The organism is Mesorhizobium yinganensis (assembly GCF_040081985.1).
In the GTDB taxonomy this organism is placed as follows: domain Bacteria; phylum Pseudomonadota; class Alphaproteobacteria; order Rhizobiales; family Rhizobiaceae; genus Kumtagia; species Kumtagia yinganensis.
In genome coordinates this window covers 56,740-111,098 of record NZ_JBEBMH010000005.1, presented here as the reverse complement: position 1 = coordinate 111,098, position 54,359 = coordinate 56,740, and the positions used below count along the sequence as shown (strand labels likewise).

Genomic DNA, 54,359 nt, shown 5'->3' with positions numbered 1-54,359 from the left:
TTGCGGCGGCGGAAACACCGGCAAGATCAGGGCGATCAGACGTCCGCGCGGGGCAGAGTGATAGGACTACCGGCGATCGAAAAGCGCGGACGCGGCAATCGCCAGCCACCCGCCGATCAGCAACAGCCCGCCGGCCGGCGCGGCATAGGGAAACAGCCGGTCGCCTAGGAAATCGCGCGCAAGCAGGTCGCCGCAAAACAGCACCAGGCCTGCCGTCAGCACGAAGCCGCCGAGCCTCGCGGTACGGCCCGCCAGCAAGGACGTCACCAGCAGCGCCGGCGCATGGACCAGCAGAAAAGTCGCGGCGGTCTGCAGGTTAGGCCCGCCGGCATGGGCCGCCGCCGCCGACAGCGCCACGCCGGCCGCGCCCGCCAGCCCGGCGATGAAGATGAGGATGCGGTCGGCGTTCATGGCTCGGCCCTTGTTGCGGCAACAGGCGCTCGCGCGAAATGCCCGCCTCGTCAAGCGCCCGCCGCCGCATTATCTCTTACCGAGACCAAATCACGCGCCGGCTGCTCCGGCGTCGCGAAACAGAGGAAAGAAATGGCAACATCCACCAGACGGCCCGGCGACCCCTTCAAGGCGGCGGAAGCCATGTTCAAGCGCTCGGCCAAGCCGGCGGCCGAGGTAGCCCGCGCCCCGGTCAGCGCCGCCGCCCGCGAAACCGTGTCGCTGAGGATCGACCGCGACGTGCTCGACCATTTTCAGGCCGATGGCCCCGGATGGCAGGAGCGTATCAATGCTGCGCTGCGCAATGCCGCCGGCCTCGGCGGGGCGAACGAGGTCGGCAAAAGGCCGGAAGAACTCGACGCCTCCAACGACGACTGACGTCAGGTCGGGAGTGACGGGGATCACGCGGCGGACGCGAAAAGTGGCCCGGCGGCAAGTGCACGAGGCCCTCGCGTCAGGCCAAACCGTTTTGTCGCCGGGTAATTTCACTCAACCGATTGATTTTTCTAAATATTCCGGACTTGCCGGACCGCCGGCGCATCGTTTCCCGCGCCCGCGCGTTTCTGCTATCCACTTGTTTTGGCAAGAAAAAAGCCCGTCGACAGCGCCGACGGGCTTCTAGGGGTACCGGCATTCGGGGAGGGGGAGAATGCCAGTCTTTGTCGCCGCGGAGGGAGGAAGCCGCGGCGAAAAACTTAGAACTGGCGGCCCTTGGCGGCCACGGCAGCGATGTCGGCGCGGGTGATGCCGAGGTCGGTGAGCTCACGGTTCGAAAGCCGGCTCAACTCGTTGACGGTGTCGCGATAACGGCGCCAATTGCGGTAATTGCGGATCAGGTTCATGGTCTTCACTCTACTTTTCTTTGCTCTTGCACGTACGATCTTCTGTGTACGACGCTCAGATAGGGGTTCCCCCTTCATATTTGAATTGACGCCTTTGCATGGTTGCAATGCACAAATGCAAGGCTGGATGCTGCCTCAAAAAGCAGAAAAACCGCTAGAGCTGCTGCATTTTTAACCCTTTCGCACTGCAACACCGTCGCAGAATGCCTCGACGATGAAGGTGATCTGGGTCGCCACCTCGTCCGGAGATTCGGCCAGGAACCGCCTTTGCAGGCCGAGACTGACAATGCCATGCACCGCCGCGAACAGCGCCCGCGCCACCAGCACCACCCGATCCGCGCCCGCGTCCGGCAGCAGGAGCCGCAGCGGCTTGACGATATGGCCGATCAGCCTTGCATTTTCCACCTCCCGCCGCGCGGCGAAGTCTTCGCCCACGCGCCCCGCATGTTCGAAGATCGCCGACCAAAGCAGCGGGTTGGCAACTACGAAGGACAGATAGATCCGTCCGAGCAGCACAAGCTGGCCTTTCGGCGTGCCGGCATTGGCAGTTTGCACAAACGCTTCAGCCACCGCCTGCTCAAGCCGCGCTCCCGTGCGAGAATTGACGTCGGCAACCAGCGCATCCATGTCCTTGAAAATATTATAGATTGCCCCCACCGCACAGCCGGCCTCCGCCGCAAGCTCGCGCGCCGTCAGCGCGCGGTAGCCGTTCTCGGCGATCCGCCGCTCGGCGATTTCCAGCAAGGCCTCGCGCAGTTTTTCGCGCCTGATCTGGGTCTTTGCGGCCAACTCTCGCGGCTCCCCGAAATTTCGTGAACGTTGTTCAAATAGATACTTGAACAACGTTCAAATCCGTGCCACAAATAGCGTGAACAGCATTCAAGTCAAGCCGCAGGCGAGGGGAAAGACAGGAAATGCCGACGCTCTATGACCTGAAGCCGGCGTTCCAGGGTCTGCTGCGGCCCTTGACCAGCAGCTTGGCAAACGCCGGCTTCACCGCCAACCAGGTCACGGTCGCCGCGGCGATCATGTCGGTTGCGGCGGCATCGCTGGCCGCTGCCTTTCCAACCAATCGGGCGATCTGGCTGGTCATCCCGGTCGTGCTTTTCCTGCGCATGGCGCTGAACGCCATCGACGGCATGCTGGCGCGCGAGCATGGCCAGGCCTCGACCTTGGGCATGTATCTGAACGAGCTTTGCGATGTCGCCTCCGACCTCGCCTTGATCCTCGCCTTCGTCGCGGTTCCGGTGTTTCCCGCCTGGGGTGTCGTCGCCTTCGCGATCACTGCGATCACCACTGAATTTGCCGGGGCCCTGGGCATTCCGGCCGGCATCGGCCGTAACTATGCCGGCCCCTTCGGCAAGAGCGACCGCGCTTTCGCGCTTGGCCTCATTGCCGTGCTGCTTGCTATCGGCCTGCCGATCGGGGCGATAGCGCCGTACATATTCCCATTGCTCGCCGTTTTGTCGCTTCTCACCATCGTGAACCGCGTCCGCGCCGGCCTGCGGCCCGCTCCCTGAATCATCGGCTTGGCGGCCATTCGAGGATCATCATGCTTGCCGAAAAATCCCCCTCACCTGCCCAAGCCGCCAACCGCGCGGACTTGGCCGTAGAGCGCAATTTCACGACCCATGACGGCGCCGAATTGTTTTACCGCTACTGGCCGGCCGCCTCGCCAGAGGCGAAAGGGGCAATCGTGCTCTTCCATCGCGGCCACGAGCATGGCGGACGCATGGCCCATCTGGTCGATGAGTTCGACCTGCCCGACCACGCCTTCTACGCATGGGACGCGCGCGGCCACGGCCGCTCGCCGGGCGAACGCGGCTATTCCCCATCCTTTGCCGCCTCGGTCCGCGACATCGACAGTTTAATAAAAGAAATCAATGAGAAGGACGGCTTCGCGGCAAGCGATATCGCCGTCGTCGCGCAATCCGTGGGCGCCGTGCTCGCCGCGACCTGGGTGCACGACTACGCCCCAAAAATCCGCGCGCTGGTGCTGGCCTCGCCGGCCTTCTCGGTAAAACTGTACGTGCCGTTCGCCCGCCAGGGCATCGCGGCATGGCAGCTGTGGAAGGGCCGCTTCTTCGTCAATTCCTACGTCAAGGCGCGTTTCCTGACCCACGATCCCGAGCGCATCAGATCGTTCGAGTCCGATCCGCTGATCACCCGGCCGATCGCCTCCAACATCCTCCTCGACCTTTACGACCACGCCGAGCGCGTCGTGGGCGACGCCCGCGCCATCACAGTACCGACGCAAGTTCTGATTTCCGGCAGCGACTGGGTGGTCCGCCACGGTCCGCAGCACGAATTCTTTGTCAACCTCGCCAGCCCGGCGAAGGAACGCCATATCCTGCCCGGCTTCTTCCACGACACGCTCGGCGAGCGCGACCGGGCAAAGGCGATAACCCTCGCCCGTGATTTCATCGTCGGCCAGTTCGACGCGCAGGAGCCAAGGCTGGACATCACGCAGGCAGACCGCGCCGGTTTTACGCGCGACGAGGCCGACAGGCTCGCCGCGCCCCTGGATCTGCTATCGCCAAAGGGCCTGTATTGGGCCATCAGCCGCGCCTTCATCCGCATGGGCGGCTGGGTCTCGAACGGCATTTCGACCGGCGTGAAGACCGGCTTCGATTCCGGCTCGACGCTCGACTATGTCTATGAGAACGAAGCGCGCGGCCTCGGTCCCGTTGGCCGCACGGTCGACCGCACTTTTCTCGACGCCATCGGCTGGCGCGGCATCAGGCAGCGAAAACTCCATCTTGAGGAACTGATTGGCAAGGCGGCGCGAGACCTGCGCATCGCCGGCCGCCCGCTCCACATCCTCGACATAGCCGCCGGCCACGGCCGCTACGTGCTCGACGCCATCGCCAATCTCGAGGAACCGCCCGCCTCGGTCCGCTTGCAGGACTATTCGGACATCAACGTCGAAAGGGGTCGAGCACTGATCGCCGAACGCGAACTTCCGGACAGCGTCACCTTCCGCAAGGCCGACGCCTTCGACGGCGAGGCGCTTGCTGCGATTGAGCCCGCCCCGGACCTCGCCATCGTCTCCGGCCTCTACGAGCTTTTCCCGGACAACGCACCGATCCGCCGTTCGCTGGGCGGCCTGGCCAAAACGATCCAGCCGGGCGGCATGCTGATCTACACGTGCCAGCCCTGGCATCCGCAGCTCGAAATGATCGCCCGCAGCCTGACCTCGCATCGCGGCGGCCAGGCCTGGGTGATGCGCCGCCGCACGCAGGCCGAAATGGACCAGCTTGTCGAGGCTGCCGGCTTCGAGAAGATCGACCAGCGCATCGACGAGTGGGGCATCTTCACCGTTTCAGTGGCGCGGCGGGTTTCTCCGGAATGACCGTGCTTCCCGCCGACACGCTATCGCCACCTGACACATTCGGCCAGATATTCCGGCGCGCCCTGCTTTGGCTGCTATTCCTCGCGCCGTTCTTCTACCTGACCTACGGCTATGCCAACTGGCTGGCCGCACAACGCGAACATGTCGGCAGCATCGTCTTTTCCTGGGAGCACTCAGTCCCGTTCGTCGCCTGGACAATCCTGCCCTACTGGTCGATCAACCTGTTCTACGGCCTGTCGCTGCTGATCAACACCACGCGAAGCGGCGTCGACCGATTGGCCGGACGCTACCTGACCGCGCAACTCATAGCTATTGCCTGCTTCATTGCCTTCCCGCTCACCGCGACCTTTACAAGACCCGCGACCGACGGGCTGCCCGGTTTCCTGTTTGCCGTGCTCGGCGGATTCGACAAGCCGTTCAACCAGGCCCCGTCGCTGCACATCGCGCTGCTGGTGATCATCTGGGACCATATCCGCAACCGGCTTGACGGCTGGTGGAAAGGGCTGTGGCATGTCTGGTGCTTCCTCATCGGCGCCTCGGTGATGACCACGTGGCAGCACCACTTCATCGACATCCCGACCGGCGCACTGCTCGGCCTGTTCGCGCTCTGGCTGTTTCCGCGCGAAGGTGCCCTCCCCTTCACTGGAGCACGTCTGACCATCGACCGCAAAGCGCGTCGGCTTGCGATTTGCTACGGGCTTGGCGCAACGCTGCTGCTTGCGGGTGCAATATTCGGCGCATTCCACTCCGCGCTGTGGCTGGCGCTGCTCTGGCCAGCTCTGGCGCTCGCTATCGTCGCTTTCGGCTACGCGACGCGGAATCCGGATGTTTTTCAGAAGGCCAGCGACGGCCGGGTGACCCTGGCAAGCCGGCTTCTGCTGTGGCCGTATCGGGTCGGCGCGAAACTCAATGTCAGGGCCTGGACCCGTTCCCTTCCCGCTCAGGTCGAAATCGCGGACAGCGTTTCGCTCGGGCGTTTTCCGAGTGCCGCCGAAGCCGACCGTTTTGCAACGGTGATCGATCTTGCCGCCGAGCTCGCGAGACCGCAGGGCGCCGTCTGTCACTGGCTGAGTTTTCCGATGCTGGACCTGATTGCATCCACCGCCTCCCAACGTGCGGAGGCAGCGGGCGCGGTGGAAGCGGCGCGGGCAACCGGTCCCGTGCTGGTCTGCTGCGCCCTCGGCTTCCAGCGCAGCGCCGGCGTGGTGGCCGAATGGCTTGTCGCCACCGGGCGGGCGCGTGACCTCTCCGGCGCCGCCAATCTCCTTGCCACGGCCGGCCGCCCCGTGCATTTGCGCGCTGCCGATCTTCCGGCGCCCGGCTGAGCGTATGAGCGATCCCTATCCTGATCAGATCAGCGCGCTGGCGCGATGGTCTCTGATACAAGCACTATGGCCGCCGGCGCTCGTCGCAGCGATCAGCATCGCGCACAGTCTGGTCGCGCCGGAAGCTTATGGCAGTTCGCTCGCCATTGTCGCCCGCCTGGCCGCAATCGCCGGAGCCGGTGCAGTGTTGGCTGTCTCGGCCATCCTGTTCTTCGACGCGCTTCTTTTCCGCCTGATGGCAAGCTATGAAGACGAGCAGAAAGGCGGCGCCGCCGTCGATGACATTCTTGCCCGGATGCGCCTGAAACCCGTACCGCCGCAGACACGCTCGCTTGCCAACCGCGCCGCCGGCACGCGCCGTCTTGTCAGGCTGCAGCGCGTCGCCTTGACTGTGTTCATCGTGGCGCTGGGCTTGCCGCTGCTCGCCGTGGCGGCCTGAGACGCGCGCTGCCATGAGCGGATTGCGAGATTTTTGCTTCCGGCTGCTGCGCTCGGCCACTTCGATCGGCCTGTCGGGGCTTGCCTGGGCGATCACCGGGGTCCGGCCGATCTGGATGGGCAGCGAGCCCTCGGAGCGCCAGCGCATCTATTTCGCCAACCACGCCAGCCATGGCGACTTCATCCTGCTTTCCGCCTGCCTGCCCGAGCAGTTGCGCCAGCGCACGCGCGCAGTCGCCGCCGCCGACTATTGGGGCAAGACGCGGCTGCGCCGCTTCATCGCCGAGGATATGCTGTCCTCCGTCCTGATCCACCGCACCTGGACCGAACCCGCCGACAACCCGATCAATGCGATGCTAGCCGTTCTCGACCAGGGAGATTCACTGATCCTGTTTCCCGAAGGCACGCGCAACATGACGGATGAACCGCTGACGCGCTTCCGCTCGGGGCTCTACAATCTCGCGGTCATGCGGCCGGAGGTCGAATTGATCCCCTGCTGGATCGAGAACATGTCGCGTGTGCTGCCGAAGGGACATTTCCTGCCGGTGCCGCTGCTCTGCCGCGTCGTCTTCGGCCCGCCGGTCAGGGTGGAAAGCGGCGAGGACCGCCATGATTTTCTCAAGCGCGCGCATGCCGCGCTGCTTGCGCTGCAGCCGCGCCCGCGGGGGAAACGGAAATGATGCGCGAAACCACCCTGCTGATCGTCGGGCTGAGCGCCGTGCTGGTGACGGCGAGCCTTGTCGCCGGATTCCTCACCTGGCGTGCACGCGACCGGAACAAGCCTGGGCTGGTCAATCTCAACCAGCGTATCCAGGCGTGGTGGATCATGGTGGCGCTGATCGCCATCGCCTTCTTCTTCGGCAAGGACGGCATGACCGTATTGTTCGCGCTGATCTCGTTTGCGGCGCTGCGCGAATTCGTGACGCTGACCCATACCCGCCGCAGCGACCATTGGGTGCTGCTCGCCATGTTCGCGATCATCATTCCGATCCAATACTGGCTGGTGTGGACCGCCTGGTACGGCCTCTTCACCATCTTCATCCCGGTCTATTGCTTCCTGCTCATGCCGGCGGTGACAGCGTTGCAGGGCGACACGGAGCGCTTCTTGGAGCGCGTATCCGCCCAGCAATGGGCGGTCATGCTCTCTGTCTATTGCATCAGCCACGTCCCCGCCCTGCTGACGCTGGACGTGCCGGGCTTCGAAGGCCGCAACCTGCTGCTCATCGCATTCCTGATCATAGTGGTCCAGGGCAGCGACGTGCTTCAATATGTCTTCGGAAAGCTGTTCGGCCGCCACAAGGTCGCGCCGTCGGTCTCGCCATCGAAAACCTGGGAAGGACTGGTCGGCGGCGTTGCATCTGCCAGCCTGCTGGGCGCGGCCCTGTCGTTCCTGACGCCGTTCAGCCCGGTTCACGCGGCCATCGTGGCGTTCCTCATCTGCCTGATGGGTTTCCTCGGCGGGCTGGTCGCATCGGCGATCAAGCGCGACCAGGGCGTGAAGGACTGGGGTCACATGATCGAGGGCCATGGCGGCATGCTCGACCGCGCCGACAGCCTGGTCTTCGCCGCGCCGGTGTTCTTTCACATCGTGCGGTATTTTTGGACGGTGTAAGCAGTAGGCAGTAGGGCAGTAGGGCAGTAGGGCAGTAGGAGGGCGAACTTTTTGTGGCAAAGCGGTCAAGGCGCATCGCTGAGCACCCCAACGCTTGTCCTAGCAAGCGCGCCGGGAAGTTGATCCCTACTGCCCTACTGCCCTACTGCCCTACTGCCCTACTGCCCTACTGCCCTACTGCCCTACTGCCGATTTTACTGCGTGATCACAATGCTGGTGTTGGTCGGCCCAAAGGTCTCGACCAGACGATAGAAATCCGCGGCCGCGTCGGGATGCAGCCGGATGCAGCCATGCGAGGCGGGCCGGCCGAGACGCTTGACGGCTTCGGTGGCATGCACGGCGTAACCGCCCTTGAAGAACACCGAATGCGGCATCGGGGCGTTGTCGTATTTCTTCGAGTACCACATCTCGTGCATGCGATACGGCTTGAACGAACCTTTCGGCGTGACATAGCCCTTGCCGGCCGTCGATACTTTCCACTGGAAGGTCGGGCGGCCGTCGATCGAAACATTCATGGTCTGCGTGGAGATCGAGACCTCCGCGACCAGTCTCGTATTCGAGGCATGCGCCGTGCCGGAACCGGCATCGAGGAACAGCGCCAGCCCCGCCATCGCGGCAGTGGCGACGTTGATCAGCTTTGCCGACATGACCGTATTCATTTGATCCACCCCTATCTTGTTTGGACCGGATTTTTGTCGGCCTCTGCCGTTCGGTCCTGATGGCCGCTTATCCCAGCGTCATGTTTCGGTTTAATTTCGCAATCGCGGTTTTTCGTTTCGCGATTGTTTCTATTTTTGACCGATTTGCACGGTTTTGAAAGTTACCCATGGACAAGATCGGGCATTTGTGGTCAAAGGGATTCGTCGGCAAAGGTTTGGACCACCGCAGCGGCTAATGGAATTTCCGAGAGCTAAAGGCTTTCAGGCCGAGTGAAACGCAGTTGCAACAATGTGGTTTCGAAACGGCATCGTCTGGAAACATGCAAAGCTGATTATGGTCCGCGACGAAAGCAGGAACGAAAGTCGAAAATGGGCAGCGGTGGGACAGGTTGGCTGAAGAGGGTCGTCATCGCGACGGCGATCCTGACGGCGATCGGTCTTCTGGCGGATACGGGACGCGCGATGGCAGCCGAAAGCGCCGGTAGCGCTACCTCCACGGCTCATGCGATCATGCTGTTTCTGTTGGCGTGGCTGCTATCAAGCATTCGTGTACGCCGAAAGGCGGGGCATTTGCGGTTTGGTTTCGAACCTTCGCCCGTTCCGCGCGTTAGAGCCGCATCGACGGTCCGCAGCGTGAATGCGCGCAAGGCTGCGGGAAGTTCGGGAGAGGCCGGCGCGTGACGCCGGGTTGCCCCAAAAGAAGATCGAGGACAGGGACAATGAAGACGAATTTCGCCTCGAGCGTTCTGACCGCCCTCATCTACGCCCAGGTCGTTCTGTGTTTTGCAGGCGCTGCCACGGTGCTGTTGCGCGATCGTGTCCAGTTGCAGCACGTCGCCAGCGAGACAGAAACGCCGGCGGCGTCCGCCGGAGTACGCCTGTAAATGCCGCCGAGGCCGGACTATTCCGGCCAGCCAGCCGGCGGATCGAAACGATATCCTGAACCGCGGATAGTGACGATCGATTCTGTGTCGAGCTTGCGGCGTAGCCGCACGATCCGCGAATCGATCGACCGGTCGAAAGCATCACTGCTTTCGGCCGGTGCCGCCGCGATTATATCATCGCGTGTCAGTACCTTGCGCGGATGCGCGAGGAACAGCCTGAGCAGCGCCACCTGCCCGGGCGATAGCTGCTCTTCGCCCCCGGTGCGATGCATGACCAGAGCCGACCTTATGTCGACGGTCGAATTCTCGAGGCTGATCAGCTCCGGCGCGGGCTTGCCGCGACGGCTGAGCAGGCCAGCGATGCGGGCGGCGACCTCGCGCAGATCAGCCGGCATATCGACGACATCCGCGGCACCGAATTCGAGCGCAAGCACGGTTTCGACCAGTTCGGTCTTGGGCCGCAGCAGCATGACGGCAGGATCGGTTTCGTTCTGCAGACGCCGCAACAGGCCGAGCGTCGCGGAGGGCGGCAGGTTCTCACCCACGACGATGACGTCGACCTGCGGCGACGCGAGCAGCGAGCGGAGTTCCCATTCTTCGGCGGCCTGAATAGCCTCGTAGCCACGCCGTTCGAGATAATCCGCGAAGGTTTCCGCGAACCTCTCATCAAGGCAGGCAAGCGCAACGACCGGTCTTCTCGCCATCAGCCCTCCGATACTTCTTTTGAAATCATAAGCGGTCTGGACATTATGTTCTCACCTAATCTACTTTCCGCCGGGTTTGGAGGCCAGACTGTCCTGCGCGCCAGAATTGCCATTGTGGAAGACGAACCCGACCTGCGGGATGCGGTCGCCGAGTATCTCGGCGCCAACGGCTATGATGTGACCGCGCTCGACAGCGCCCAGGCGATGCGCGATGCGGTCGAGACGGAATTTTTCCACCTCGCTATCCTCGACATAGCCATGCCGGGTGAAGATGGACTGTCGCTTGGCCGCTGGCTGCGCTCCAGAATGCCGATCGGTATCATCTACGCCACGGCCGCCGGCACCGCGATAGACCGGATCGTCGGACTTGAGCTCGGCGCGGACGACTACATGGTCAAGCCCTACGAACTGCGCGAGATGCTGGCGCGGGTGCGCAGCGTTCTGCGCCGTGTACCGCTGTCGGAAGAGGCGCAGGCCGCCAAGCCGGCTGGCGAGGAACACGCACGCCGCGCCGTTTCCTTCGGCGATTTCAGCGCGGACCTCGATAGCCGCATGCTTACCGGACCGGCGGGTCATGCGATCGACATGGCCAAAAGCGAGTTCGACGTGCTTGAAGTCTTCCTCACACGGCCGAACCGGTTGCTCACCCGCGCCGCTTTGTCCGAGGCGATCGGCCTGACGGAGGAACCGGAAACCTCCCGGGCCGTCGACATCCGCGTTATGCGGCTGCGCAAGAAGATCGAGGCCGACCCGGCCAATCCGCGCTATCTGCGGACCGTACGCGGCGAGGGCTACATCTTCGCACTGCCCGACGACACAAATTGACCGCGGCGAAAGCCGCAGGGGATACACATTCGATGACTGACGGGACGAACGGGCAGGCGCAAGTGCCTCGCGCCACAACCGGCACCACGGTGGCTGCGCTGGGGATGACGCGACTGCTGCGGCAGGCTCCCGACTGGCAGCAGATTCTTCCCGAGGCACTCGAGGCGCTTGCCCGGTCGCTCGACACCCACCGCTCCATCCTTTTCCGGTTGCGGGAAATGCCCGGCAACGGCTTTGCCCAGTCTGTCGCCGCCTTTTGGGCGGATCCTACGATTGAAGGCATAGGCGGCAATCCAACCATGATCAGCCAGGAGACGATCGAATCCGATCCGCTGCTGGAACGACTCTCCGCCGAGGTGCGGCAGGGCAAGATCTTCGCCGGCCTCACCCGCGAAATCGACGGATTCCTGCGCAAGGAGTTCGAGACGCGGCGCATCAAATCTTTCCTGTCGGTTTCGGTGTTCGCCCACGGCCATTTGTGGGGCACGCTGGCCGTCAACGACTGTGTGCGCGAGCGCATCTGGTCGGATGACGAGAAGGCTGCCGTCGAGATGGTCGCGCTCGCGGTCGGCGACGCCATCGAGCGCTCGTTCTCGGAAGCGCATGTCAGCGAGATCATCCGCCGCACCATGATCCAGGCCTCGCTCGATGCGATCATCGTCATCGACGAGACCGGAGGCGTGATCGAGTTCAATCCGGCCGCCGAGAAGATGTTCGGTTACAAGCGCAGCGAGGTGCTCGGCCGTGACCTGCTCGATCTGGTGGTTCCGACCAAGTATCGCGAAGGCTACGCCAACGCCACCGAATACATGGCCGGCCGCGGCGCGCCGATGATCGGCCAGCGCATGGAGACTGTGACGCAGAACTCGGCCGGAGAGGTCTTTCCGATCGAGTTGACGGCAACCGAGATCAAGGTCGCCGACCGGCGGCTGTTCTTCGGTTCGATCCGCGACCTGCGCGACAAGCACCGGGCGGAAGAGGAAATCAACCGCCAGCGCGACCGCTTGCACCAGAACGAGAAGATGGCGGCGATGGGCTCGCTGCTCGCCGGCGTGTCGCACGAATTGAACAATCCGCTGGCTGTCGTGGTTGCCCAGTCGACGCTGCTGCACGAGTTCGCGCCCGACCCGCAGACCAAGCTGCGCGCCGAGAAGGTGCGCGCCGCCGCCGAGCGTTGCGGCCGCATCGTCAAGAGTTTCCTCGGCATGGTTAGGCTGCATCCGCCGAGCCAGGGCGAGATGGATCTGAACAACGCCGTCCGCGCCGCCATGGAGGTGACGGCCTATGGCGCGCGCTCAAGCGGCATCATGATCGAGACGGATTTCGTTCGCGGCGTGCTGTCGATCATGGCGGACCCCGATCACATAACCCAGGTCGTTGCAAACCTTCTGGTGAACAGTCAGCACGCGCTGGCGGCCAACAATGGCGACAAGCGCATCAAGGTCCGCACCTTTCGCCGCGACAATGGGAAATGCGGCTTCTTGGTCGAGGACAACGGTCCGGGCGTACCTATGAACATCCGCCACCGCATTTTCGAGTCCTATTTCACCACCAAGCCGGTGGGCGTCGGCACCGGCATCGGCCTCTCGATCTCGAAGTCGATCATCGAGCGTCACAAGGGCCGCATAACCTATGAGTCAGCCTTCCCGAACGGCGCACGATTTGTCGTGGAACTGCCGGCGACCAAGGGCGGCGCGGACAGTTTTGCGGTCGGCCCGGCGCCGGCGACAGGCATCAGCCACGCGCTGATCATCGACGACGAACCGGATGTCGCCGCCTCGCTGTCGGACCTGCTGCTGCTGATGGGCATCAAGTCGCGGACAGTGCTCGCCTGGACCACCAGCGAGGAGGTGCTTGCCGACGAGGATGCCGACATCGTCTTTAGCGACCTGCGTATGCCTGGCGCCAACGGCATCACGATCTTCAGGGAGCTTGTCGAAAAGCGGCCCGACCTGGCCGATCGCTTCGTGCTGGTCACCGGCGACATGATCGGCGCACGGGCCGAGGTCGACGCGCTGCCCGCCGAACACCGTCCGCAAATCCTCGAGAAACCATTCAGCACGCTGGATGTGCGCGGCGTCCTCGCCATGGTCAACGAGCAGGTTTCGTCGAAGCAATAGCCGGCGAAGCTACCTCCGCCCCCGGAATGGAGGCACGAGCGCGGCAAACGCCAACGCGACCAGCAAGGTCGTGACGCCTATCGTCACGATGCCCGCCGGCGTGATCCTGGCGCTGCCTTGCAGCGAAATACTCTTGCCGACACGCAGGTCGAAGTTCGTCTTCATCTCCTCGGGATGGGAAGGAACTTCGTTGCCGATCGGTGGATTGGGGTCCGTCATCCAGCAATCTCCTTTACCGTCGTGCCCGTCGAGGCCGGTTGGTCAAGGTCGATTGATACATGGACAGATGGCCCCTGAACACCGCCGTCCACGATGCCGTGAAATGAAAAGGCCCCTGCCGGCAGGGAAATCGGCAAGGGCCTTCGCTGTACGCCTGAGACGGCGTGGGAGGAACTTTTAGAACACGGTCGTCGTGGCCGTAGGCGAACCGGCGAGCGCCAGTTTGCGCACACGCACGGCATCCGTCTTGCCGGACTCCTTGGCGATCTGGACGAGACAGTCATAGCTTTCCTCGCCCCATGCCTGGCCACGGCATGCGTTATCGCTTTCGCGCATAGGCAGTCGCGAGGTCTTGGTTGTCGTCTTGACGTCGTCGCTCGCCGCGTCGGGCCGGTCGAAAGACGCGAATGTCGTTCCGGACGACGGCGTAACCGCCATCGAGATGAAGGCTAATCCGGCAGCAACGGCAAACATCGCCATGGGATGATCGGCAGACCGGCGACGCAAGGCAAGGCTTGGGAGGATGCGGTTGCGCTCGCGCGGTGTGAAGCTGCGGTCGAAATCACTGAAGATGATGGAGGCGGTCATCGTCGTCTGCCTGTCGGCTTTTTGTCGTTTCTTTCCCTGATGAAGGAAAGATTAAGGCGCCATTGTTTCGGCCCGATGCTGCCCGTATTTGCCCGTGTAACACGTTTGAAACACCGCAACCGGGCAGGCATCCGCTGCGGCCCGCCGCGTTCCAGAACCATCGTCGCGCAAGGCTATCCGTACGGCCGAGCTACATCCGTGAAGCGGCAATTCGCTACCCAGACGCCGGCAGACAGCGCCCATTTGCGCGTTTGAGAACCTTCTCCATCCTTCCTGAGCTAAGTCGCGGAGATCACGGGATTTTTGCCGGTCATCGGAGCTTCTGAACACCACAGAAACACCGCGCGAAGCTCACCGTATTTTGAGGCTAAGAAATGTAAAGCATTGCTCCAAATACGAAAATGTGCTTATATTGAATGATCATTCAATAAAAATCAGAGCATAATCATGAATCTTCACAGCCGTGACGTGACCGTGCCCAATGACTGGGACCGCCGCGGTCTTCCGGGCTGGAGCTATCACAGCCAGGCCCTTCTCGAGCTCGAGAAGGAATACATTTTCCGCAATCACTGGCAGATCGTCGGCCATGTCTCCGACATGCCGAATGCCGGCGATTACCTTGCCATCGATATCGTCGGCGAGCGCGCTCTGGTCGTGCGCGGCAAGGACGGCGCGGTGCGCGGGTTCCACAATCTGTGCCGCCATCGCGGCTCGCGCGTGGTCGCCGACAACAAGGGCAATTGTAAAAACGCTCTGGTCTGTCCCTTTCACGGCTGGGTCTATAACCTCGACGGCACGCTGCGAGGTGCGGCGCGGCCCCGCTCCTTCCCCGATCTCGACAAGACGGAATTCGGGCTGACGCCGCTCGAACTTGAAATCTGGATGGGTTTTATCTTCGTGCGCTTCCGCAAGGGTCCGCAGCCATCGGTGGCCGATCTCATGCAGCCGATCCAGAGTGAGATTTCGCATTACGGCGTCGGCGAGATGCTGCCGGCCTACGGCGTGTGGTCGCAGAAGACGCCGGTGAACTGGAAGTCGGTGCGCGACGTCGACAATGAGGGCTATCATGTCGCCATGGCGCATCCGGCGCTGCAGGATCTCTATGGCTCGACGTATTTCGACGAGCCCTTCAAGAACGGCGTGTCACGATCCTTCGCCACCTACAACCCCCATGCCGGCCGCCGCTGGAGCGTCAAGAACTATGTGCGCATCTCGCCCGAGGCGACGCACCTGCCCGAGCACCTGCGCAAGGCCTGGATCTATTACGGCATCTTCCCGAACATGGTGATCGCGCTGACGCCGGAGACCGCCCAGTTCTACCAGGAATTCCCGCTCTCGACCGGCGAGACGCTGCTGCGCGGTGCCATCTACCGCTATGCCGACGAAAGCCGTCGGCAGGCGGCTGGGCGCTATCTGGCACTGCGCATCGACCGCGAGACGACCGCCGAGGACGTGCAGCTCAGCGTCTGGTCGAACGAGTCCATGCTTTCGGACGCCTTCGAGGGTTTTTATCTGTCGGACCTCGAATATGGCGTGCGCACCCACCACGACCATCTTCGCCGTATGCTTCCGGTGCTCCAACTCGAAAGCGCACCGGAAGAGAAGGACATGTGGGGCATTAACGAGGCGCTTCAGTCCCGGTCGTGAGTTGGTCGGTGGCGACGGCCACTGGTTCCCCAGCTTCCGGCAGGACATGACCGGCTTTGACCATCAGGGCGCGAAAACGGCCGTCATTGTGGAGTTCGCGGAAAGCCGAATCGATCCGGATGCCGAGACTGTCCGGCTCCCGCTCAGCCACCGACAGCGCAAGATAGGTCAGCGCCTGGTCGGTCTCGTCGAGCAGGGCCAGCGTGCGGGCGAGTTTGTAGGCTGGGACCCGGCCGTCTTCGTTTTGCCTTTTCTGCTCGGCCAGCATCCCTTCCAGCAGGCCGGTCCTGCCTGCCCGGTCGAAACCCTGCCTTGCCGCCTCGTAGATGATCCGCATTCCGTCGTTTCCGGTGATATTGGCCGCAATCAGCGCCTGTTCGATCGCCTCGCGATAGCGCTCCTGGTCGAAATAGAGATCGGCAAGATAAAAATGCGGCGCCGGATACTCCGGCGCGGTCTCGGCGAACTGCCGAAGCAGTTTCCCTGCCTCGTCGATATCCCCGGCATGATAAAGAATTAGGGCCTTGTTAGCGAGGATCGCGCGGGAATCCGGATCGAGCTCCTGCGCGTGGCGGATGGCTTTCAGCGCCGTGTCGAAATCGGCCGTCTGCACCACGGTCAGCGCGAACCAATGATTGGCCTCGGCCGAATCCGGATCGAGCGCCAGCGCCTTCTCGAACAGCGTTCGAGACCGATCGAAATCGCGATCCCAGTAGAAGCTGGTGAACGCCAGCGAGGCGTAGGCCGCCGGCAGGTTCCGGTCGAGTTTCAGCGCGCGATCGCCCGCCGCCCTGGCGAGGGGATAGGCTTCCTCCGCCGGCGTGTCGGTGTATTGGCTGAGCAGATTGTAGCCCTTGGCAAGACCGGCATAGGCCGCCGCGAATTCCGGATCGTGCGCGATTGCCTCGGTGAACAACTGGATCGCCCGCTTTAGTCCCGGACCGGTGCGCAGGGCCAGTTGGTATTTTCCCGAGAGATAGAGGTCTCGTGCCGCCGCGTCCTGCGAAAGACGCTCCCTGCCCTGCATGGCTCGCGGCATCAGATAGTCCTGTGCAAGCGGTACGGCGGCATAACCGGCCGCGAGCGTGATGATGACCACGCCGGCTCCGGTGAGAAACGCGCGCCTGCGCCAGCGCATCGCGGCCGCTTGCGGTCGCGCCGCATGCTCGCCCGATACCGGAGGAGAATCTGTTCGGGCGTCAGCCATTACCGCTGGCGCCGGAGAAGCGTCCACCGGTTCGTCCCGAGTGATCGGAGATCCGGCCGCCTCGGCGTCGCGGTTGCCGGTTAGCCAGTTTTCGAGTTCCGATGGATAGGCGTAGATGGAGGCACGTGTCCGCCCCGGCAGGCGATGCACAGGCAGGCCGCGGCTGGCCTCCCAGCGCTTCACCGTGCGCTCGTCGCGCCCGAAGAAGGCAGCGATTTCCTTCCAGCTCTTGAGCGGTCTTTCCGCCCGATTTCGCCCGTCTACGCCCGCCATACCACTCACATGCCCCGAAATGACACGAATTGCCATCAGCAAAGCGACGCAGGGGCAGATAGACTGCAGGTGTGGTCAAGTTTTGACGGCCGCAACGGATCCGTGACGGTGGGTGGGGTGCCCGTCGTCCGATACTGGCGCCCAAGCCCCAAGGGCGTCGTCGCCGCGCCTCCTTCATCAATTTCTCGCACGAGATATCGAAGGGGGCGCGGCGGGTACTTCTATCCGGAGAATTATCCCCGCCGGCGATCAGCCCCTCCAGACGCCCTCCCTGCGCAAATCGTCCATCGTCCGCGAGATGCCCTCGCGCAGGATCGCCACCATGTCGTCCACCTGGCTGCTCGTGATGATCAGCGGCGGCGACATCACGCACATATGGATCAGCGGCCGCACCAAGAGCCCGAGCGCATGGCAATGCGCGTCGATGCGCTTGCCCACTTCATAGTCGAGCTTCAGCGCATCCTTGCTCTCGCGGTCGGTGACGCATTCAACGCAGCCCATCAGCCCGATGCCGCGCACCTCGCCGACCAGCGGCAGCTCTTCCAGCGTCCGCAGACGCTCCTGGAAATACGGCGCCACCGCGCGTGTATGGTCGAGGATGCCACCCTCCAGCAGGTCGAGATTGGCGAGCGCCACGGCGCAGCCGACCGGATGGCTCGTATAGGTCAGCCCATGCGCATACATCGCGTCCGGATGGTTCGACTTGCGCAGGTCCGCCAGCAGCCGCTCCGAGATCATCACGCCGCCCAATGGGAAATAGCCGGAGGTCACGCCCTTGGCGAAGGTGATCATGTCGGGCTCGAGGCCGAACACGTCCCTGGAAGCAAAGACCTCGCCGAGTCGCCCGAACGCCGTCACCACCTCGTCGGAGATGTAAAGGATATCGTTCTCCCGGCAGACCTCCCGGATGCGCGGCAGATAGTTCGGCGGCGGCACGATGACGCCGCCGGAAGCCTGCACCGGTTCACCGACGAAGGCGCCGATCTTGTCCGCGCCGATCCTTTTCACGGTTTCCTGGAACTCGTCGACCAGGAAGTCGGAAAAGACCTCGATCGTCATGCCCGCCGGCCGGCGGAACGGATCGGGCGACGACAGCTTCACCACCAGCCCGTCCGCGACGTCCATCCAGTCGCGGTCGCGCGGGCGGCCATTCAGCGAGGCGGAGAGATAGGTCGACCCATGATAGGCCCCGCCCCGCGACAGGATGAGTTTCTTCTCCGGCCTACCGCGCACATTGTTGTAGAACTGCATGAAACGCAGCGCCGTCTCCACCGCAGACGATCCGCCGGTGGTGAAGAACACATGGTTGAGGTCGCCGGGCGCATGAGCCGCGATGCGTTCGGCCAGCACGGCAGACGGCTCGTTCATCGTGTACCACGGCGTGTTGTAGGACAGCGCCATCGCTTGGTCGTACATGATGCGCGCCAGTTCCTCGCGCCGGTGCCCGACATTGACGCACCACATGCCCGCCGGCCCGTCGATCAACCGCCGGCCCTCGCTGTCGGTGATGTAGATGCCCTCGCCGCTGCCGATCAGGCCGCGCGCCTCGCTGCCGATCGAGCCGGCATAGGGCCATGGCTGCACGAGATGCCGCTTGGCGAGTTCCACGGCCTCCGTCGCCGGGTTTTCACCGCCGTCATACACATCGATATCCCGGACCGCCGCCATGCCGGCCTCCTCCCGTGAAAATTTCGTGATCGCCAATCCGACCACCGGCAAACTGCCGGAAATCGGACTCATTTCTCTTCATTTTGAATATCCGTTCAATCAATATCACAGAAATGCCGCTTGATTTCAATCCGCTCTTGGGCCCATGATGAAGGAAAGCCGGGAAACAAGGGGCCGGCATTTCGGGATGGGAGCAGATATGGAACGTGAGCCCACGCGATCCGCGACAGGCGAGCCGTTGTTATGACGGCTGCCGCGGAGGGGACCGCCGCGTACCGGGAGGTGCGCAAGAACGCAAAACCCCTTCTGCAATCCGAGGCGTCCCGGGGACTGGCGCTGGTCAGCCCGACCCTCGCCTTCGCGGTGATCATGCTGCTGGTGCCGATCCTTGTCGTGATCGCCCACAGCTTCTGGACGCAGAACTATCTCACCGTCGACTACACCTTCACGCTCGAACAATACCGCATCGCGCTGACCGAGCCAATCTACCGCGACCTTCTCCTGCGCTCGCTGTTCATCTCGTTCTCAGTCAGTGTGCTCACGGTCCTGCTGGCCTATCCGATCGCCTACTACATCTCCTTCCATGGCGGCCGTCGCAAAAGCCTGTGGCTGTTCCTGATCACCATCCCGTTCTGGACCAGCTATCTGCTGCGCGTCATGTCGTGGAAGGTCATACTGGGCTACAATGGCGTGCTGAACTCCGGCCTGCTGGGCCTCGGTATCATCGACGAGCCCTCGACCGCCCTGCTCTACAATTCCAGCGCGGTCATCATCACGCTGACCCACGCCTGGGCCGCCTTCGCCATCCTGCCGATCTTCGTCTCGCTGGAAAAGGTCGACCGCACGCTGATCGAGGCGGCCACCGACCTCGGCGACGGCCCCATCCGCAGTTTTCTGCGGGTCACGCTGCCGCTGTCGATGCCGGGCGTGATCTCGGCGCTGCTGATCGTCATGATCCCGACCGTCGGCGACTACGTCACGCCGAAACTCGTCGGCGGCAAGGACGGCGTGATGATCTCCAACGCCATCCAGGCACAATTTGGCAAGGCGCTGAACTGGCCGCTCGGCGCAGCACTGTCGGTCTCAACCATGTTGGTCGTGTCGGCCATGGCCGCAGCCTCCGTCCTGCTGCTCAGGCTGCTGGTGAGGCGGGCGCGATGAAAAGTCTGCTCAACCGCTGGCTGCCCGTCTACGCCGGGCTGTACATCGCGTTCCTGTACCTGCCGGTGCTGTTGCTGCCGATCTTCTCGATCAACACCTCGGCTGTGCCGAAATTCCCGCTCTCGGGCTACACCCTCAAATGGTACGAGGAGCTTCCACACACCTCAGCTTTGCTCGACGCGGCGTGGAACAGCCTGATCGTCGGCATCGCGGCGTCGCTGCTGGCGACCATCCTCGGCATCTGCGCGGCGCGCGCCATCACCCGCTATCGCTTTCCCGGCCGCCGCCCGATCAACGGCCTGATCATGGCGCCGTTGATCCTGCCGGAAATCATCGTGGCGGTTTCCATGCTGCTCGTGCTGCAGCGCATGGGCCTCGGCCTGACCTTGTTCACGGTCGTGCTCGGCCATGTGCTGATCTGCATTCCCTATTCGGTCAGCGTGCTCACCTCCGGCTTCGAAGGGTTTGACCGCAGCCTGGAGGAAGCCTCGGCCGATCTCGGCGAGACGGCCTGGGGCACGTTCCGCCGCGTGACGCTGCCGATGATGGCGCCGGCGATCATCTCCTCGCTGCTGGTCTCCTTCACCATCTCGCTCGACGACTTCATCATGGCGTTTTTCCTCGCCGGCACGGAGACGACCTTGCCCATCTACATCTGGGGCCAGTTGCGTTTCGCGGCAAAACTGCCAAGCGTACTGGCCTTGGGCACGCTGCTTCTCGTCGGTTCCTTCATCCTTCTCACCATCGCCGAAGTTTTACGGCGCCGCGCCGAACGCCGGACGCAAACCATGGGGATGGCCATTGCCTGAGCGCGCAATGATCGAAATCCGCAACGTCACCCGCACCTACGGGCCGTTCAAGGCGCTGGACGACGCCAACCTGACCATCAAGGAAGGCGAATTCTTCTCGCTGCTCGGCCCTTCCGGCTGCGGCAAGACCACGCTGCTCAGGATGATCGCCGGCTTTGACACCCCGACCAGCGGCTCGATCCTCATCGACGGCCAGCCGATGGGAGGCACGCCCGCCAACCGCCGGCCCACCAACATGGTATTCCAGAGCTACGCCATCTTCCCGCATTTGAATGTCGAGCAGAACGTCGCCTACGGCCTGAAGCGCATGAAACTCGACGCATCGGAGGAGAAGCGCCGCGTCGAGGAGGCGCTGGCGATGGTGTCGCTCGCCGGTCTCGGCAAGCGCGGCGCGACCGAACTTTCGGGCGGCCAAAGGCAGCGCGTGGCGCTGGCCCGCGCGCTGGTCATGCGGCCCAAGGTGCTGCTGCTCGACGAGCCGCTGTCGGCGCTGGACAAGAAATTGCGCGAGCAGATGCAGGTCGAACTGCGCCGCCTGCAACAGGCGGTCGGCATCACCTTCATCCTGGTTACCCATGACCAGTACGAGGCGCTCGCCATGTCTGACCGCATCGCCGTGATGTTCGGCGGAAAAATCGCGCAGGTCGCGGCACCCAAGGAAATCTACCAGCGGCCGGTCAACCGCCAGGTCGCCGACTTCCTCGGCGGCATGAATTTCATCAAGGCCGAGATCGTCGACGACGCCGGCACGTCGATCGTCGTCGACACGCTGGGCTTCGGCCGCATCAAGACCGACAAACCGGCTGCCTATGTGAAGAACGGTTCAGCCGCCACCGTCGGCATCCGTCCCGAGCGCCTGCGCGTGCTGTGGGACGATGCCACCGCCAAGCACGAAGTCGCGGGCAAGGTCGTGGCGCGGCACTATTTCGGCGAGATCACCCATCTGATCGTCGAGGTGCCCGGCATGGACAAGCCGCTTTCGGTCACCGAGACCAATGATTTTGGCGCCGACGACCTGCCGCTCGGCGCTACGATCAGACTTGGTTACGACCCGGACGCGTTGGTGGCGATGGCGGATTGAACAGACGTAATTTCAAAGTGCAAAAAATGACTGCCCCGTTTCAAAATCGGCACAATTTATGCGTTATCGTTAATGTTGCTCAAAATATATCATAAAATGATAGAATACTTAATTTATATTATTGCAGGTATTTTTATAATAGGTTTTTTGTATGGATCCATGCAGGAACAAAAAAGATATATAGAGTCTTTTGATTGGATCAAAGCTGAAGCCACCATTGTTGAAAAGATACTAATAAGCACCGAACCCAATGACTATGGCGCGGTAGTTAGTTATGATTTTGACGGAAAAACATATGAATCAGAAGCAGAAATGTTCATGGGAAAGACATTTCGCGGAAAACTGAAAGGAGAGCAGGTTAAAGTAAAAATAAATCCTAACGACCCATCTCGGTGCGTCCTTTGTTCTTAAGAATCTCTAAACACGACTCGCGCGCTCCTTCCGGCGTTGCAATGACCGCTGATATTTGGCGCCGCACGCAAAGTCCAAAGACCAAACGAGCCTTGCCCGTCAAGCCCTACTCGCGGCTTAAAGGTTCATGATCGCGTCTGGCCTCTTGGGGCAATGAATGTTCGATCTAGGAGATTGCCCGCCGCCGCCCTCCCGGCCACGATCGCCCCCTCGATATAACCCGGATAAGATGGAGATAATTCGGACGAGGCAAAGGTCACTCCCGGCAGCCCGCGCCGCATGATCGCCTCCGCGTCCTTTGCGGAAAAATCCATAATCGTATCGGAATAGCCGCCGCCGCTCCACGCATCGTCCGTCCAGTCGCGCATGGTGAAATCGAGTGGCGCGGCCGCCTGCGGTCCGAGCGCCGCCGCCAATCTGTCGAGGATCGCCGTGCGGGTTGCCTCGCTGCCGGCCCGGCGCCATTTTTCGGCGAGACTGCCGCCAGCGAAAACGACGATCGCCGCGTGATCCTCGTCGCGGCTCGCATCGCAGGCATAGAGTCCGAGCGGATCGAGGAAAAACACGCTGCCGCTAAATCCCTTGTCGCGCCAGAACGGGTTTTCGTAGCGAACCAGCGCCTTGATCACCTTGCCGCTGCGCCAGGCCGAAGTCGCCTGGCAGACTTCCACAGGCAGCGGCGGCTCAAAGGTCAGCCGCCGCGCCATCACCGGCGGCACAGCCAGGATGACGTGCGCAGCCTCGTACAAGCCGGCATCCGTGCGGACGCTCACCTTGCCGGGGGCATGCCTGATGTTGCGCGCCACCTCGCCGAGCCGCAGCCGCGATCCAAGCGCGCTGCCAAGATCCTCGGCCAGCGAATGCATCGTCTCCCTCAGGAAATATTGCAATTCCGGCACTTCATTGGTGATGCGCCTGTCATTGGAGATCAGATACCAGAGCGGCAGCAGATCCGTCGGCTGGCACCACAGGCCCTCAATCGTGCCGAGGAACGCCCATTGCGCGTCATAGGCGTCTGGCTGCTCGTCGGCCCATGCGCGCACCGACAGGTCCGCGATCGACGGGTCGTCCGGATCGAGTTCGTTGGCGCGGTCGCGTATTCTTGCCGAACGGCGATAAAGATCGTCGACCGTGCCGACGATCGTTTCCGGCTGGATCAGCGACCTGCCGGCAAACAGGCCATTCGCAAGCGTCTTGCCATAGACCTGCACCAGCGCGGAAATCTCCGGCATGTCGTCGCAGAAATATTGGCCGCCCATGTCGATGCGTTCGCCAAGGCTGTTTTCCGCGGCCTCGACACGGCCGCCGACGCGGTCGCGCGCTTCGAGCACGATGAAGTCGATACCGGCCTGCTTGAGACGATGCGCTGCCGAAAGGCCGGTGAAGCCGGCGCCGACGACGATGACCTGCGAACGAACGGTTCTGGCACTCAATGGCCTGCCTCTGCCTTCCACCGGCAGCCCAGCCTGCCAAAGGTGCGGCTACGGCCGCCGCCCCTCGCGATCATTGTCCACCGGCTAACGGCCTATGTCCACCGTCAGGGGCCGACCACACAAGGCTTCTACCAGCGCGTGGTGCGGGTTCAGTGGCGGCCGATGGCTAAAGCGTCGCCGCGCCCTTCGGCGGCTCCTTCGCGCCGAGGCTATCCAGTGCTTTGCGCACCTCGCGCAAATCGTCGTCCCAGCCGTCATTCGGGTTCATCGGGCCCTCGCTCGCGGCGCGCTGCAGTCCGCGCACCTCCGATTCGATGCCCCGCAGCTTCTCGATCTTGGTATCGGTGCTCATCGACTTGTCCTCGACGATCTCCTGCACCCGCATTTCCCGGAACGTGACCATGGTGGAAACTCCGATTGATCGTTCCCGGAAACGCACGATCCGACGGCCCGTTCCGTCGTTTCCCCTGTGTGCCGGAACTCGCAAGGCGCCTGGCTTGTTTAGAGATGTCTTGATTTCCCGCCAGGGGAACGCGCGCGAGGCTGCCATGGAAAAATACTTCACCAGGGTCGCGAATAAGGTCGCTCACGCGGCGGGTAAGCCAGTCACCTTCTTCGCCTGTTGCGCGATCATCGTCATCTGGGCGGCGACCGGTCCGCTCATGGGCTTCTCAGACACTTGGCAACTGATCATCAACACAAGCACCACCATCGTCACCTTCCTGATGGTGTTCCTGATCCAGAACACCCAGAACCGGGACAGCGCGGCCCTTCAGGCAAAGCTCGACGAGTTGATCCGAACCTCAAAGGCCAAAAACCATTTCATCGGCATCGAGCACCTGACCGAGACCGAACTCGAGGAAATCCGCAAGAAATGCGAGGAGGCGGCAAAACGCGCCAGCGAGGCCGCAGACGAAGCGGAAGAAGCCGCTGCGTAGGCCGCCCTCGACGAAAAGCCTGGGCGAAACCCCGGCTTCCCAAACACTATGGTTGGTCCAATGAACGCCGGCTCGCGATCGGGAACCGGCGCGCCGTATCAGTACCCCGCCTTGATCTTCTCGAATTCGGCGATCATCTTCTGCTTCAGTTCGGACGGCACCGGCGACTGGAACAGCGTCTTGTCGACGAATTTCTCGACATTGTCATAGCCCTTCTCGGCCAGCACCTTCGGATCGATTGCTTCCATCGCCTTGGCATTGGCGTGGCCGTAACCCCAGTCCGACAGCAGGAACTGCGCAACAGGACCGGTGTTGATCGAATTCAGGAAATCATAGGTCTTGTCGACGTTGCCCAGCGCGCCCTTCAGCCGGACATAACCGCAAACCCAGGTCGACAGGCCCTCGTCGGTATCCTTCTTGGCCTTGATCGGAGCGCCAGCCAGCGCCGACTGCACGCTGGCGTCGTTCCACGCCCAGGCGAGGTCGACCTCGCCACCGCTCAGCGCCTGAACGATGTCGGTGTTGTCGGTCCAGTATAGCCGGACGTTCTTGTGCACCTCGCGCAGGAAGTCGGAGGCCTGCTTGAACTGCTCGTCGGTCATGGCAGTCCAGTCCTTCAGCCCGATGGCGAGCGAGGCCAGCGCATAGGCGTCGTCGACATTGTCGCCGATCGACACCCGGTCCTTGAACTTCGGGTCGGCAAAAGCCTTCAGCGACTGGATATCCTTCTCGTCGACCTTTTCGGAATTGTAGGTCACCATCGTGTTGCCCCAGTCCCAGGGCAGGAACCAGGCGGTGCCGTCGGCGGTGGTGGCGAGATCCTTCATCGCCATGATGCCGGGATTGAGGTCCTTCCACGCGGTGATCTTCGAGGTGTCGAGTGGCTCCAGCAGCCCGGCATCGCGCCATTTCACTACGCTCTGCGAGCAAGGATGTGCCAGATCCGTCTTGAAGCCGGAGCGTATTTTTTCGAACGCCTCGTCCTCGTCGCCGAAGAAGGTGAAGGTGGGCGAATCGCCGTATTTTGCGACGTAGTCCGGATGGAAATCCGGCGCCTCGTAGCCGGACCAGTCGAAGATCGTCAGGTCCCCATCCGCGGCCGTCGCGATTGCCGGCACCAAAGCAGACAGCGCCGCGGCCAGCGCGATCGAAAGCGTTATGCGTCGTGAAAAACCAGTCATCGTTCCATCCTCTGTTTGTTTTTGCTCTGTTAGGTTTTCGTCAGGCGGTCTTGGCGACCGCTGGAATTGGTCGGCGCGGCGCCTCGCGGGAAAAATGTTTCGGAAAAACAGAGGCGAGAAACTCGGCCGCCGCGTGCTGCGCGCTCTCGCGTGTCGCATTTTCGGTGCCCATCATCAGCCGCAGCCACAGTCCCTCCAGCATTGCGCTCAGCCCCAGTGCGGTGGAAAAGGCGTCGAAGCCGTAGCCGCCGTCCTCCTTCAGCCGTCGGCAGAGATCGATGAATACTTGCTGATAGGCCTCGTCGTTGGCACCGCACAGCGCCTGATAGGTCGGCCGCGACTTCGCCTCGCCCCAAAAGGCGCACCACGCCGCCAGCTTGCGCTTGTTGCAGATGGAACGGTCGAAGTCGGCCTGCACCAGCGCCGAAAGCTGACGCGCCGGGTCGTCTCCGGCCTTCACGAGTGCTGCGCGCCAATGCGCCGAATATTCGTCGGCCATGTATTGCAACGTGGCGACGAGCAGCTTTTCCTTACTCTCGAAATGGAAATTCACGATGCCGCGCGACAGGCCCGCGCCGTCGGCGACGTCGGCCATGGTGGTCTCGGAATAACCACGCTTGGCGAGCGAATCGATCGTCGCCTCGATCAACTGCTGCCGACGAGTCTCCTTGGAAGCCTTTCGACCGCGTTTCTCGCCGTCCGCCGGCGCTTCCCTCTCGAAAGTCTTCATCGCGGACGTCATGCTCCACACGTATGGTTAACTGTCGGCCGGTTTCCAGGCGCGCAGATGAGTGGGCCGGTGCTCGCCGCTGTCAAGCACCTTCTGCATGGCTTCCCAAGTGTGGATGTTCTTGGCCACATAGGTCTCTCCGACGGAGGCGACGGCCCGTTCGAGAAGCGGTCCCCTCAACCGCGCCAGTTCCTGTCGCGCCACCTCCCGATACCAGGCGTTGCGATCGACGAATGTTATGTCCCGGAAGCCGGCCCGTTCCATCGCCAACCGGTAGCGCGCCGGCGACGCCATGGAAAAGCTCAATCCTTCCGCCGCCAAATAGGCCTTCATATCAGCGGAAGGCTCGCCGTCATGGGAAATCAGCCAGTCGCTGGCCGCGAACACGCCGCCGGGTTCGAGCACGCGGAATATGTCGGCGAACAGCGCATCCTTGTCCGGCACATGCAGCAGCGCATCCTTGGAAAAAACCATGTCGAAGGAAGCGTCGACGAACGGTAGTTTTCCGGGCGCAGCCTGCACAAAGGCGGTGCGATCCGACAGGCCGCGCGCCGCTGCGCGCACCCTGGCCGCGCCGATCCCCGGCTCTTCGATGTCGAAACCGGTAACGTGGCCAGCCTCATGACGCTCGACCAGATGCAGCACGATGCCGCCCGCGCCGCAGCCGACATCGAGCACGGATTTGTCCTTAAGCGACAGGCCAGCGAGCACACGGTAGACCTCCTCGGGGCCGCCGGGAGACAGATATCCCTCGCCCCAAAGCGCCTCCAGGAAACGGATCGCCTTATCGTCATATTCCGGTTCGCCGGCGGGGCCGTGGGTCATCGCGTGTGTGTGGTCTCGGGCGCGAGGTCTATAGCCGTCTTTCCGGCAAAGCCTATAACAACGCTGGCAAAACGCAAGCTCGTTTGTTGAACATTCATTCAATATGGCTGGACAGAAAGCGCCCTCCCGTGGCAGAACGAAGCCAACGAGGGAACATAATAGCGATGAAAAGCTGGGACGCGATCGTTGTCGGCGCGGGCCACAATGGGCTCGTCAACGCCTGCTACCTGCAGCGCGCTGGCCTGGACGTGCTGGTCGTCGAGAAGAACGAATGGATCGGCGGCGCGGCGGTCAGCCGCTCTCTGACGCCGGGTTTCCTCTATTCCAACTGCTCCTATGTCTGCTCGCTGTTCCGCCCCGAGATCATGCGCGATCTCGAACTGCCGAAACACGGCCTGCAGGTCATCTCCTACGAGGGCGGCGCGGTGTTCACCCGCGACGGCGACTACCTCGCCAACTATCGCGACCACCACGCGCACCGGCGCGAATTCGCCCGCTTCTCGAAAAAGGACGCGGAAGCCTACGACCGCTATGCCCGCGACGTGACGCGCCAATGCCGCTTCATCCAGCCGCTGCTGATGCGCACCGCGCCGGACCCGACCTCGCTCAGGCCGCGCGACATCGGCGAACTGCTCTACCTCGGCAAGAAATTCGCCGGTCTCGGCGCGCGCGAAATGGCCGACACGCTGCGCTTCTGGACGATGTCGATCTCCGACTACCTCGACGAATATTTCGAGACGGACGTCATCAAGGCGAATTTTTCGATTTCCGGCATCATCGGCACCGCGCTCGGGCCGATGTCACCCGGCACCGCCTACGTCCTGCTGCACCACTACATGGGCGAGGTCGACGGCTCCGTCGGCGCCTGGGGTTATGCGCGCGGCGGCATGGGTGCGATCACCAAGGCGCTGGCCGCGTCCTTCCGGGCATCCGGTGGCACGATCCGCACCGATGCCGAGGTCGAGCGCATCCTCATTGAGAACGGACGTACCGGCGGGATCGTGCTGGCCGGCGGCGAGGAGATACGCGCAAGACTGGTCGTCTCCAATGCCGACGTGAAGCGCACTTTCCTGAAGCTCGTCGAGGAGAAGGAACTGCCGGACACGTTCCTGCGCCGCGTTAAAAATTTCCGCATGCGCGGCTCGTCCGGCAAGGTCAACATCGCGCTGGATTCCATGCCGGAATTCCCGGCTCTGCCGAAGGACAGTCCGTCGATCCGCGGCGATCTGCATTTCACCGACTCGGTGGAGCGCATGGAGCGCGCCTATGACGACTGGAAGGCCGGACGTTGGTCCGCCGACCCGTTCCTTGACATGATGATACCGACGACGCTCGACCCGACCATGGCGCCGCCCGGCAAGCACTTCATGAGCTGCTTCGTGCAATATTGCCCGCCCAAGGTAGAGGGACGCGATTGGACCGATGCCGATCGCGACGCTTTCGCCGAAACCGTGATCTCCCAGATCGCCGATTATTCGCCCGGCTTCCGCGACCGAATCGTCCACATGGAGGTGCGCACGCCGCGCGAGCTTGAAGCCGAGGTCGGGCTCACCGAGGGCAACATCTTCCAGGGCGAACTCACCTTCGACCAGCTTCTGTTCAACCGTCCGGTGCCGGGCTACGCGCAATACCGCTCACCCATTGGCGGCCTCTATATCTGCGGCTCCTCCACCCATCCGGGCGGCGGCGTCATGGGTGCGCCCGGCCGCAACGCGGCGAGCGAGATCCTGCGCGATCTCAAGCGCGGCGCCAATCACATGAGCCCGGCCCATGACGTCATTTGATTGCATCGTCATCGGCGGCGGCCACAACGGTCTGGTCGCGGCGGCCTATCTCGCTAAGGCCGGACGCAAGGTGCTCGTTCTGGAAGCCGAGACCGAAACGGGCGGCGCCGGCCGTAGCCATGAATTCGCGCAGGGTTTTCGCGTTTCGATGGCGCATCTGCTCAACCGCCTGCACCCCGAAACCGTCAAGACGCTCGACCTCGAAAGCCATGGGCTGACATTTTCGCCGACCCGGCAGGTTCCCAGCGTCGCGCTGTCGGCGTCCGGCGATCCCTTGATTCTGACCGGCGCCTATGGCGAGAAACTAGAAGGTGCCTCCCCGGACGCTGCGCGGCAATGGGCCGAAGTCCGCGCCCAGCTTTTCCGCTACGCCGGTATTCTGAAGCCGCTGCTTGCCCGCCGTCCGCCCGCCCTTGGCGGCATGGCGCTCGCCGAGACGGCCGCCTTCGCCATGACCGGCCTCTCACTCAAACGCCTCGGCCAGGAGGACATGCGCGATTTCCTGCGCGTGCTGCTGATGAACGTCGCCGACTTCGTCGACGAGGTACTATCCGACGACCGGCTCAAGGGATTGCTCGCCTTCGACGCCGTGCTCGGCAGCCATCTAGGGCCCCGCTCGCCAACCTCCCTGCTCGGTCTTTACTACCGACTTGCCGGCGAGATCGGTGGAGCACCGGGCGGCCAGTTGCAGCCGGCGGGCGGCATGGGCGCGGTGATGGACGCGCTGCGTTCCGCGGCGGAAGAGGCCGGTGTGGTGATCCGCACCGGGTCGGCGGTCGCGCGCATCCTCGTCGAAAACGGCCGCGCCGCCGGCGTGGCGCTTGACGACGGCGAGGAAATCCGTGCCGCCACGGTCGTCTCTGCCGCCAATCCGCGCACAACCTTCATCGACCTCGTCGGCCCGCACCACCTCGACACCGGCTTCGTCAGGCGGGTCCAAAACGTCCGCATGAAGGGCGACGCCGCGAAACTCCACCTGGCGCTCGATCGAGCCCCGGAATTCTTGGGCTTGCCGCTCGACCACCGGCGCGGCCGGCTGGTCATCGCGCCGTCGACCAACTACGTCGAAAATGCCTTCAATCCGGCGAAATACGGTGAATTCTCGCCGGATCCAGCGATGGAAATGACCCTACCCTCGCTCGACGATCCATCACTGGCGCCCGCCGGCGGCTGCGTGCTGTCGGCAACCGTTCAATACGCGCCCTATGCGCTAAAGGAAGGTTGGGAGAGCGGCAAGCCGAAATTCCTCGAAGCGATCCTTTCCGTGCTGGAACGCCACGCGCCCGGCATCCGCAAGACGGTGCTGCATTCCGAACTCCTCACGCCGCCCGACATCGAGAAAAAATACCGCCTGCCCGGCGGCCACTGGCACCATGGCGAATTGCAGGCCGACCAGATGCTGATGTCGCGGCCCGTCTTCGGCGCCGAGAGCTACGGCACGCCGATTGCCGGCCTGTTCCTCGCTGGCTCCGGCTCGCATCCCGGCGGCGGCATTTCCGGCGTGCCCGGCATGAACGCGGCGAAGCGGATATTGGGGACGAAGGGATGACAATACTAGCCGCTTCCGCTCAGTCCAGCGTGGCCCTTCAACCGCACTTCCGAAAACTGAAGCTGGACACCCCTTTCCAGCCACGCCTGGACGCATTGAACCTCCAGCAATCCTGGTACGATTGGGCTGGCTACAAGGCCCCGTCCGCCCTCTGGGACGAAGAACTCGAATATTTCGCCATCCGCAGCCAGGCCGCAGTGTTCGACATCTCGCCGATGGTGAAATACCGCATCGAGGGTCCGGACGCCGAGTCCTTTCTCAACCGCCTGACGCTCCGCGATGTGACCAAACTGAAACCCGGCCGCGTCCATTACACCGCCTGGTGCGACGACGACGGTTTTGTGCTCGACGACGGCACCCTGTTCCGCCTGTCGCAGACCCGCTTCCGCCTGTGCTGCCAGGAGCGGCATCTGCCTTGGCTGCTCGACAGCACTCTCGGCTACAGCGTTGAAATCGAAGAAGAGACCGAAGCCGTCGCCGGCCTCGCCTTGCAGGGCCCGACCTCATGGTCCGTCCTCAACGCCGCCGGCTTCGCCGGATCGGAAAAGCTAAAACCGTTCGACATCGCCACCTTCCCTCACGAGAACGGCGAGGTCACCATCTCCCGCACCGGTTTTACAGGAGATCTCGGCTACGAGTTGTTTGTCGGGACTGAAAAAGCCCTGTCCCTCTGGGACCGCCTGTTCGAGGCCGGAAAACTGTTCGGCATCCGCGCCATCGGCTATCACGCGCTCAACGCCGCCCGCATCGAAGCCGGCCTGATCGTCGCCAATGCCGACTTCGTCACCGCCGAACACGCCATCCGCGCCGATCGCGTCCGCATGCCGGACGAGATCGGCCTCGGCTTCATGGTCGACCTGAAAAAGCCCGGCCATTTCAACGGCCGCCGCTCAATCGAGGCAGCGCGAAAGAAGGGCGGTCCCGCCCATGTTCTGGTTGGGCTTGAAATAGAGGGCAACGTGCCGGCCGAACATGCCATCGTCTATCACAACCAGAAGCGCGAGATCGGCCTTGTCTCGGCGGCGATCTGGTCTCCCATGGCCAAACGCAATATCGCCATCGCCAGCCTGCAACGCGCCTATGGCAGCGAAGGCACGACCGATCTCTGGGTCGAAATTTATGCGATGCGCGAACTGCAATATGTCAAGCTGATGAAGCGGGCAAAGATCGTGACGCGGCCGTTCATCAAACTCGACCGCCGCACAGCGACCCCGCCCGGAGCGTTCTGAAATGGCCGACGACACCCCGGAAGAAGTCGCCGAGCAGTGGGAACTGGTCAACACCCCGCTCGGCGAGCATTGGTCCGGCCGCACCCGCTATGCCGCCGCAATGTATTTTCACAAGCACGGCGACATGAACGCCGACACGCTGGAGGTTTACCGGCTCTGCTCTCGGCTGGACAATGAGGACCCGCTGCCGATCATCCGCCAGCGCGGTGTGGGCAAGGCTTGGCTGGAAAGGATGGAGCGCGGTGCCCCCCCTCCTCTTTGAGGGAGGGTGGCGAGCCAAGCGAGCCGAGAGGGGTTCCCGCGGCACCGCTCCGACGCAAAGTGACGTCAGCGTTTGGCCGCAACGACCCTTCCCCCGGCCTTTGGCCGGACCCTCCCCTCAAGGGGGAGGGAAAGCCGGCGTCACATCGCCGGCTGGGCCTCGATGGTCCGTAGCGCCTGTGCCTGGCGCTTGGCGGCGGCCTTGACCGCGTCCTGCACCTTCTCGAAGGCGCGTACCTCGATCTGGCGCACGCGCTCGCGCGAAATGCCGAACTCGGCCGACAGGTCTTCCAGCGTCAGCGGTTCCTCCTCGAGGCGGCGCGCTTCGAAGATGCGGCGCTCGCGCTCATTGAGCACCGACATGGCGTTGGTGAGCATGCCGCGCCGGTTTTCCAGCTCGTCCTGCTCGATCAGCACATCTTCCTGGCTGTCGTGGTCGTCCACCAGCCAGTCCTGCCACTCGCCGCTTTCACCCTCGGTGGCACGGATCGGCGCGTTGAGGGAGGCGTCGCCCGAGAGCCGGCGGTTCATCGAAACCACCTCTTCCTCGGAAACGTTCAGCCGGGTTGCAATCTCGGCGATCTGGTCGGGCTTCAGGTCGCCCTCGTCGAGGGCCTGGATCTTGCCCTTCACCTTGCGCAGATTGAAGAACAGCCGCTTCTGGTTGGCGGTCGTCCCCATCTTCACCAGGCTCCATGAGCGCAGGATGTATTCCTGGATCGACGCCTTGATCCACCACATCGCATAGGTGGCCAGCCGGAAGCCGCGCTCCGGTTCGAACTTCTTGACGGCCTGCATCAGGCCGACATTGCCCTCCGAGATCACCTCGCCGATCGGCAGGCCGTAGCCCCGATATCCCATGGCGATCTTGGCCACGAGCCGCAAATGGCTGGTGACGAGCTTGTGGGCAGCGCCGGTGTCCTCATGCTCCTGGTACCGCTTGGCAAGCATGTACTCTTCCTGCGGCTGCAGCATGGGAAAACGACGAATTTCTTCCAGGTAGCGGGAAAGCCCGCCCTCTCCGGAAACGATACTGGGTAGTGTCTGGGCCACGATAGCGCCCTCCTCTCTTCGAATTGCCCCCTGATCAAGGCGGGCATATGGCGCCGCTGCATTTTCGCCAGGCGGAGCCAAACAGGCTTATATAGGAACAAAACGCGAAAATACAGCTTTTGTTCAACCCGAAACAGTGTGTCACGCATAAGTGAACAACGGTAAGCAGGTAACCGTTAGATACCGCGAAACGTCTCAAGAAGTCTAGCAAAATCGGCGGGAACAGGTTTTTCGAAATGCATGATCTCGCCGGTCGCCGGATGCCGGAACGCCAGCAGCCAGGCATGCAGCGCCTGGCGTGGAAACCCCTCGACAATCGAGCGCGCCGGCTCCGGCAGGCGGTTCGCCTTCGTGCGAAAACCCGTGCCATAGTCGCGATCGCCAACCAGCGGATGGCCGATATGGGCCATGTGCACCCGTATCTGGTGGGTGCGGCCGGTCTCCAGCCGGCATTCGAGCAGAGCCGCCTGGGCACAGCCACCCGTCTCACCGAACCGCTCCAGCACGGAATAATGCGTAACGGCGTGGCGGGAGTCATCCCGCCCTTCCGGGACGACCGCACGGCGGACCCGGTCGGATGCGCGGCCCAGCGGCGCATCGACGGCTCCGCTCGTCCGAGACGGAATGTTCCATACCAGCGCCAGATACGCCCGTTCGAGGTCGCCGTCGCGGCCATGGTCGGCAAAGGCCTCCGACAGCGCCTTGTGGGCGCGGTCGGTCTTTGCCGCCACCATGATACCCGACGTATCCTTGTCGAGCCTGTGCACGATGCCCGGCCGCCTGACCCCGCCGATACCCGAAAGACTGTCGCCGCAGTGATGAATGAGCGCGTTGACAAGCGTGCCGGTCCAGTTGCCGGCACCCGGGTGCACGACCAGACCGGCCGGTTTGTTGACGACAATCAGTTCGTCGTCCTCGTAGAGAATGTCGAGCGGAATGTTTTCGCCCCGCGGCTCGGCCGGCTCGGGTTCCGGCAGCACGATCTCGACCTCTTCGCCGGCCGCCATTTTCCGCTTCGGCTCGGTCACGGCGTTGCCGCTCACACGCACCGCGCCCTGACGGATGAGCGCCTGCAACCGGCTGCGCGAAAAATCGCCGCCGAGCGCTGCCGCCAGCCACTGGTCGAGCCGCTGCCCCGACGCATGCTCGCCGGCGGTCAGCCCTTTCCTAATGCCCTCGCCTTCGTTATCAGCATCGCTCATAAGAAGGCTCGGAAAACCGCATGATCAGGCCCACATTCGACGACGAGGCAGAAAAGCCGCTCGACCCGGCGGTCGAAAAGGTGCGCAAGAAGCTCGTCCGCTTCGTCGCGATCAATCTCGGGCTTCTGCTCGTCGCCCTTATGGCCGTGGCGGCGGCGATTGTCTACAAGACCCGCAGCGAGGCGCCCGCGGTTGCCGGAGCGCCGGCCTCCGACATTCCCGTTCCCGCCAGCGTGGTTCCGGTGCCTGCCGGTGCTGTTCTGGAAGGCGAAATCACGCTGCCCCCCGGCGCCCACATCGTCTCGCAGTCGCTGTCTGGCAGCCGTCTGTCGCTTGATCTCGAACTTTCCGATGGCTCGCATGCCATCTATCTCTACGACCTCGCCGAACGCCGCATCGTCGGACGCTTCGCGGTCACGGCGAAATGAGCGCTTCCAGGCGTCCGATGTCACAGAGGAAAATCGCCACCGTCGCGCTGGTCGTCGCCGACTATGACGAGGCGATCGCCTGGTACACCCAAAAACTCGGCTTCATCCTGTTCGAGGATATCGACCTCGGCGGCGGCAAGCGCTGGGTGACAGTCGGACCGGAGATTGGCGGCATGCGCCTGCTGCTGGCACAAGCGAGCGACGAAGCGCAACGCGGCCGCATCGGCGACCAGACCGGCGGCCGCGTCTTCCTCTTCCTCGAAACAGATAATTTTTCCCGCGACCACGCGGCGATGCTTGCCGCGGGCGTCGATTTTCGTGAGCCGCCGCGCGGCGAGGCCTACGGCACGGTCGCGGTCTTCGCCGACCTCTACGGCAATCTCTGGGACCTGATCGAGCCTAAGCGGTGACCGCGTTTCGGCCCGCGCGAAATGCCGAAAGGTCCTTCGCGCAAGAGGGACCGAACAATGACGCCGACGCTTCCAGCCGTATCCGCAGATCCGCTCGAAACCCGGTTGCATTTTGCCAAAGCCCGGCATAGATACGGGCAACTGGTCACGCGCCCATCGTCTAGCGGTTAGGACGGCGCCCTCTCACGGCGCAAACAGGGGTTCGATTCCCCTTGGGCGTACCAGTGATTTCAATGGCTTGCGTGACACTCCGCCATTTTATCCACTATTTGTCTACTATACACCCATGCCCGTGAACGCACACAGGCGCACTTCTTGGGACTCTCGAGAACGCTTTGTTTGATTCAAGGCTGACTTTTAGCAGCGTTGGGTGTTCTGGACCGTTTGATGCTTAGTGACGATCAGTCAGAGCGGATTTCGCCGCACGTCATCGGCGAAGAAGGGACCCGCGTTTCTCGGGCGGCGACAAACGCGTGTTTCTTGAGGCCGTAGTGTGGATCATCCGGACCGGTTCGCCCTGGTGCGATTTTTCCGAGGTTTTCGGATTGGAACAGCCTTTTCCGCCACTTCAATCGCTGAAGCCACAAGCAATTTTGTGTCGCATTGTAGCGGCGAAGTCCACCTTGGCCACTCCCGCGGCGGTCACAGCGCCAAGATCCACATGGCTGTACGCGGCCTCGGCTGCCCGCTGCGGTGCATCCTGATCGCCGGCCAGCGCGGCAACTGTCCGCGAGCGACGCAGGACGTGGTCACCGGTTTTCTCGAAAATGACAAGGTGAGCGGCCGACCCGTCGGGCTCGCCATCGACGCCACCGGCGCCCTGCTGATCGCCGATGATGCCGGCAATACGGTGTGGCGCTTGGCGTCGAGCGACGGAGCGGTGACGCCGGAGCCGATCGCCACAGACCGGGTGACGGCTGCCGCGACCACCAAAGCGGCACCGCCGGCCAGCAACGATGCGGTCTCGGACGGCGCGCCGCCATCGCAGACAGATATCGCACCGGCCGTGTCGCCGGAGGATGGCCGCCCCGGCGCCGCAGTAGTCTCGCAGGGTCCGGCGCTCAACTCCGTGAGGATGGCGCTCTTGAGGCGGTTGCCTCGTCAGCCTCCGGTCTGAGCATCTTCATCAGCACGTCCGATCGGCCGATGAAATGCTGGAACAACGCACCTGCCACATGAAGGAATACGGCTGCCAGCAAAAACTCATGGCAGATTCAGAGGTTGGAGTGTTGTGGGCTACGTGCTTTTGGGACGCCCACTTTCGGCGTCGCGTGCAAGAGCGCCTCGCAGAATGCTTTATCTACGACGATGTTCACTATCAGGATTCGGGTAGTATGGTTCCAGCGTCCGATTTGGGGGCACAACGCGGCCGCAACCGTTATGGGATTCGCAAGGCCATGGGCGGGCACAGGCGCTCCTGCAGCAGGAGCACGCATGAAGGCAAAATTTCGATTTTCAGACACTCCCGCCACCCCCGGGGGTAAGTCAGACTGCCGCGGCTCCGGACAGTCGTTAAGGCCTTGAATTCGTTAATCTCGAACCTGGGTACTAAATTTGCCAGTCTCCAACTCCGGAGATTTTTCGCGAAGAGAGAGAGCGAAATCACCGGTTGCGCCTGCTCGTCTGGTTCACAGCTTTCTTCAAATAAGTCGGAATTCTACGCTATTTCAGCCGCTCCCATTCGGCGGGGAGAATGTCTTAGCTGAGGGCAGTGGCGAAGGGAAAGGAACTGAAATCCAACATTCTCCACTTTGTCGACGTTTGGGCGCCGAGCGCATTACCAAGAACAGATTGGGCGCCACGCTGGTTCGCAGGGCGACCGATAACACCCCTGCCCCAACTCGAAACTCTCGTCGGTGACGAAGCTCCGCCTCCGTCGACCAATTCCTCCAACGTGCAATGCCCGTCATCACCTCGATAAGCTGATACTGTGCAGACATAAGCCTATTCTGAAGCCTGTGCATGGGCCCTTCTGCTTGTGCCGAACGTGCGGTCGAAACGGGGGCGGTTCAGATACCAAGATCAATACCGAACCATGCCTGCATCCACGTTGATCGTCTGACCAGTGATCCAGCGCGCATCGTCGGACGAAAGGAACGACACGACGTCGGCAATGTGTTCGGGTTGGCCCTTGCCCTTCAATGCCTGAAGCATCCCGACGAAGTCGAAGGCGCCGTTGTGCGGGCTCGCCTTGACGCCGTCGCTTTCGATCAGGCCGGGGGTCACCGCGTTGGCGGTAATGTCGTATTTGCCCAGCTCCGTTGCCAGTGCCCTGGTGAAGCCAATGACGCCGCCCTTTGCGGCGACATAGGCAGCCATGTTGGGCGTGCCCGCAAAAAAGGTGTTCGAAGAAATACTGATGACGCGGCCGGGCTTGGAAGCCGCGCGCATCTGGTCGGTGGCCGCGCGCGTGACGATGAAGGTTCCGGTCAGATTGACGTCGATGATCTTGCGCCAGTGTTCGAGGTCGACATCGTCCCAGGCAATGAAGGGAACGATCGAGGCATTGTTGACAAGAATGTCGATACCGCCTGCCTTACCGATCTCGTCGAACATGCTCGCAACCGATTTCGGATCCGAAATATCGGCGGTGACGGCCCGCGCCTTGCCGCCGATGGCGGCGGCCGCGGCCTTGGCGCCTTGGCCGTTGATGTCGGCAACGAAAACGGTCGCGCCGTCAGCGGTAAGGCGCTCCGCAATTGCCTTGCCTATGCCTTGTGCGGCGCCCGTAACGAGCGCGATCTTTCCTGCCAGACGGTCAATCATTGCAGTGCTCCGATGGTCTCTTGAGTTTTCTGTCAGGCATGGGCGTCGATGACGGTGAGCGCCGCCTCGATGCCCTTGCCGATTTCATAGCTTCCGCCTTCTGCGTTCAGGACGCCGCCGAGCGCGGTCAGCGCGACGATGGCGTAGATCGGCTGCGCAGTCGGTCCCATGTGGCCGATCCGCGTCAGTTTTCCGAGCGTCTCGCCGCGGCCGGAAGACAGCGCAATGCCGTAGCGCTCGCGCGTAGCCTGGCGCAGTTTCTTTTCGTCGACGCCGTCGGGTGTGCGCACCGCGGTCGTTGTCGGCGAGGCGATCTTGTCCGTGGCAGCCCATACGGAAAGCCCCATTGCCTTCACCCCCGCGCGCATGGCCTTCGCCGTCAGCGCGTGGCGAGCCCATACGGCTTCCGGTCCCTCGGTCAGATAGAGGTCGAGCGCGGCATCGAGTCCGTTCACTTCGGCGACTGACGGGGTGAATGGAAAAGGCATGTCCTTCGACCAGGCGTTCTCCCAGTCGACGATCGAAAGCATTGAGGCGCGCGGTGCCAGCGGATTGGCCTTCATCTTCGCCCAGGCGCGATCGCTGACACCCATCACGGTCAGCGCGGGCGGTGCGCCGAGGCATTTTCCAGGGCCTGTGACGTAGATGTCGGCCTTGCAGTCGTCGGGATGCGTATCCATGCCGGCGAAGGAGGAGACCGCGTCGACGATCAGGTAGCCGCCATGCGCGGACACCAGCGCGCCGATCTCGTTGATCGGATTGATGGTGCCCGAAGGAGTGTCGTGGTGGCAGACCGAGACGATCGTGATCTCAGGATGCAGCTTCAGCATGTCGGCGACCGACTGCGGATCGATGGCCTCGTTGAAGGGCACCTCGATCTCGAGCAGGTTCGGCGAATAGCGCTTGGCCCAGTAACCGAAACCCTTGCCATAGACGCCCGAGGCGAGGTTTAGCACGACGTCGTCGGGAGTGATCAGCGAGGCGGCGGCGGCCTCGAGCCCCAGGACCGGTTCGCCGTGCAGGATCAGCGGCATGTTGGACAGCCGCAGCGCCTTCTTCGCCTTCAGCACGACGTTCTCGTAGAATAGCTGGAAGGCCGGGTCGTAATCGTAGAGCACCGTTCGGCCCAGCGCTTGCAGGACCTCGGGATAGGCGTTCACCGGACCGGCGGTGAGCGTGATGACCGGCTTGGCAGAGTCGGAATAGCGCATGGTCTGTCTCCCGCGATGTGCCTGCTTCAGCCGTAGAAGCGAGTGCCGGTTTGATAAGTCTGGAAACTTTCCATGTCGTGAGAGAAGAACAGCTCGGCGTCATGGTCTTCGGCGTACTTCTTGATTTTGCGCATCGACTCGATGCCCTTCACCGGGTCGATGTGGAAGGAAGCCTGACACAGCGTCTCCAGGCTGCGGCGCGTATAAGCGGCATCAAGCACCAGCATCATCGGGCGCCGGTTGGCCAGTTCGATCATCACCGCGTAGTTGCCGACGGCATGTCCGGGCGCATAGATCATGTGGACGCCCTTGGCGATCTCGAAGTCGCCGTCGACACCCTCGAACGTTGTATTGGCGCGCGTCGCATTCTTCAGCAACTGGTCGGTTACGCCACGCGCTTCGGCCGCCTCTACCGAGAAGCTGAGGTCGGAGTAGCCGAGGTGCTCGAAGGGTGCCGGGTTGCAGGCCTGCGGCACTTCCAGCCTGTGGCAGACCTTGCGCGCGTCCGGAAAATACTTGTTGCCTCCGCAATGATCGAAGTGGAAATGAGAGTTGAAGACGACGTCGACGTCCTTGGGTTCCAGCCCGATCAGCTTGAGGGCGCCGGGCATCGTCTGATCCTTGCTCTGGATCGGCTTCTCGAAGGGCAAGACCTTCATGACGTGATCGTAGTCGTAGCCGGTGTCGATCATGAACCGGCCCTCGGCATGTTCGATCAGAACGGAATAGCTCGGGAAGCGCACCTCGCCGCCGGGACCGCGATTCCAGTAGATGTGGAAGCCGTCGAGAACGAGAGAGCCACCGTCGAGAAAATAGACCTTGGTATCCGTCATGTCTTACCCTCCTTCTTTGCGCGGGTACTCGCCGCGTCCATTGGTCTGCGTCATCGCGCGCCGCGCTCATAGGGAATGCCGAGTGCCGCTGGCAGGCTGGCGCGCCGTCCGAACAACACCAGCATGATCATTACCGCCAGGAACGGCAGCATTTGAATGACGTCGGTCGGAATGTTGATGCCGGCAACCTGCATAGCGGTGGTGAGCGACAGGCAGACGCCGAACAGCAGCGCGCCGAACAGCACCCAGACAGGCCGTCCGCGCGCCATCATGGCAAGAACGATGCCGAGGAAGCCGGCACCATTGGTGATGAATGGAATAAACAGCCCGGCGCCGACATTGGCCAGGTAGGCGCCACCGAGGCCGGCAAGCCCGCCGGTGGTCAGGACGGCAATGGTACGGGTGCGCATGACATCGACACCGGCGACGTCGAGCGCCGCCGGCTTGTCGCCCGCGGCTTGAAGGTTCAGCCCCAGTTGGGTGCGGCGGTAGATGACGCTCATGACGACGACCAGCGCGACTGCCAGGTAGACGAGCAGGTGGTGCCTGAAAAGGGCCGGACCAAGAACCGGAATGTCGGACAGCATGGGAATGACCGTGGCGTCGGCGGCAGGCAGGCGTGGATAGCTGCGTGAGAACTGAAAATGGTGCAGCAGCGCGGTCAGCCCTTCAAGGCCGAGCGTGAGCGCAATGCCGATAACGATCTGGTTCAGGCCAAGCCGGACGCAGAGCAGTGCCATGACGACCGCCACCGCCATGCCGCCAAGCAGGCCAGTGAGAAAACCGAGCCACAGCGAGCCGGAATAGAAGGCGCCGACGAAGCCCAGATAGGCGCCGCAGATCATCATGCCCTCGATACCGATGTTGAGGACGCCGGCTTTTTCCGACATCTGCTCTCCGAGGCCGGCAAGCAGAAGCGGGATCGCCGCGGTGACGGCGCCGAAGAGCAGCGCGCCGAGGAAGACTTCGCTGAACAGGCCAGTCATTGCTCAGGCCTTCCTTGACTGATTGTGGCGATGGTCGAAATACTCCGCGAGCGCCAGCATGATCAGCACGATGGCGACCAACACCAGCGTGAAGGTATTGGGTACGCCGACGCGGCGCGCCGCACTTTCGCCGCCGATCGACAGAACGGAAAGCAGGAAGACGAAGCCGATTGCCGCAAAACCGTTCATGCGGGCGAGGAATACCGCGGGAATGACCGCCAACCCGTAGGCAGGGTTCCAGTCGGCGCGGACATTGCCCTGCACGCCCAGAATGTCGACGGCTCCGCCTAATCCTATCAGGCCCGCCGAAAGGGCGAAAACGGCGACCGTGAGTTTGGGGACGCCAAGCCCCGCATGGATGGCGGCGCGCGGATTGGCGCCGACGATGCGCAGCTTCAGGCCGAAGGCCGTGCGCGTCATCATCAGGTGAACGGCGATGATGGCAACGAGGCCGAGGAGCAGCCCGCTGGTTACGGTGGTGTCGAACAGGCGCGGCAAGCGGTCGTCGACCGGTAGCGTGCGTGTCTGCGGCACGGTCGTCGTCGGGTCGAGGAAGACGAGCTTGACCAGAACATTGGCGAGTGAGGTGCCCAGGAAGGTCATCATCAGCGTGGTGATGATCTCATTGACGCCCTGGTAGGCACGCAGCAGCGCGGGGACGAGCGACCAGATCATCGCGACCGAGGTGGCCAGCAGGAAAGCCACGACGAGCGCCAGCCAGTCCGGCATCACGGTGATCAGCAGCGGCGCGCTGGCCGCTGCGGTTACGGCGCCGAGAAGGAACTGGCCGTCGCCGCCGAGATTCCACATACCGGCGCGGAACGCGACGATCAGCCCGGAAGCGACGAATAACAGCGGTGCCATGCGTGTCAGCGTCTGTTGGATGCCGAGCGGCGACAGCAGCCCGCGCTCCAACACGGTGCCGTAGTAGGCGAGAGGATCGACGCCCACGGCAAGCAGGATGGCACCGGCGAGTATCAGGGCCGCAAGGATCGGTCCCAGCGTCATCAGCAGTCGATGAAGGAAACCGCTCCCGCCGCGCGGTGGCCCGGAATCCACGGCCGTCGCCGCGGCGCGTCCTGTCGCCTCGACGCTCATGCGGCCACCCCGACCATCATGCGTCCGACGGTGGTGCGAACATCGTCCTGGTTGCGTACGTCACCTACCAAACGACCACTGGCTATGACTGCGATGCGGTCGCACATGCTGAGGAGTTCCTCGAGATCGGTGGAAATCAGCAGGATTGCCAGGCCGCGTGCCGCGCTGTCGCGGATGCGCTGGCGGGTTGCGAGCGTGTTGGCGAGGTCAAGGCCGTAGGTCGGCTTGTTGAAGATCACCACCTTGGCCCCGTCGGCCAGTTCGCGCGCCAGAAGCACCTTTTGAATGTTGCCGCCGGAGAGCCGGCCGACCGGCGTCTTCAGGCTCGGCGTACGGACATCGTATTCGCGTACCAGTTCGGAAGCGCGGCGGTCGATCTCGCCGCGCTGATCCAGGCCCCGACGCCAGAACGGCGCTTCGCCAACCTGCTTGAGGAAAAAATTGATCGAGACGGGGAAAGCGCCAACCGTGCCTTCGCCCAGCCGGTCGTCGGTCAGATAGCGCAGGCCCGCCGCGCGGCGCTGGCCGACGTTCATCGGATCGATTGGTCGGCCGTCGAGGCTGACCGAACCGCCCGAGCTGGCAAGCTGTCCCGACAACGCCTCGGCGAGCTGCTTCTGGCCGTTGCCGTCAATGCCGGCGATGCCGAGTATTTCCCCTGGGCGAATGTCGAAGGAAACCGATGTCAGACCCGGCGAATTCGCCGTTGATGTCACCGAGAGATCGCGCACCCGAAGAAGCGGAGCTGTGTCCGGCCTGGTGAATGTTCCAGCATGGCGTTTGGCGTCCGGATCCCCGGTCTGCTTGCCGAACATCATTTCGACGATTTCGGCGATGGCCGCCTTCTCCCCCAGGAACCTCAGCCGGGCCGGTGTGATTTCGCCGACCTTGCGGCCAAGTTTGAGCACCGAGATGCGGTCACCGAAGGCCGCCGCCTCGCGCAGCTTGTGGGTGATGAAGACGATAGCCAGGCCCCGTTCGACGAGGCGGCGCATCAGCGCGCCCAGTTCCTCAATGCCTTGCGGCGTCAACATCGAGGTCGATTCGTCGAGGATGAGCAGGCGGCTGTTGCGCACCATGGCGCGCAGGATCTCGACCTGCTGCTGCTCGCCGAGCGACAGTTCGGACACCTTGGCATGCAGGCGGACGGTGATGTTGAGCGATCTGGTGATTTCGGCCACACGCTCTTCCAGCAGGTGAAGTTTTGGGCGCTGCCACCATGGCCCGCCAAGCAGCAGGTTCTCGGCGACCGTGAGGGTGGGCACCAGCATCATATGCTGGAAGACCGTGCCGATACCGAGGGACAGGGCATGGCGCGGCGAGGTAATTGGCGTGGGCTGGCCGTCGACCAGAATGCGGCCCTCGTCCGGCTGTTGCAAACCCGACAGCATGCCGATCAGCGTCGACTTGCCCGCGCCGTTCTCGCCGAGCAGCACATGAACTTCGCCCGAGCGAATGCTGAGGTCGACGCCGTCATTGGCGACGATGCCCGGAAAACGCTTGGTCACGCGATCGAGCACGACAATTTCGTGCGACTCGGCCGTCGACGATGGAGAATATCTGGTCATGCGGTTTCCGAATAAGCACAATGTTCCGGACCGGCGCGGACAGCCGCGCCGGTCCGACTTGATGGATTATTCGCTGACGCTGGTCATAAGCGCCCGCACCGCGGCCGCATCGAATACCGGCTCGACCTTGATCTTGCCGGAGATGACATCTTCACGCAGTGCCTGGATTTGGGTCCAGACGTCTTCCGGGATAGCTGCCGTCTTCAATAGCTTTACGGAATCGTCCTTGAGGCCGATCGCGTAGCTCTTGGTGCCGTAAGTATCGTCCTTCAGATCCGCGATCATGGCGGTGTAGACAGGAGTGATGTTCCACACAACCGACGACAGCAGGAAGCCCTTGTCGATCGGAGTCTTGTCGCCGATGACGTCGATGAAATAGACCTTGCCACCGTCGCCGGCCTTGGTGGTTTCGACCGCCTGCAGCATGCCGAAGCTCGAGCCGTTACCCTGGCCGAAGATGATGTCCGCGCCAGCCGCGATCAGGCTTTCGGTGACGCGCTTGCCGCCCGCCGCGTCGCTATAGGCGGCGGGTCCGATCACCGCGTAGGAAACCTTGACGTCCGGATTCTCGGCTTTGACGCCCTGAGCGAAAGCGGCCGACTGGGAGTTCCACGAGGGTGGTTCGCCCGAGACGACGATGCCGACCTGCTTCGACCGTGACATCTTGGCGGCCAGACGGCCGGCGAGATAGGCGCCCTCATGGCCGCTCAGGGTGTAGTCGGCGACCAGGCCCTTCTGGAGACCGGTAGGCGTATCGACAATCGCCACAGGCACGTTCGTTTCCTTGGCGATCTCAGGCGCCGCGGTGTTGTAGCCGGAAGCGTGGGCGATCATCAGGCTCGCGCCCTCGCCGGCCAGTTCCCGCAGTGTCGGGCGAACGTCGCCGTAGCCGAGGCCTTGGGCGACGATGACCTCGACGCCAGCCGCCGCAGCGGCGGCCTTGGCCGCGTCGACGCCCTGCTGGTTCCAGCCGTAGTCCGTGCCTTCCTCCGGCGTGAGAATAGCGATGGATTTAACCTCGGCCGCATAGGCGCCACCCAGGACAACCGTGCTGAGCAGCACGGCGCTTGCACTTCTCATAAGATGTTTCAACATTGAAGCCTCTCCATTTGTTATAGACAAGATCGACTGTTCTTTTTCTTATTGCGCTCTACGCGAGGTCTATTGTAAGCCATAAACAAACAGGCTCACGCAAATGCTACGATATCTGGTTTCTGCTCTCCTGATTTCCGGGTCCGCTGCGCATGCTGTCGAACTCCATCACGTCGACGTACGGACCGGCACCGACGGTCTGTCGCCGCTCTCGCTGAAATTGACCAATGCCAGCAGCGAGGCAATCGCCTGCAGTGCCGACATAGCTCACTGGTACTCGGTGGAGCTGGCGACCGCGCCGCCCAGCGCCGAGATAAGGATCGATCTGTGGTTCGATCCCGAGACCGGGACATATTCCATGCTCAACGACAAACGCGAAAACCTGCCCGTCGAGCGCCTCTGGTGCGGGTTTGCCGACCGTGCGTATGTCACGCGCTCGCAAATCGTGCTGGAGCCCTCGGCCCAGGCAGCCGAGCGGCCGGTGAGATGCAGCGGTGCGAACGGACGCCTGAGCTGCGGATAGGCGGCTCGGCTGCTCACGTCCTGGCATCGGCGTCGACCGAGCAGGGTCGCCGCAGCCGTTGCCGGCCGGGTGCCCCGTGCTGGCTGCCGTGCACGTCGCCTCAGAGCGTTTGCCTACCATCGCCGCCATGACGTCAGTCCTTCTCCTCGAGGATGCGACGGATGGCTACGAGCTTGCGGGCGCGCTCGCGCTGGACCTCGGCGATGCGATCGGGCGTGTATGGGTAAATCCCAACACCCGATTTGATGCCGAGCGTACCGGCAGCGATCTTCTCGCCGATCATCGGCGCAACATCCTTCCGGTCGGCCAGGTCGGCGTTCAGGAAGCTCGAGACCGAATTGTAGATGTCGAGTCCCGCCATATCGAGCAGCGCCATCGGTCCGACGACAGCAAGCTTGTAGCCGATGCCCCAGGACACGCAGGTGTCGATGTCCTCGGGTTCGATCACACCGCGCTCGACAAGGTCGACCACCTCGCGGAGCAGTGCGTAAAGCACCCGGTTCTCGACGAAGCCGGGGACGTCCTTTTTCACCACCACCGGCAGAAGACCGAGCGAGCGGATCAGATCGCGGATAGTCTGGACCGTCTCCGGGGCGGTCTGCGCGCCGCCGATAACCTCGATCATCGGAATGATGTGCGGCGGGTTCGACCAGTGCATCCCAACGAAACGTTCCGGGTTGGAGATGTGCGCCTGCAACTGCGTAATCGGGATCCCTGAGGTATCCGACGCAACAATCGTGTCGGATCCAACCAGCCCGTCGATCCTACGGTAGACCTCGGCCTTTACCGAAATGTTCTCCGGAACGTTTTCTATGACGAGATTGGCGCCCGAGACCGCGTCTGCAATGTCACTGGTGAAGCGTACTGCTCCCCCGCCGGCTGCCGGTGCAACGATTCCAAGAGACTGGAGAACGGATTCGGCGACGCTCAACATCGCCTGTGCACGCTCCAGTGCTGCCGGCGCAAGATCGTAGGCCGTCACCTGCAGGCCGCCTCGGGCGAGCCGAGCGGCCATTCCCGGCCCCATCGTGCCCATTCCAATGATAGCGATGCGCTGGATCATCAGGCTGCCTCCCTGACCTTCGACATTGCGATGAGATCGCACGCTTTCTCGGCAATCATGATCACCGCGGCGTTGATGTTGCCGCAAACCAGATCCGGCATCACGGAGGCGTCCACCACCCTCAAGCCATCCACGCCGCGAACGCGCAGTTCGGGATCAACGACTGAGGCAGCATCAGCTCCCATCCGGCAGGTGCCTGCAGGGTGGTGCACGGTGATGGAGGTCTTGCGGATGTGCTCGTCGATCTCGTCGTCGCTCTGGCACTTTGGCCCAGGAAAAAACTCGGCCTGGATGAACGGCTGCATGGAGGGTTGCGCGGCGAGGTCTCGCGCGACGCGGAACCCGGCCCGCAACGATTGCCAATCCTTCGGCGAAGACAGGAAATTCTGGTGGATCAATGGCGCGGCCAAGGGATCGGCCGAAGCCAGTTTCACGGAACCGCGGCTTTCCGGCTGGGTCGCCACGACCCGCGCGGCGAAACCATCCGGGAACGGCTGCTTGAACGGCTTGAGGTATGGCCACGCGGCGAGCGGTGCGGCGGTGAAGAGCAGTTGCACATCGGGCAGCGGCCGGTCTGGAGCGCTCCTCAGGAAAGCGACGACGCCGCCGGGGACGTCCCCGGAGAAACCTTTTCCCGTCAGGTAGGTCCTGACAAAGTCCAGGCCGATCCGGTCCGCCCGCATCCTGTGAAGGAACGGGCCAGGATTCTTGCGCCGGTACATAAGGATAACCGAGACATGATCCTGCAGGTTCTTGCCGACCGCCGGAAGGTTCATGCGCGTCTCGATACCGTGCGCCGCAAGCTCCTCGTGCGCGCCAATGCCCGATAGCATCATGAGTTGCGGCGTGTTGATCACCCCGCCGGCCAGCAACACTTCCTTGCGGGCAATAGCGGTGCGTTCGCCGCCGCTGTGGTCGAACGTGATGCCGGTGGCGCGTGCGCCTTTCAGTGTGATTTTCTTTGCCGTCGCTCCCGTCAGCACGGTGAGGTTGGCGCGCTTCAATGCCGGGCGCAGATAAGCTGACGCCGTCGAAGCCCGCCGGCCATTTGCGATGGTCATCTGCAGGCGGCCAAAACCTTCCTGCCGCTCGGCATTGTAGTCGTCAGTCTGCGGGTATCCCGCCTCCACACTGGCTTGCGCGAAGGCCTCGATCAATGCGTCCTTGTAGCGGCAGAACTGCGTGTTGAGCGGACCGTTGCCGCCGCGGAACCGGCTCTCGCCGCCTTCCCACCTTTCCTGCTTCTTGAAATACGGCAGGACCTTCTCGTAGGACCAATCGATCAGGCCGTTCGCCGCCCAGCGATCGTAGTCCCCACGGTTTCCGCGCACATACGCCATCGCGTTGGTCGACGACGACCCGCCGACGACCTTGCCGCGAGCGCACTCGACCCTGCGACCGCCGACATTCTCCTCGGGCTCGCAGAAATACATCCAGTCGTGGCGACGTTCGGTCAGGATCTTGCCCCACCCAAGCGGGATATGGATCATGGGATCACGATCCCAGCCACCGGCTTCGAGCAGCAGAACCGAGGTTTTGGGATCTGCGCTCAAGCGGTTGGCAAGCACGCATCCGGCCGATCCGGCCCCGACGATGATGTAATCGTAGCTTTCCGCATTCGGCATGGCAGGTTTCTTATGTTCCACGGACGTTACGTCAGCAGGCCGACATTCCTGAGGCGCTGCGACCAGTGGTCCCAGCCTCGATCGATCTGGGCGCCGACGAGCTTCCCGGCTGTCTTGACTTCGCCCTTCGAGAGATACTTTACTGTACCGATCTGCATTCCTGCGGTAAGCGCCTTGGCCTCCTGCTCCAGGTAGAAGGCGCGGAACACCACTTCGCGGACTGAGTTGCCGACATTGACCACGCCGTGACGCGCCATCAGCACCACGGGAGAGCTTCCCAGGCTCTCGGCGATGTCCGCGCAGACGCTCGGGCTGCCGCCGAACAGATCGGTCTCGTCGCCCAGCTTGTCACGGATCTCGTAGACCGGCACGGACTCGCCCATGAACGCACCCATGTGCGTAACCGGCCGCAGCGGCGTATCGATGAAGCAGTAGGGCAATACAGCGGGCGAATGGGTGTGAAGCACACACTGCACGTCGGGCCGCGCCTTGTAGATTTCGCTATGAATATAGCGCTCCAGATAGGACGGCCGGTTGTCCGTCGTCTCGCCGTCGAGGGTCAGGCGCTGGATATCTTCAAGCGCGACCAGTGCCGGAGCAAGCTTTTGCGGCAGGAAGAAAAAGTTCGGATCCTCCGGGTCGCGGGCGCTGATATGGCCGAACACGTCCATGATGCCTTCATGGACGAGGATCTTGGTTGCCGTGACCAACTCCTCGAAGACCTTCTTGCGGGCCGCACTTTGCTCAGCCATGTCCAGATACTCCCGTCACCCGTGAGCTAGCCGTCGCCATAGTGTCGATTGCTGGCGATCCTGCTTCCTTCACTTGTTCTCGTAAATCCCGACGATGCGGTTCTGTTCGATGATGTTTCCGGCGTATTTCTGCAGGAATTCTTCACGGGTCGGCGTGCCCTCGACCTTGGCGTCCAGCGCATAAACCCAGAAGTAATAGTGGTGATTACCATGGCCGGCAGGCGGCTGCGGTCCATAATAGTGCATGGCGCCGGCGCCGTTCGGTCCAACGCGGAACTTATGCTGCGCATCCGATAGGTCCGTTGTCGAAGGATCGATGCCATATACCGTCCAGTGGGTGAAACCGTTGGCCAGCGGCGCATCGGGATCGTGGCAGATTACGGCCAGTTCTTTCGTGCCGGCCGGGACGCCGCTCACCGTCAGCTTCGGGAGCACATTGCCCTTGTCGCCGGCATGCTCGTCGCGCAGCCTGCCGAGCGGCTGGAAGTCCGAGGACGTTATTTTGAGGTCCTTGATATTAAGGGGCATGCCATTGTCCTTTCAGTTTCGGCCAGCCTAGAGGGCTGCCTTGAGGTCCGCCACGGATTTGCCGCCGACGCGCTGATGCACGCGCGGACCCGATGCGACGGCGACGCAGATCAGGATCTCGTCGGGCCGAGGCCCATCCGGAACGGCGAAAGTGACCGCATCGTAGTGGGAACGGATATAGAGTTCGTCCTTGTGGGCGAGCGGGATATCAATGGACGTCCCGGCGCAAGCCACCTTGCTGACCGAAGATATCCAAGCCTGGCCACCGCCGACCTGCTCGCGCAGGGGGTCACCGAATACGGTGGTGACGCAAGCGACCACATGTTCCTGCTCGCCGGCGGTGCCGGCGATACCGCCTTTGCCATAGCTTTCGACCCGCCTGTTACCGAGCAGCGCGACGGCGCGTTCGCCGAGCGCATGGCCGATGGCCGCGCTCGGCTTCGTGAGCACGGAAAGATCGGCGGCGAACTGTCCGGCAAACGGATTGCGTATGATGACGCCGGTGGCAACCTTGACCAGGCTCTCGCCCGGCTTGCCACCATCATGCCGGATCTCCTGTACCGACGAGTACCATCCCCTGACCTCGTAGTCCTGTTCGACCTGGCTGGAGTAACTCATCTTATCTCCTGACGGGAAAGCGTTAGCCTGTGCATAGGGTCTGCCTGGCGGGGACGGCTATTGCGGCCACGAAAACACGCGCTTGATCGGATCATAGCGAGCGGCCTCCAGAGCCGCCGACGTAAACATGTTGCCCTTTGAGAGCGAACGGTTGGCGGCGTAGTCCGCGGATATCTGCTGTGCCCGGTCGGTGATCGGCCGGATCCGCTTTTCCCAGGCCACGAGTGCGTCCTCGACGGAATTTCCGGCTTCCAGGTCCTGCGTCAGGCTGAAACCGTTGACAATCGCGCAACCCGCGCCCTGGGCAATCGCCGGACACATCGCATGTGCGGCATCCCCGACCAAAGCAACCTTGCCGCGCGTCCAGCTTTCGAGCTTTGTCGTCTCGTATTTGTCGTACCGCGCCGTCTGAAGCTTCGCCGCCTCGACAAGGCATGGCTCCAGGAATGGGAACATCTCGACCCAGACTTCGAGATCAAGCGGCACGCGCGACCCGCGAGTATCGGCAGAGGGCGCCATCAGCCCGAGATAGAGATCGTTCTCATTGCACGGAGAATAGAGGATTCGCTGAACCCGCGGCCAAAAGTTCCACATGTCGATGGTGTTGTCCCACTCGCCATGGCCGAGTTCAGCTTTCTTGCGCGGCACGATCAACCGTATGATGCCATCCGTCGAGCCCCACCGATCCTGCTTGAAGCCGATAGAGTCTCTTATTTTGGAGCTCACGCCATCTGCGCCTACGATCAGGTCAGCTTGCCGGACCTCGCCGCTCTGAAGTGTCAAGAGGCCTTGTGGGTCGGCACCGACAGCTTCGGAATTGACGCAAATGTTGACGCCCACGGCCTTGGCCCGGTCGACGAGTGCATTGTGCAGATGACTCCGGGTCATGACCCGCCACGGTAGACCCTTGAACGTCTCCCTGGAGATCGACTTGTTGTGCATCCAGGTCTCGTAGGTCGGCGGAGTGTGAGAGCCCTGCAGCACCTCGTTCAACACGTTCAGTCCTTCGAGCACACGCAGGCCGTTGTGCCAGAGGTAGATGCCTGCACCGAACGCCCGAAGTTCATCACTGCGCTCATGCAGTGTAACCTCCCAGCCATTCTGCCTCAGCGCGATGGCTGTAGCCAGACCGGCGAAGCCGGCGCCGGCGACTTCGGCCCGGCGCAGCTTGGTGGGACTTTTATTCACGTTGGCCATTTGGTCGATCTCGTCAGGCATCCAGGAAATTCGTGATGGCTCGCAGCGTGATCTCCGGCGAGACCTCGTTGACGTAGTGGTCGGCGCCAGGAACGACGACAACCGGCAGGTCCGGTCGAAGGCGGCTCGTCTTTGCCAGCGCATCCGCGGAAACCAGCTTGCTTTCCCCGCCGCGAACGATGAGCACGGGCTTGGTCACATCGCGATAGGCGGGCACAAGGTCTGCTCTCAGGCCTCTCGCGGTCTGCGCCATGGCTGTCGGAGAAGCCAGCGGGCGCAGCCCGCCTTCGACCGCATGGTATGCGCTTGCAGCCCTGACCTTGATGGCCGGCACTGGAATGTTCGGATAGCGATTGGCGAGATAGGCTTCGACAGCGTCGACATCGCTGAAGAGTTGGTCGCCCGCGTTAACCCTGGCTTCGAGAGCGTCGAATACCTCTTCCTCGATATACGGCGTGAAGTCGATTGCAACGACGGAGCGCACCAGCTCCGGATATTTCGCAGCGGCCGTGACGGAATTCCTCGCGCCAAGCGAATGCCCGACAAGGATGGCGCGGCCCCGATCAAGAGTACGGATCAATCCGGCGATGTCTTCCGCATAATCATGTGCGTCATAGCCGCTGTCCGGCTTGTCGCTGAGCCCATGCCCTCTCTGATCAACCGCTATGGTCGTAAACCGGTTCGAAAGTTGAGCCATCAGCGGCGCAAAGACGGCGGAATTGGAGGTAATTCCATGGAATAACAAGATCAGGGGGCCATCGCCGGCTTCGCGCAGATTCAAGGCGATGCGACCGGTCTCGATGCGCCGGGCGCCAAAGCGTCCGCAAGGTTCGTCTGCCCCCATGTTGTCAATCCTTGCAACCGCTCCCGCCATAACCAATAGGATCATATCAGCCGGAGGAACGTCAACAGGATTGTCTGACATTCTTGCAATCTTGAGAATTGACAATTCGGCCCTTCATCCTGTCCAATTGCCGCCGCGTCGCGTACGATGCGTTCGATCGCGACCCAGAGCCGACGAGACTAGCCCATGCCTCCAGACCTGAACTTGCGGATTTCTCCCCGAACCGTACAGCAGGAGACCGTCGACAAGTTGCGGCAAGCCATATTCTCCGGCCTGTTCCAGCCGGGAAGCCGGCTTGTCGAAAGCCAGCTTTGCCTGCAGCTTGGCGTCAGTCGCCCCTCTCTGCGCGAGGCTTTGCGCAGCCTTCAGGCCGAGCGCCTGATTGAGATGATTCCCAACCGGGGACCGTCGATACCGGCACTTTCGTGGGAAGAGGCAACCGCCATCTACGAGGTCCGGGAGTTATTGGAAGTCGAGGCAGCGGGACGATGCGCGTCGAGAATTCCGGAACAGCAAGTGCGCGAACTTGAGAAATCGCTTTCCGCCTTCGAACAGGCGGCGTCCAGCCATGATAGCCTGGCGCAGGTGATGACCGCTGCAGACTTCTATTCGATCATCCTTGCGAATTGCGGCAATCCGGTCCTGGAGGAAGTGCATCGGGGTCTGGTGGCCAGAATTAGCTTCTTTCGAGGGAGATCGATGTCGTTGGAAGGCAGAGCGCGGAGCAGCCTGGCGGAGATGCGGGATATATTCGAAGCCATTGCCGCCGGCGACGCGACTGCCGCCCGCAAGGCCGCGCGGCGACATCTCTTCAAGGCAAAGGCAGCGGCAAAGATGTCAATGGATCGAGAGGCTTGATCGCTTTCGTAACGCTCTTGCCGTACCCGAGGCTGGACCGCGGCCGCGGCGCTAACCTGAAACGACATCGCATCCCTGGTCAGCGTCTGGTCGCGGTCAAGCAGGCAGCGCTTGCGCCGTCTTCGAACATTAGCAAGTGTCGGGTGGAGTGGCAATGAGCAGTGCCGAGGTTGGACGTAAGCAGAATGCCGACGTCGTCATTGTCGGCGGCGGGTCGGCTGGTGTTCTACTCGCGGCGCGACTGAGCGAACAGCCAAGTCGCCGCGTCCTCTTAATCGAAGCCGGCGATGAGCCCGATGATCCCGACATCTGGAATCCGGCCGCGTGGCCCACGCTTCAAGGCCGGCACTACGATCGGGATTATCGCACGCAACCGCAGGCTGGAACTGCGGGTCGGATTCATCATTGGGCGCGAGGGAAAGTCATTGGCGGTTCGAGCTGCCTGCACGCGATGGGCTACATGCGAGGCCATCCATCGGATTTCCAGGCATGGGCTGACGCTGCCGGCGATCGCCGATGGAGTTGGGATGAACTGCTACCTGTTTTCCAGGCCATCGAAGACCATCCCCTCGGTGGCGACGGCATTCACGGCAACGGAGGTCCTTTGCCGGTCCATATGCCGTCGGACGAGGTAAGTCCCCTCGCCCGCGCCTTCATCGAGGCTGGCGCTTTGCTGGGACTTCCTCGCCTCGAAGGCCACAACAGCGGAGAGATGATCGGCGTTACCCCGAACTCGTTGAACATTCGCGATGGGCGGCGGGTCACCGCGGCGGACGCTTGGCTCACGGCCGCCGTTCGAGGTCGCGAGAACTTGACCATCCTCACCGCATCCGAGGCGCGGCGGCTTATTTTGGAAGGTAACAAGGTGCGCAGCCTCGAGGTCGTGGGGCGACACGGTCCAATTGAGGTCTTCGCGGACCAGTTTTTATTGTGCGCCGGCGCGCTGGAAAGTCCGGCCCTACTGATGCGCTCAGGCATCGGTCCTCAGGACGTGCTCGACGCCGCAGGCGTCGGTTGTTTGATCGACATGCCGGAAATCGGCCGAAACCTTCAAGACCATCTTCTCGGCGCCGGCAACCTCTATGCAGCCCGCCAGCCTGTCCCTCCGTCGCGCCTCCAACACTCCGAGTCGATGGGCTATATGCGCGCCACCGATTTTGCCGCGGCCGGGCAGCCCGAGATAGTGGTTGGTTGCGGCATTGCGCCGATCGTGTCCGAACGCTTTGCGGCCCCGGCCGGCGGCACCGCGTACTCCCTGCTGTTCGGGATTACCCATCCAACCAGCCGCGGCAGCGTGCGCATCAGTGGCCCCGAGCTCGGCGACAAACTGATCATCGACCCGGCTTACTTGCAAACTGGACGTGATCGCCAACTGTTTCGCCATGCTCTTGAGGCGGCGCGGGCGATCGGCCACCGAGATGAACTCTCCGGCTGGCGAGATCGTGAACTACTGCCGGGAACCGTGAACACTGTTGCGGAGATAGACGACTTTGTAGCGC

At 62.7% G+C, this 54,359-nt stretch carries 58 protein-coding genes, 1 tRNA gene and 2 pseudogenes (2 of these 61 only partly in view); 31 read left to right on the top strand and 30 right to left on the bottom strand.

Going from position 1 to position 54,359, the window contains the following annotated elements; all coding sequences use genetic code 11:
• Positions 1–61: the 3' end of a Vgb family protein gene (locus ABMA59_RS12400; RefSeq protein WP_349005672.1), read on the top strand. Its footprint begins 581 nt before the window's first position; 61 of the gene's 642 nt are visible here — the last part of the coding sequence; the start codon falls outside the window, past its left edge; it ends in the stop codon at positions 59–61.
• A gap of 5 nt (positions 62–66) precedes the next feature.
• On the opposite strand, the gene ABMA59_RS12395 is transcribed toward ABMA59_RS12400, so the two are convergent.
• Entirely contained in the window at positions 67–411 is a 345-nt protein-coding gene (locus ABMA59_RS12395; RefSeq protein ID WP_349005671.1) for a DUF423 domain-containing protein, read from the bottom strand.
• A 132-nt stretch (positions 412–543) separates the two neighbouring features.
• On the opposite strand from ABMA59_RS12395, the gene ABMA59_RS12390 reads away from it, so the two are divergent.
• Entirely contained in the window at positions 544–828 is a 285-nt protein-coding gene (locus ABMA59_RS12390; protein WP_349005670.1) for a BrnA antitoxin family protein, read from the top strand.
• Positions 829–1,145: 317 nt separating this feature from the next.
• Here the strand turns inward: ABMA59_RS12390 and ABMA59_RS12385 are convergent, their stop codons facing one another.
• Positions 1,146–1,292, bottom strand: coding sequence for a DUF1127 domain-containing protein (locus ABMA59_RS12385; RefSeq protein WP_349005669.1), 147 nt, complete (start codon positions 1,290–1,292; stop codon positions 1,146–1,148).
• A 171-nt stretch (positions 1,293–1,463) separates the two neighbouring features.
• The gene (locus tag ABMA59_RS12380) at positions 1,464–2,081 is read right to left on the bottom strand and encodes a TetR/AcrR family transcriptional regulator (RefSeq protein WP_349005668.1); all 618 of its coding nucleotides are present in this window, start codon (positions 2,079–2,081) and stop codon (positions 1,464–1,466) included.
• A gap of 125 nt (positions 2,082–2,206) precedes the next feature.
• On the opposite strand from ABMA59_RS12380, the gene ABMA59_RS12375 reads away from it, so the two are divergent.
• Genes ABMA59_RS12375 through ABMA59_RS12350 form a run of 6 tightly spaced genes read left to right on the top strand, consistent with a single transcriptional unit; the run spans position 2,207 to position 8,019 of the window.
• A complete protein-coding gene (locus ABMA59_RS12375; protein ID WP_349005667.1) occupies positions 2,207–2,812 on the top strand; it encodes a CDP-alcohol phosphatidyltransferase family protein in 606 nt (201 codons plus the stop codon).
• Between the two features lie 32 nt (positions 2,813–2,844).
• The gene (locus ABMA59_RS12370; RefSeq protein WP_349005666.1) at positions 2,845–4,644 is read left to right on the top strand and encodes a bifunctional alpha/beta hydrolase/class I SAM-dependent methyltransferase; all 1,800 of its coding nucleotides are present in this window, start codon (positions 2,845–2,847) and stop codon (positions 4,642–4,644) included.
• The gene (locus ABMA59_RS12365; protein ID WP_349005665.1) at positions 4,641–5,969 is read left to right on the top strand and encodes a phosphatase PAP2/dual specificity phosphatase family protein; all 1,329 of its coding nucleotides are present in this window, start codon (positions 4,641–4,643) and stop codon (positions 5,967–5,969) included. Before ABMA59_RS12370 ends, ABMA59_RS12365 begins: the two co-directional genes overlap by 4 nt.
• A 4-nt stretch (positions 5,970–5,973) precedes the next feature.
• Positions 5,974–6,408, top strand: a complete 435-nt coding sequence (locus ABMA59_RS12360) for a hypothetical protein (RefSeq protein ID WP_349005664.1) — start codon at positions 5,974–5,976, stop codon at positions 6,406–6,408.
• A gap of 13 nt (positions 6,409–6,421) precedes the next feature.
• Complete coding sequence (locus tag ABMA59_RS12355; protein ID WP_349005663.1) at positions 6,422–7,087, top strand: lysophospholipid acyltransferase family protein; 666 nt, start codon at positions 6,422–6,424, stop codon at positions 7,085–7,087.
• Positions 7,087–8,019: a phosphatidate cytidylyltransferase gene (locus ABMA59_RS12350; protein WP_349005662.1), complete on the top strand. Its 933-nt coding sequence runs from the start codon at positions 7,087–7,089 to the stop codon at positions 8,017–8,019. The genes ABMA59_RS12355 and ABMA59_RS12350 overlap by 1 nt, the downstream gene beginning before the upstream one ends.
• A 194-nt stretch (positions 8,020–8,213) precedes the next feature.
• Here ABMA59_RS12350 and ABMA59_RS12345 read toward each other — a convergent pair whose 3' ends face one another.
• Positions 8,214–8,678, bottom strand: coding sequence for a L,D-transpeptidase (locus ABMA59_RS12345; protein WP_349005661.1), 465 nt, complete (start codon positions 8,676–8,678; stop codon positions 8,214–8,216).
• Between the two features lie 369 nt (positions 8,679–9,047).
• Here ABMA59_RS12345 and ABMA59_RS12340 point away from each other — a divergent pair, with 369 nt between their 5' ends.
• On the top strand, positions 9,048–9,359 hold the full coding sequence (locus tag ABMA59_RS12340; RefSeq protein WP_349005660.1) for a hypothetical protein: 312 nt from the start codon (positions 9,048–9,050) through the stop codon (positions 9,357–9,359).
• A 38-nt stretch (positions 9,360–9,397) separates the two neighbouring features.
• Positions 9,398–9,562, top strand: coding sequence for a hypothetical protein (locus ABMA59_RS12335; protein ID WP_349005659.1), 165 nt, complete (start codon positions 9,398–9,400; stop codon positions 9,560–9,562).
• A gap of 17 nt (positions 9,563–9,579) precedes the next feature.
• Here ABMA59_RS12335 and ABMA59_RS12330 read toward each other — a convergent pair whose 3' ends face one another.
• Positions 9,580–10,266: a winged helix-turn-helix domain-containing protein gene (locus tag ABMA59_RS12330; protein ID WP_349005658.1), complete on the bottom strand. Its 687-nt coding sequence runs from the start codon at positions 10,264–10,266 to the stop codon at positions 9,580–9,582.
• 45 nt (positions 10,267–10,311) lie between these two features.
• Here ABMA59_RS12330 and ABMA59_RS12325 point away from each other — a divergent pair, with 45 nt between their 5' ends.
• Together ABMA59_RS12325 and ABMA59_RS12320 are read left to right on the top strand one after the other, a co-directional pair.
• On the top strand, positions 10,312–11,091 hold the full coding sequence (locus ABMA59_RS12325; RefSeq protein WP_349005657.1) for a response regulator: 780 nt from the start codon (positions 10,312–10,314) through the stop codon (positions 11,089–11,091).
• A gap of 32 nt (positions 11,092–11,123) precedes the next feature.
• Positions 11,124–13,211, top strand: coding sequence for a PAS domain S-box protein (locus ABMA59_RS12320; RefSeq protein WP_349005656.1), 2,088 nt, complete (start codon positions 11,124–11,126; stop codon positions 13,209–13,211).
• 9 nt (positions 13,212–13,220) lie between these two features.
• Here ABMA59_RS12320 and ABMA59_RS12315 read toward each other — a convergent pair whose 3' ends face one another.
• Together ABMA59_RS12315 and ABMA59_RS12310 are read right to left on the bottom strand one after the other, a co-directional pair.
• Entirely contained in the window at positions 13,221–13,430 is a 210-nt protein-coding gene (locus tag ABMA59_RS12315) for a hypothetical protein (RefSeq protein ID WP_349005655.1), read from the bottom strand.
• A gap of 177 nt (positions 13,431–13,607) precedes the next feature.
• On the bottom strand, positions 13,608–14,018 hold the full coding sequence (locus ABMA59_RS12310; RefSeq protein WP_349005654.1) for a hypothetical protein: 411 nt from the start codon (positions 14,016–14,018) through the stop codon (positions 13,608–13,610).
• A gap of 447 nt (positions 14,019–14,465) precedes the next feature.
• On the opposite strand from ABMA59_RS12310, the gene ABMA59_RS12305 reads away from it, so the two are divergent.
• A complete protein-coding gene (locus tag ABMA59_RS12305; RefSeq protein WP_349005653.1) occupies positions 14,466–15,665 on the top strand; it encodes an aromatic ring-hydroxylating oxygenase subunit alpha in 1,200 nt (399 codons plus the stop codon).
• Here ABMA59_RS12305 and ABMA59_RS12300 read toward each other — a convergent pair.
• Positions 15,637–17,145 (bottom strand): tetratricopeptide repeat protein, encoded by a 1,509-nt coding sequence (locus tag ABMA59_RS12300; RefSeq protein ID WP_349005652.1) that lies wholly within the window; start codon positions 17,143–17,145, stop codon positions 15,637–15,639. The genes ABMA59_RS12305 and ABMA59_RS12300 overlap by 29 nt on opposite strands.
• A gap of 249 nt (positions 17,146–17,394) precedes the next feature.
• Positions 17,395–18,813, bottom strand: coding sequence for an aminotransferase (locus ABMA59_RS12295; RefSeq protein ID WP_349005651.1), 1,419 nt, complete (start codon positions 18,811–18,813; stop codon positions 17,395–17,397).
• Between ABMA59_RS12295 and ABMA59_RS12290 the strand changes: the two genes are divergently transcribed.
• The 5 genes from ABMA59_RS12290 to ABMA59_RS12270 all read left to right on the top strand — a co-directional run bounded on the left by ABMA59_RS12290 (position 18,812) and on the right by ABMA59_RS12270 (position 22,275).
• Positions 18,812–18,937, top strand: a complete 126-nt coding sequence (locus tag ABMA59_RS12290) for a hypothetical protein (RefSeq protein ID WP_349005650.1) — start codon at positions 18,812–18,814, stop codon at positions 18,935–18,937. The two genes, ABMA59_RS12295 and ABMA59_RS12290, sit on opposite strands and share 2 nt — an antisense overlap.
• Before the next feature lie 119 nt (positions 18,938–19,056).
• Positions 19,057–19,974 carry an ABC transporter permease gene (locus ABMA59_RS12285; RefSeq protein ID WP_349005649.1) on the top strand — a complete coding sequence of 306 codons (918 nt, stop codon included), beginning with the start codon at positions 19,057–19,059 and terminating at the stop codon, positions 19,972–19,974.
• Entirely contained in the window at positions 19,971–20,783 is an 813-nt protein-coding gene (locus ABMA59_RS12280) for an ABC transporter permease (RefSeq protein WP_349005648.1), read from the top strand. Before ABMA59_RS12285 ends, ABMA59_RS12280 begins: the two co-directional genes overlap by 4 nt.
• A 7-nt stretch (positions 20,784–20,790) precedes the next feature.
• Positions 20,791–21,864, top strand: a complete 1,074-nt coding sequence (locus ABMA59_RS12275; RefSeq protein ID WP_349005857.1) for an ABC transporter ATP-binding protein — start codon at positions 20,791–20,793, stop codon at positions 21,862–21,864.
• A gap of 72 nt (positions 21,865–21,936) precedes the next feature.
• On the top strand, positions 21,937–22,275 hold the full coding sequence (locus tag ABMA59_RS12270; RefSeq protein WP_349005647.1) for a DUF3592 domain-containing protein: 339 nt from the start codon (positions 21,937–21,939) through the stop codon (positions 22,273–22,275).
• 125 nt (positions 22,276–22,400) lie between these two features.
• Here the strand turns inward: ABMA59_RS12270 and ABMA59_RS12265 are convergent, their stop codons facing one another.
• Together ABMA59_RS12265 and ABMA59_RS12260 are read right to left on the bottom strand one after the other, a co-directional pair.
• Positions 22,401–23,708, bottom strand: coding sequence for a flavin monoamine oxidase family protein (locus tag ABMA59_RS12265; RefSeq protein WP_349005646.1), 1,308 nt, complete (start codon positions 23,706–23,708; stop codon positions 22,401–22,403).
• Positions 23,709–23,874: 166 nt separating this feature from the next.
• On the bottom strand, positions 23,875–24,111 hold the full coding sequence (locus ABMA59_RS12260; RefSeq protein ID WP_349005645.1) for a hypothetical protein: 237 nt from the start codon (positions 24,109–24,111) through the stop codon (positions 23,875–23,877).
• Between the two features lie 145 nt (positions 24,112–24,256).
• On the opposite strand from ABMA59_RS12260, the gene ABMA59_RS12255 reads away from it, so the two are divergent.
• On the top strand, positions 24,257–24,646 hold the full coding sequence (locus tag ABMA59_RS12255; protein ID WP_349005644.1) for a low affinity iron permease family protein: 390 nt from the start codon (positions 24,257–24,259) through the stop codon (positions 24,644–24,646).
• Between the two features lie 98 nt (positions 24,647–24,744).
• Here the strand turns inward: ABMA59_RS12255 and ABMA59_RS12250 are convergent, their stop codons facing one another.
• From ABMA59_RS12250 to ABMA59_RS12240, 3 genes are read right to left on the bottom strand one after another with little or no spacing between them, the layout of a single operon-like run.
• Positions 24,745–25,827 carry an extracellular solute-binding protein gene (locus ABMA59_RS12250; RefSeq protein ID WP_349005643.1) on the bottom strand — a complete coding sequence of 361 codons (1,083 nt, stop codon included), beginning with the start codon at positions 25,825–25,827 and terminating at the stop codon, positions 24,745–24,747.
• Between the two features lie 40 nt (positions 25,828–25,867).
• Positions 25,868–26,557, bottom strand: coding sequence for a transcriptional regulator BetI (gene betI, locus ABMA59_RS12245; RefSeq protein WP_349005642.1), 690 nt, complete (start codon positions 26,555–26,557; stop codon positions 25,868–25,870).
• A gap of 27 nt (positions 26,558–26,584) precedes the next feature.
• The gene (locus ABMA59_RS12240) at positions 26,585–27,382 is read right to left on the bottom strand and encodes a methyltransferase domain-containing protein (RefSeq protein WP_349005641.1); all 798 of its coding nucleotides are present in this window, start codon (positions 27,380–27,382) and stop codon (positions 26,585–26,587) included.
• 164 nt (positions 27,383–27,546) lie between these two features.
• Between ABMA59_RS12240 and ABMA59_RS12235 the strand changes: the two genes are divergently transcribed.
• Genes ABMA59_RS12235 through ABMA59_RS12220 form a run of 4 tightly spaced genes read left to right on the top strand, consistent with a single transcriptional unit; the run spans position 27,547 to position 32,206 of the window.
• Positions 27,547–29,166 carry a phytoene desaturase family protein gene (locus tag ABMA59_RS12235; RefSeq protein WP_349005640.1) on the top strand — a complete coding sequence of 540 codons (1,620 nt, stop codon included), beginning with the start codon at positions 27,547–27,549 and terminating at the stop codon, positions 29,164–29,166.
• On the top strand, positions 29,153–30,715 hold the full coding sequence (locus tag ABMA59_RS12230) for a phytoene desaturase family protein (protein ID WP_349005639.1): 1,563 nt from the start codon (positions 29,153–29,155) through the stop codon (positions 30,713–30,715). The genes ABMA59_RS12235 and ABMA59_RS12230 overlap by 14 nt, the downstream gene beginning before the upstream one ends.
• Positions 30,712–31,944, top strand: a complete 1,233-nt coding sequence (locus ABMA59_RS12225) for an aminomethyl transferase family protein (protein WP_349005638.1) — start codon at positions 30,712–30,714, stop codon at positions 31,942–31,944. Before ABMA59_RS12230 ends, ABMA59_RS12225 begins: the two co-directional genes overlap by 4 nt.
• 1 nt (position 31,945) lies before the next feature.
• The gene (locus tag ABMA59_RS12220) at positions 31,946–32,206 is read left to right on the top strand and encodes a hypothetical protein (protein WP_349005637.1); all 261 of its coding nucleotides are present in this window, start codon (positions 31,946–31,948) and stop codon (positions 32,204–32,206) included.
• Between the two features lie 140 nt (positions 32,207–32,346).
• On the opposite strand, the gene rpoH is transcribed toward ABMA59_RS12220, so the two are convergent.
• Positions 32,347–33,261: an RNA polymerase sigma factor RpoH gene (gene rpoH, locus ABMA59_RS12215; RefSeq protein WP_349005856.1), complete on the bottom strand. Its 915-nt coding sequence runs from the start codon at positions 33,259–33,261 to the stop codon at positions 32,347–32,349.
• Between the two features lie 173 nt (positions 33,262–33,434).
• Positions 33,435–34,460, bottom strand: coding sequence for an RluA family pseudouridine synthase (locus ABMA59_RS12210; protein ID WP_349005636.1), 1,026 nt, complete (start codon positions 34,458–34,460; stop codon positions 33,435–33,437).
• A gap of 20 nt (positions 34,461–34,480) precedes the next feature.
• On the opposite strand from ABMA59_RS12210, the gene ABMA59_RS12205 reads away from it, so the two are divergent.
• From ABMA59_RS12205 to ABMA59_RS37195, 5 genes and pseudogenes are all read left to right on the top strand, one after another.
• On the top strand, positions 34,481–34,888 hold the full coding sequence (locus ABMA59_RS12205; protein WP_349005635.1) for a fimbrial protein: 408 nt from the start codon (positions 34,481–34,483) through the stop codon (positions 34,886–34,888).
• Positions 34,889–34,905: 17 nt separating this feature from the next.
• Entirely contained in the window at positions 34,906–35,298 is a 393-nt protein-coding gene (locus ABMA59_RS12200) for a VOC family protein (RefSeq protein ID WP_349005634.1), read from the top strand.
• A 149-nt stretch (positions 35,299–35,447) separates the two neighbouring features.
• Positions 35,448–35,522: transfer RNA gene (locus ABMA59_RS12195), tRNA-Glu, on the top strand.
• Positions 35,523–35,664: 142 nt separating this feature from the next.
• Positions 35,665–35,868 (top strand): annotated as a pseudogene (locus tag ABMA59_RS37200) (transposase); the annotation flags it as partial.
• Between the two features lie 52 nt (positions 35,869–35,920).
• A pseudogene (locus ABMA59_RS37195) lies at positions 35,921–36,034 on the top strand (IS5/IS1182 family transposase); the annotation flags it as partial.
• A 1,286-nt stretch (positions 36,035–37,320) separates the two neighbouring features.
• Here the strand turns inward: ABMA59_RS37195 and pldH are convergent.
• From pldH to ABMA59_RS12150, 7 genes are all read right to left on the bottom strand, one after another.
• Entirely contained in the window at positions 37,321–38,064 is a 744-nt protein-coding gene (gene pldH, locus ABMA59_RS12180) for a pyridoxal 4-dehydrogenase, SDR-type (protein WP_349005633.1), read from the bottom strand.
• Between the two features lie 32 nt (positions 38,065–38,096).
• Entirely contained in the window at positions 38,097–39,275 is a 1,179-nt protein-coding gene (gene ppaT / locus ABMA59_RS12175; RefSeq protein ID WP_349005632.1) for a pyridoxamine--pyruvate transaminase, read from the bottom strand.
• Between the two features lie 26 nt (positions 39,276–39,301).
• Entirely contained in the window at positions 39,302–40,108 is an 807-nt protein-coding gene (gene pldA / locus ABMA59_RS12170; protein WP_349005631.1) for a 4-pyridoxolactonase, read from the bottom strand.
• A gap of 50 nt (positions 40,109–40,158) precedes the next feature.
• Positions 40,159–41,094 carry a putative B6 ABC transporter permease subunit 1 gene (locus ABMA59_RS12165; protein WP_349005630.1) on the bottom strand — a complete coding sequence of 312 codons (936 nt, stop codon included), beginning with the start codon at positions 41,092–41,094 and terminating at the stop codon, positions 40,159–40,161.
• A 3-nt stretch (positions 41,095–41,097) separates the two neighbouring features.
• Positions 41,098–42,192, bottom strand: a complete 1,095-nt coding sequence (locus ABMA59_RS12160; protein WP_349005629.1) for a putative B6 ABC transporter permease subunit 2 — start codon at positions 42,190–42,192, stop codon at positions 41,098–41,100.
• The gene (locus ABMA59_RS12155; protein WP_349005628.1) at positions 42,189–43,760 is read right to left on the bottom strand and encodes a putative B6 ABC transporter ATP-binding protein; all 1,572 of its coding nucleotides are present in this window, start codon (positions 43,758–43,760) and stop codon (positions 42,189–42,191) included. The genes ABMA59_RS12160 and ABMA59_RS12155 overlap by 4 nt, the downstream gene beginning before the upstream one ends.
• Positions 43,761–43,826: 66 nt before the next feature.
• Positions 43,827–44,855: a putative B6 ABC transporter substrate-binding protein gene (locus tag ABMA59_RS12150; RefSeq protein ID WP_349005627.1), complete on the bottom strand. Its 1,029-nt coding sequence runs from the start codon at positions 44,853–44,855 to the stop codon at positions 43,827–43,829.
• A 100-nt stretch (positions 44,856–44,955) separates the two neighbouring features.
• On the opposite strand from ABMA59_RS12150, the gene ABMA59_RS12145 reads away from it, so the two are divergent.
• Entirely contained in the window at positions 44,956–45,375 is a 420-nt protein-coding gene (locus tag ABMA59_RS12145) for a hypothetical protein (protein ID WP_349005626.1), read from the top strand.
• Positions 45,376–45,508: 133 nt separating this feature from the next.
• Here the strand turns inward: ABMA59_RS12145 and fhmpcd1 are convergent, their stop codons facing one another.
• From fhmpcd1 to ABMA59_RS12110, 7 genes are all read right to left on the bottom strand, one after another.
• Positions 45,509–46,438, bottom strand: a complete 930-nt coding sequence (gene fhmpcd1 / locus ABMA59_RS12140; protein ID WP_349005625.1) for a 5-formyl-3-hydroxy-2-methylpyridine 4-carboxylate 5-dehydrogenase — start codon at positions 46,436–46,438, stop codon at positions 45,509–45,511.
• Positions 46,438–48,063 carry a GMC family oxidoreductase gene (locus ABMA59_RS12135; protein WP_349005624.1) on the bottom strand — a complete coding sequence of 542 codons (1,626 nt, stop codon included), beginning with the start codon at positions 48,061–48,063 and terminating at the stop codon, positions 46,438–46,440. Before ABMA59_RS12135 ends, fhmpcd1 begins: the two co-directional genes overlap by 1 nt.
• A 26-nt stretch (positions 48,064–48,089) precedes the next feature.
• Complete coding sequence (locus ABMA59_RS12130) at positions 48,090–48,815, bottom strand: class II aldolase/adducin family protein (protein WP_349005623.1); 726 nt, start codon at positions 48,813–48,815, stop codon at positions 48,090–48,092.
• 69 nt (positions 48,816–48,884) lie between these two features.
• Positions 48,885–49,343: a YbhB/YbcL family Raf kinase inhibitor-like protein gene (locus tag ABMA59_RS12125; protein WP_349005622.1), complete on the bottom strand. Its 459-nt coding sequence runs from the start codon at positions 49,341–49,343 to the stop codon at positions 48,885–48,887.
• A 27-nt stretch (positions 49,344–49,370) separates the two neighbouring features.
• Positions 49,371–49,961: an amino acid synthesis family protein gene (locus ABMA59_RS12120; protein ID WP_349005621.1), complete on the bottom strand. Its 591-nt coding sequence runs from the start codon at positions 49,959–49,961 to the stop codon at positions 49,371–49,373.
• A gap of 57 nt (positions 49,962–50,018) precedes the next feature.
• Positions 50,019–51,158, bottom strand: a complete 1,140-nt coding sequence (locus ABMA59_RS12115; protein ID WP_349005620.1) for an FAD-dependent oxidoreductase — start codon at positions 51,156–51,158, stop codon at positions 50,019–50,021.
• 13 nt (positions 51,159–51,171) lie between these two features.
• Entirely contained in the window at positions 51,172–52,107 is a 936-nt protein-coding gene (locus ABMA59_RS12110; RefSeq protein ID WP_349005619.1) for an alpha/beta fold hydrolase, read from the bottom strand.
• An 81-nt stretch (positions 52,108–52,188) separates the two neighbouring features.
• Here ABMA59_RS12110 and ABMA59_RS12105 point away from each other — a divergent pair, with 81 nt between their 5' ends.
• Positions 52,189–52,860: a GntR family transcriptional regulator gene (locus tag ABMA59_RS12105; protein ID WP_349005618.1), complete on the top strand. Its 672-nt coding sequence runs from the start codon at positions 52,189–52,191 to the stop codon at positions 52,858–52,860.
• 154 nt (positions 52,861–53,014) lie between these two features.
• A protein-coding gene (locus ABMA59_RS12100) for a GMC family oxidoreductase (protein ID WP_349005617.1) crosses the window boundary here: on the top strand, positions 53,015–54,359 show its 5' portion. It continues 203 nt past the right edge of the window; the window shows 1,345 of its 1,548 coding nt (coding positions 1–1,345); it begins with the start codon at positions 53,015–53,017; its stop codon lies off the right edge, out of view.

Excerpts from the sequence above, each read along its gene's own strand:
- ABMA59_RS12395 (WP_349005671.1), bottom strand. The coding sequence starts at position 411 with ATGAACGCCGACCGCATCCTCATCTTCATCGCCGGGCTGGCGGGCGCG.
- ABMA59_RS12390 (WP_349005670.1), top strand. The coding sequence starts at position 544 with ATGGCAACATCCACCAGACGGCCCGGCGACCCCTTCAAGGCGGCGGAA.
- ABMA59_RS12385 (WP_349005669.1), bottom strand. The coding sequence starts at position 1,292 with ATGAACCTGATCCGCAATTACCGCAATTGGCGCCGTTATCGCGACACC.
- ABMA59_RS12375 (WP_349005667.1), top strand. The coding sequence starts at position 2,207 with ATGCCGACGCTCTATGACCTGAAGCCGGCGTTCCAGGGTCTGCTGCGG.
- ABMA59_RS12370 (WP_349005666.1), top strand. The coding sequence starts at position 2,845 with ATGCTTGCCGAAAAATCCCCCTCACCTGCCCAAGCCGCCAACCGCGCG.
- ABMA59_RS12365 (WP_349005665.1), top strand. The coding sequence starts at position 4,641 with ATGACCGTGCTTCCCGCCGACACGCTATCGCCACCTGACACATTCGGC.
- ABMA59_RS12360 (WP_349005664.1), top strand. The coding sequence starts at position 5,974 with ATGAGCGATCCCTATCCTGATCAGATCAGCGCGCTGGCGCGATGGTCT.
- ABMA59_RS12355 (WP_349005663.1), top strand. The coding sequence starts at position 6,422 with ATGAGCGGATTGCGAGATTTTTGCTTCCGGCTGCTGCGCTCGGCCACT.
- ABMA59_RS12350 (WP_349005662.1), top strand. The coding sequence starts at position 7,087 with ATGCGCGAAACCACCCTGCTGATCGTCGGGCTGAGCGCCGTGCTGGTG.
- ABMA59_RS12345 (WP_349005661.1), bottom strand. The coding sequence starts at position 8,678 with ATGAATACGGTCATGTCGGCAAAGCTGATCAACGTCGCCACTGCCGCG.
- ABMA59_RS12340 (WP_349005660.1), top strand. The coding sequence starts at position 9,048 with ATGGGCAGCGGTGGGACAGGTTGGCTGAAGAGGGTCGTCATCGCGACG.
- ABMA59_RS12335 (WP_349005659.1), top strand. The coding sequence starts at position 9,398 with ATGAAGACGAATTTCGCCTCGAGCGTTCTGACCGCCCTCATCTACGCC.
- ABMA59_RS12330 (WP_349005658.1), bottom strand. The coding sequence starts at position 10,266 with ATGGCGAGAAGACCGGTCGTTGCGCTTGCCTGCCTTGATGAGAGGTTC.
- ABMA59_RS12325 (WP_349005657.1), top strand. The coding sequence starts at position 10,312 with ATGTTCTCACCTAATCTACTTTCCGCCGGGTTTGGAGGCCAGACTGTC.
- ABMA59_RS12320 (WP_349005656.1), top strand. The coding sequence starts at position 11,124 with ATGACTGACGGGACGAACGGGCAGGCGCAAGTGCCTCGCGCCACAACC.
- ABMA59_RS12315 (WP_349005655.1), bottom strand. The coding sequence starts at position 13,430 with ATGACGGACCCCAATCCACCGATCGGCAACGAAGTTCCTTCCCATCCC.
- ABMA59_RS12310 (WP_349005654.1), bottom strand. The coding sequence starts at position 14,018 with ATGACCGCCTCCATCATCTTCAGTGATTTCGACCGCAGCTTCACACCG.
- ABMA59_RS12305 (WP_349005653.1), top strand. The coding sequence starts at position 14,466 with ATGAATCTTCACAGCCGTGACGTGACCGTGCCCAATGACTGGGACCGC.
- ABMA59_RS12300 (WP_349005652.1), bottom strand. The coding sequence starts at position 17,145 with ATGGCGGGCGTAGACGGGCGAAATCGGGCGGAAAGACCGCTCAAGAGC.
- ABMA59_RS12290 (WP_349005650.1), top strand. The coding sequence starts at position 18,812 with ATGCCGGCCTCCTCCCGTGAAAATTTCGTGATCGCCAATCCGACCACC.
- ABMA59_RS12295 (WP_349005651.1), bottom strand. The coding sequence starts at position 18,813 with ATGGCGGCGGTCCGGGATATCGATGTGTATGACGGCGGTGAAAACCCG.
- ABMA59_RS12285 (WP_349005649.1), top strand. The coding sequence starts at position 19,057 with ATGACGGCTGCCGCGGAGGGGACCGCCGCGTACCGGGAGGTGCGCAAG.
- ABMA59_RS12280 (WP_349005648.1), top strand. The coding sequence starts at position 19,971 with ATGAAAAGTCTGCTCAACCGCTGGCTGCCCGTCTACGCCGGGCTGTAC.
- ABMA59_RS12275 (WP_349005857.1), top strand. The coding sequence starts at position 20,791 with ATGATCGAAATCCGCAACGTCACCCGCACCTACGGGCCGTTCAAGGCG.
- ABMA59_RS12270 (WP_349005647.1), top strand. The coding sequence starts at position 21,937 with ATGTTGCTCAAAATATATCATAAAATGATAGAATACTTAATTTATATT.
- ABMA59_RS12260 (WP_349005645.1), bottom strand. The coding sequence starts at position 24,111 with ATGGTCACGTTCCGGGAAATGCGGGTGCAGGAGATCGTCGAGGACAAG.
- ABMA59_RS12255 (WP_349005644.1), top strand. The coding sequence starts at position 24,257 with ATGGAAAAATACTTCACCAGGGTCGCGAATAAGGTCGCTCACGCGGCG.
- ABMA59_RS12250 (WP_349005643.1), bottom strand. The coding sequence starts at position 25,827 with ATGACTGGTTTTTCACGACGCATAACGCTTTCGATCGCGCTGGCCGCG.
- betI (WP_349005642.1), bottom strand. The coding sequence starts at position 26,557 with ATGAAGACTTTCGAGAGGGAAGCGCCGGCGGACGGCGAGAAACGCGGT.
- ABMA59_RS12240 (WP_349005641.1), bottom strand. The coding sequence starts at position 27,382 with ATGACCCACGGCCCCGCCGGCGAACCGGAATATGACGATAAGGCGATC.
- ABMA59_RS12235 (WP_349005640.1), top strand. The coding sequence starts at position 27,547 with ATGAAAAGCTGGGACGCGATCGTTGTCGGCGCGGGCCACAATGGGCTC.
- ABMA59_RS12230 (WP_349005639.1), top strand. The coding sequence starts at position 29,153 with ATGACGTCATTTGATTGCATCGTCATCGGCGGCGGCCACAACGGTCTG.
- ABMA59_RS12225 (WP_349005638.1), top strand. The coding sequence starts at position 30,712 with ATGACAATACTAGCCGCTTCCGCTCAGTCCAGCGTGGCCCTTCAACCG.
- ABMA59_RS12220 (WP_349005637.1), top strand. The coding sequence starts at position 31,946 with ATGGCCGACGACACCCCGGAAGAAGTCGCCGAGCAGTGGGAACTGGTC.
- ABMA59_RS12210 (WP_349005636.1), bottom strand. The coding sequence starts at position 34,460 with ATGAGCGATGCTGATAACGAAGGCGAGGGCATTAGGAAAGGGCTGACC.
- ABMA59_RS12205 (WP_349005635.1), top strand. The coding sequence starts at position 34,481 with ATGATCAGGCCCACATTCGACGACGAGGCAGAAAAGCCGCTCGACCCG.
- ABMA59_RS12200 (WP_349005634.1), top strand. The coding sequence starts at position 34,906 with ATGTCACAGAGGAAAATCGCCACCGTCGCGCTGGTCGTCGCCGACTAT.
- pldH (WP_349005633.1), bottom strand. The coding sequence starts at position 38,064 with ATGATTGACCGTCTGGCAGGAAAGATCGCGCTCGTTACGGGCGCCGCA.
- ppaT (WP_349005632.1), bottom strand. The coding sequence starts at position 39,275 with ATGCGCTATTCCGACTCTGCCAAGCCGGTCATCACGCTCACCGCCGGT.
- pldA (WP_349005631.1), bottom strand. The coding sequence starts at position 40,108 with ATGACGGATACCAAGGTCTATTTTCTCGACGGTGGCTCTCTCGTTCTC.
- ABMA59_RS12165 (WP_349005630.1), bottom strand. The coding sequence starts at position 41,094 with ATGACTGGCCTGTTCAGCGAAGTCTTCCTCGGCGCGCTGCTCTTCGGC.
- ABMA59_RS12160 (WP_349005629.1), bottom strand. The coding sequence starts at position 42,192 with ATGAGCGTCGAGGCGACAGGACGCGCCGCGGCGACGGCCGTGGATTCC.
- ABMA59_RS12155 (WP_349005628.1), bottom strand. The coding sequence starts at position 43,760 with ATGACCAGATATTCTCCATCGTCGACGGCCGAGTCGCACGAAATTGTC.
- ABMA59_RS12150 (WP_349005627.1), bottom strand. The coding sequence starts at position 44,855 with ATGTTGAAACATCTTATGAGAAGTGCAAGCGCCGTGCTGCTCAGCACG.
- ABMA59_RS12145 (WP_349005626.1), top strand. The coding sequence starts at position 44,956 with ATGCTACGATATCTGGTTTCTGCTCTCCTGATTTCCGGGTCCGCTGCG.
- fhmpcd1 (WP_349005625.1), bottom strand. The coding sequence starts at position 46,438 with ATGATCCAGCGCATCGCTATCATTGGAATGGGCACGATGGGGCCGGGA.
- ABMA59_RS12135 (WP_349005624.1), bottom strand. The coding sequence starts at position 48,063 with ATGCCGAATGCGGAAAGCTACGATTACATCATCGTCGGGGCCGGATCG.
- ABMA59_RS12130 (WP_349005623.1), bottom strand. The coding sequence starts at position 48,815 with ATGGCTGAGCAAAGTGCGGCCCGCAAGAAGGTCTTCGAGGAGTTGGTC.
- ABMA59_RS12125 (WP_349005622.1), bottom strand. The coding sequence starts at position 49,343 with ATGCCCCTTAATATCAAGGACCTCAAAATAACGTCCTCGGACTTCCAG.
- ABMA59_RS12120 (WP_349005621.1), bottom strand. The coding sequence starts at position 49,961 with ATGAGTTACTCCAGCCAGGTCGAACAGGACTACGAGGTCAGGGGATGG.
- ABMA59_RS12115 (WP_349005620.1), bottom strand. The coding sequence starts at position 51,158 with ATGGCCAACGTGAATAAAAGTCCCACCAAGCTGCGCCGGGCCGAAGTC.
- ABMA59_RS12105 (WP_349005618.1), top strand. The coding sequence starts at position 52,189 with ATGCCTCCAGACCTGAACTTGCGGATTTCTCCCCGAACCGTACAGCAG.